Annotated in this window: 45 protein-coding genes and 2 pseudogenes (1 of these 47 running past the window's edge); 40 read left to right on the top strand and 7 right to left on the bottom strand. The window is 48.7% G+C overall.

The features are described from left to right. Window positions 1-1,439, top strand: the 3' portion of a protein-coding gene (locus tag DW769_RS03020; RefSeq protein WP_117804393.1) for a putative polysaccharide biosynthesis protein. 187 nt of this gene lie to the left of the window's left edge; 1,439 of the gene's 1,626 nt are visible here — the last part of the coding sequence; its start codon lies off the left edge, out of view; its stop codon occupies window positions 1,437-1,439. Window positions 1,440-1,668: 229 nt separating this feature from the next. On the opposite strand, the gene DW769_RS03015 is transcribed toward DW769_RS03020, so the two are convergent. Beyond that, complete coding sequence (locus DW769_RS03015; protein ID WP_118749947.1) at window positions 1,669-5,922, bottom strand: 2-hydroxyacyl-CoA dehydratase; 4,254 nt, start codon at window positions 5,920-5,922, stop codon at window positions 1,669-1,671. Window positions 5,923-6,180: 258 nt separating this feature from the next. On the opposite strand from DW769_RS03015, the gene tgt reads away from it, so the two are divergent. The 7 genes from tgt (at window position 6,181) to DW769_RS02975 (ending at window position 15,059) form a co-directional block, all read left to right on the top strand. Next, window positions 6,181-7,317 carry a tRNA guanosine(34) transglycosylase Tgt gene (gene tgt, locus DW769_RS03010; RefSeq protein WP_117509419.1) on the top strand — a complete coding sequence of 379 codons (1,137 nt, stop codon included), beginning with the start codon at window positions 6,181-6,183 and terminating at the stop codon, window positions 7,315-7,317. A gap of 123 nt (window positions 7,318-7,440) precedes the next feature. Continuing rightward, entirely contained in the window at window positions 7,441-7,785 is a 345-nt protein-coding gene (yajC, locus tag DW769_RS03005; protein ID WP_117509198.1) for a preprotein translocase subunit YajC, read from the top strand. A 283-nt stretch (window positions 7,786-8,068) separates the two neighbouring features. After that, window positions 8,069-9,154, top strand: a complete 1,086-nt coding sequence (leuB, locus tag DW769_RS02995; RefSeq protein WP_117801683.1) for a 3-isopropylmalate dehydrogenase — start codon at window positions 8,069-8,071, stop codon at window positions 9,152-9,154. Between the two features lie 30 nt (window positions 9,155-9,184). Beyond that, window positions 9,185-10,846: a dihydroxy-acid dehydratase gene (gene ilvD, locus DW769_RS02990; RefSeq protein ID WP_117801682.1), complete on the top strand. Its 1,662-nt coding sequence runs from the start codon at window positions 9,185-9,187 to the stop codon at window positions 10,844-10,846. A 95-nt stretch (window positions 10,847-10,941) separates the two neighbouring features. Further along, window positions 10,942-12,630 carry a biosynthetic-type acetolactate synthase large subunit gene (ilvB, locus tag DW769_RS02985; protein ID WP_118749946.1) on the top strand — a complete coding sequence of 563 codons (1,689 nt, stop codon included), beginning with the start codon at window positions 10,942-10,944 and terminating at the stop codon, window positions 12,628-12,630. Window positions 12,631-12,813: 183 nt separating this feature from the next. Further along, a complete protein-coding gene (serC, locus tag DW769_RS02980) occupies window positions 12,814-13,896 on the top strand; it encodes a 3-phosphoserine/phosphohydroxythreonine transaminase (RefSeq protein WP_117804398.1) in 1,083 nt (360 codons plus the stop codon). Then, complete coding sequence (locus DW769_RS02975) at window positions 13,896-15,059, top strand: phosphoglycerate dehydrogenase (protein WP_117814389.1); 1,164 nt, start codon at window positions 13,896-13,898, stop codon at window positions 15,057-15,059. Before serC ends, DW769_RS02975 begins: the two co-directional genes overlap by 1 nt. Before the next feature lie 282 nt (window positions 15,060-15,341). Here DW769_RS02975 and cysS read toward each other — a convergent pair whose 3' ends face one another. Further along, window positions 15,342-16,790 (bottom strand): cysteine--tRNA ligase, encoded by a 1,449-nt coding sequence (gene cysS / locus DW769_RS02970; RefSeq protein ID WP_118749945.1) that lies wholly within the window; start codon window positions 16,788-16,790, stop codon window positions 15,342-15,344. A gap of 676 nt (window positions 16,791-17,466) precedes the next feature. Here cysS and DW769_RS02965 point away from each other — a divergent pair. The 6 genes from DW769_RS02965 to DW769_RS02940 all read left to right on the top strand — a co-directional run bounded on the left by DW769_RS02965 (window position 17,467) and on the right by DW769_RS02940 (window position 27,002). Next, window positions 17,467-19,680 (top strand): ABC transporter substrate-binding protein, encoded by a 2,214-nt coding sequence (locus DW769_RS02965; protein ID WP_118719145.1) that lies wholly within the window; start codon window positions 17,467-17,469, stop codon window positions 19,678-19,680. A gap of 119 nt (window positions 19,681-19,799) precedes the next feature. Continuing rightward, window positions 19,800-21,371: an ABC transporter permease gene (locus DW769_RS02960; protein ID WP_022461047.1), complete on the top strand. Its 1,572-nt coding sequence runs from the start codon at window positions 19,800-19,802 to the stop codon at window positions 21,369-21,371. A 6-nt stretch (window positions 21,372-21,377) separates the two neighbouring features. Then, window positions 21,378-22,346: an ABC transporter permease gene (locus tag DW769_RS02955; protein WP_118749944.1), complete on the top strand. Its 969-nt coding sequence runs from the start codon at window positions 21,378-21,380 to the stop codon at window positions 22,344-22,346. Window positions 22,347-22,359: 13 nt separating this feature from the next. Continuing rightward, window positions 22,360-24,108 (top strand): oligopeptide ABC transporter ATP-binding protein OppD, encoded by a 1,749-nt coding sequence (oppD, locus tag DW769_RS02950; RefSeq protein WP_118749943.1) that lies wholly within the window; start codon window positions 22,360-22,362, stop codon window positions 24,106-24,108. A 12-nt stretch (window positions 24,109-24,120) separates the two neighbouring features. Next, window positions 24,121-25,425, top strand: a complete 1,305-nt coding sequence (locus tag DW769_RS02945) for an ATP-binding cassette domain-containing protein (protein WP_270423095.1) — start codon at window positions 24,121-24,123, stop codon at window positions 25,423-25,425. Window positions 25,426-25,766: 341 nt separating this feature from the next. After that, on the top strand, window positions 25,767-27,002 hold the full coding sequence (locus DW769_RS02940; RefSeq protein WP_118749942.1) for a hypothetical protein: 1,236 nt from the start codon (window positions 25,767-25,769) through the stop codon (window positions 27,000-27,002). On the opposite strand, the gene DW769_RS17375 is transcribed toward DW769_RS02940, so the two are convergent. Beyond that, window positions 26,927-27,181, bottom strand: a complete 255-nt coding sequence (locus DW769_RS17375; protein WP_416388117.1) for a DUF6783 domain-containing protein — start codon at window positions 27,179-27,181, stop codon at window positions 26,927-26,929. The two genes, DW769_RS02940 and DW769_RS17375, sit on opposite strands and share 76 nt — an antisense overlap. A 101-nt stretch (window positions 27,182-27,282) precedes the next feature. Between DW769_RS17375 and glgB the strand changes: the two genes are divergently transcribed. From glgB to DW769_RS02865, 15 genes are all read left to right on the top strand, one after another. Beyond that, complete coding sequence (gene glgB / locus DW769_RS02935; protein WP_118749982.1) at window positions 27,283-30,009, top strand: 1,4-alpha-glucan branching protein GlgB; 2,727 nt, start codon at window positions 27,283-27,285, stop codon at window positions 30,007-30,009. Window positions 30,010-30,012: 3 nt separating this feature from the next. After that, window positions 30,013-30,885, top strand: coding sequence for a mechanosensitive ion channel family protein (locus DW769_RS02930; protein WP_022462926.1), 873 nt, complete (start codon window positions 30,013-30,015; stop codon window positions 30,883-30,885). A 167-nt stretch (window positions 30,886-31,052) separates the two neighbouring features. Further along, on the top strand, window positions 31,053-31,520 hold the full coding sequence (gene rimP, locus DW769_RS02925; protein ID WP_022462927.1) for a ribosome maturation factor RimP: 468 nt from the start codon (window positions 31,053-31,055) through the stop codon (window positions 31,518-31,520). A 31-nt stretch (window positions 31,521-31,551) separates the two neighbouring features. Then, window positions 31,552-32,736: a transcription termination factor NusA gene (gene nusA / locus DW769_RS02920; protein WP_117804402.1), complete on the top strand. Its 1,185-nt coding sequence runs from the start codon at window positions 31,552-31,554 to the stop codon at window positions 32,734-32,736. A gap of 30 nt (window positions 32,737-32,766) precedes the next feature. Further along, window positions 32,767-33,045 (top strand): RNase P modulator RnpM, encoded by a 279-nt coding sequence (rnpM, locus tag DW769_RS02915; protein ID WP_022462929.1) that lies wholly within the window; start codon window positions 32,767-32,769, stop codon window positions 33,043-33,045. After that, window positions 33,029-33,340, top strand: a complete 312-nt coding sequence (locus DW769_RS02910) for a L7Ae/L30e/S12e/Gadd45 family ribosomal protein (RefSeq protein ID WP_055221524.1) — start codon at window positions 33,029-33,031, stop codon at window positions 33,338-33,340. Before rnpM ends, DW769_RS02910 begins: the two co-directional genes overlap by 17 nt. 95 nt (window positions 33,341-33,435) lie before the next feature. Further along, window positions 33,436-36,045 (top strand): translation initiation factor IF-2, encoded by a 2,610-nt coding sequence (infB, locus tag DW769_RS02905; protein ID WP_334291847.1) that lies wholly within the window; start codon window positions 33,436-33,438, stop codon window positions 36,043-36,045. Window positions 36,046-36,060: 15 nt separating this feature from the next. Next, window positions 36,061-36,447 (top strand): 30S ribosome-binding factor RbfA, encoded by a 387-nt coding sequence (gene rbfA / locus DW769_RS02900; RefSeq protein ID WP_022462931.1) that lies wholly within the window; start codon window positions 36,061-36,063, stop codon window positions 36,445-36,447. Continuing rightward, window positions 36,434-37,417 carry a DHH family phosphoesterase gene (locus DW769_RS02895; protein WP_117509186.1) on the top strand — a complete coding sequence of 328 codons (984 nt, stop codon included), beginning with the start codon at window positions 36,434-36,436 and terminating at the stop codon, window positions 37,415-37,417. Before rbfA ends, DW769_RS02895 begins: the two co-directional genes overlap by 14 nt. A gap of 72 nt (window positions 37,418-37,489) precedes the next feature. Continuing rightward, window positions 37,490-38,416: a tRNA pseudouridine(55) synthase TruB gene (gene truB / locus DW769_RS02890; protein ID WP_117509185.1), complete on the top strand. Its 927-nt coding sequence runs from the start codon at window positions 37,490-37,492 to the stop codon at window positions 38,414-38,416. After that, window positions 38,413-39,348: a bifunctional riboflavin kinase/FAD synthetase gene (locus tag DW769_RS02885; protein ID WP_055265450.1), complete on the top strand. Its 936-nt coding sequence runs from the start codon at window positions 38,413-38,415 to the stop codon at window positions 39,346-39,348. Before truB ends, DW769_RS02885 begins: the two co-directional genes overlap by 4 nt. A 286-nt stretch (window positions 39,349-39,634) precedes the next feature. Then, window positions 39,635-39,901, top strand: coding sequence for a 30S ribosomal protein S15 (gene rpsO / locus DW769_RS02880; protein WP_022462935.1), 267 nt, complete (start codon window positions 39,635-39,637; stop codon window positions 39,899-39,901). Window positions 39,902-40,109: 208 nt separating this feature from the next. Beyond that, window positions 40,110-42,206 (top strand): polyribonucleotide nucleotidyltransferase, encoded by a 2,097-nt coding sequence (locus tag DW769_RS02875; protein WP_022462936.1) that lies wholly within the window; start codon window positions 40,110-40,112, stop codon window positions 42,204-42,206. Window positions 42,207-42,306: 100 nt separating this feature from the next. Further along, the gene (gene nrdG / locus DW769_RS02870; RefSeq protein WP_022462937.1) at window positions 42,307-42,801 is read left to right on the top strand and encodes an anaerobic ribonucleoside-triphosphate reductase activating protein; all 495 of its coding nucleotides are present in this window, start codon (window positions 42,307-42,309) and stop codon (window positions 42,799-42,801) included. Window positions 42,802-42,828: 27 nt separating this feature from the next. Next, the gene (locus DW769_RS02865; RefSeq protein WP_022462938.1) at window positions 42,829-43,263 is read left to right on the top strand and encodes a dUTP diphosphatase; all 435 of its coding nucleotides are present in this window, start codon (window positions 42,829-42,831) and stop codon (window positions 43,261-43,263) included. 139 nt (window positions 43,264-43,402) lie between these two features. Here the strand turns inward: DW769_RS02865 and DW769_RS02860 are convergent, their stop codons facing one another. Further along, window positions 43,403-44,368 (bottom strand): NYN domain-containing protein, encoded by a 966-nt coding sequence (locus tag DW769_RS02860; RefSeq protein ID WP_022462939.1) that lies wholly within the window; start codon window positions 44,366-44,368, stop codon window positions 43,403-43,405. A gap of 258 nt (window positions 44,369-44,626) precedes the next feature. Here DW769_RS02860 and DW769_RS02855 point away from each other — a divergent pair, with 258 nt between their 5' ends. Next, window positions 44,627-44,836 (top strand): helix-turn-helix transcriptional regulator, encoded by a 210-nt coding sequence (locus DW769_RS02855; RefSeq protein WP_055228608.1) that lies wholly within the window; start codon window positions 44,627-44,629, stop codon window positions 44,834-44,836. After that, entirely contained in the window at window positions 44,833-45,624 is a 792-nt protein-coding gene (locus DW769_RS02850; protein WP_117509183.1) for a DUF3169 family protein, read from the top strand. Before DW769_RS02855 ends, DW769_RS02850 begins: the two co-directional genes overlap by 4 nt. An 80-nt stretch (window positions 45,625-45,704) precedes the next feature. Here DW769_RS02850 and DW769_RS02845 read toward each other — a convergent pair whose 3' ends face one another. Further along, complete coding sequence (locus tag DW769_RS02845; RefSeq protein WP_117509182.1) at window positions 45,705-47,075, bottom strand: MATE family efflux transporter; 1,371 nt, start codon at window positions 47,073-47,075, stop codon at window positions 45,705-45,707. Window positions 47,076-47,629: 554 nt separating this feature from the next. Between DW769_RS02845 and DW769_RS02830 the strand changes: the two genes are divergently transcribed. The 6 genes and pseudogenes from DW769_RS02830 to DW769_RS02805 all read left to right on the top strand — a co-directional run. Next, window positions 47,630-48,034: an ATP-binding cassette domain-containing protein gene (locus DW769_RS02830; RefSeq protein ID WP_117509181.1), complete on the top strand. Its 405-nt coding sequence runs from the start codon at window positions 47,630-47,632 to the stop codon at window positions 48,032-48,034. Window positions 48,035-48,188: 154 nt separating this feature from the next. Then, window positions 48,189-48,641, top strand: a complete 453-nt coding sequence (locus DW769_RS02825; RefSeq protein WP_117509180.1) for a GtrA family protein — start codon at window positions 48,189-48,191, stop codon at window positions 48,639-48,641. Between the two features lie 76 nt (window positions 48,642-48,717). Next, window positions 48,718-49,017 carry a DUF1294 domain-containing protein gene (locus DW769_RS02820; protein WP_055228600.1) on the top strand — a complete coding sequence of 100 codons (300 nt, stop codon included), beginning with the start codon at window positions 48,718-48,720 and terminating at the stop codon, window positions 49,015-49,017. Window positions 49,018-49,048: 31 nt separating this feature from the next. After that, window positions 49,049-50,335 carry a DNA polymerase Y family protein gene (locus tag DW769_RS02815; RefSeq protein WP_117509179.1) on the top strand — a complete coding sequence of 429 codons (1,287 nt, stop codon included), beginning with the start codon at window positions 49,049-49,051 and terminating at the stop codon, window positions 50,333-50,335. A 64-nt stretch (window positions 50,336-50,399) separates the two neighbouring features. Next, entirely contained in the window at window positions 50,400-52,262 is a 1,863-nt protein-coding gene (locus DW769_RS02810; RefSeq protein ID WP_117509178.1) for an AAA family ATPase, read from the top strand. A 32-nt stretch (window positions 52,263-52,294) separates the two neighbouring features. Then, window positions 52,295-52,598, top strand: a pseudogene (locus DW769_RS02805) (MFS transporter); the annotation flags it as partial. Between the two features lie 198 nt (window positions 52,599-52,796). Here the strand turns inward: DW769_RS02805 and DW769_RS17370 are convergent. Both DW769_RS17370 and DW769_RS17145 read right to left on the bottom strand, forming a co-directional pair. Next, window positions 52,797-53,452, bottom strand: a pseudogene (locus tag DW769_RS17370) (SulP family inorganic anion transporter); the annotation flags it as partial. After that, window positions 53,424-53,582 carry a hypothetical protein gene (locus DW769_RS17145; protein WP_330410090.1) on the bottom strand — a complete coding sequence of 53 codons (159 nt, stop codon included), beginning with the start codon at window positions 53,580-53,582 and terminating at the stop codon, window positions 53,424-53,426. The gene DW769_RS17145 and the pseudogene DW769_RS17370, both read right to left, overlap by 29 nt. 281 nt (window positions 53,583-53,863) lie before the next feature. Between DW769_RS17145 and yfcC the strand changes: the two genes are divergently transcribed. From yfcC to DW769_RS02785, 3 genes are all read left to right on the top strand, one after another. Beyond that, complete coding sequence (gene yfcC / locus DW769_RS02795; protein ID WP_022462924.1) at window positions 53,864-55,384, top strand: putative basic amino acid antiporter YfcC; 1,521 nt, start codon at window positions 53,864-53,866, stop codon at window positions 55,382-55,384. Window positions 55,385-55,399: 15 nt separating this feature from the next. Further along, a complete protein-coding gene (gene iadA, locus DW769_RS02790; protein WP_118666439.1) occupies window positions 55,400-56,548 on the top strand; it encodes a beta-aspartyl-peptidase in 1,149 nt (382 codons plus the stop codon). Window positions 56,549-56,700: 152 nt separating this feature from the next. Then, window positions 56,701-57,600: an endonuclease NucS domain-containing protein gene (locus DW769_RS02785; RefSeq protein ID WP_117509176.1), complete on the top strand. Its 900-nt coding sequence runs from the start codon at window positions 56,701-56,703 to the stop codon at window positions 57,598-57,600. Window positions 57,601-57,671 lie beyond the last annotated feature (71 nt).

The following is a 57,671-nucleotide window of genomic DNA, read 5'->3' as shown; positions in this document are numbered from 1 at the left end:
TTCCGATGGCAGTGTCAAAAATCGTATCCGAACGTCTGGCATTAAAAGAGTACCGAAATGCACATCGCGTGTTCCACGGTGCCCTTCTTTACGCCGTGATCGTAGGTGGAGTTGCTGCACTGGTGGCATTCTTTGGCGGGAAATTCCTTCTGCCGTATAACCAGCAGAATGCACTCCTCGCCCTGCGTGTATTGGCGCCGACGATCTTTTTCTCGGCTGTTCTCGGCGTTCTGCGTGGCTATTTCCAGGCCCACAGCACGATGATGCCGACCTCAATTTCACAGATCATCGAGCAGGTATTCAACGCCGCATTCAGTATTGGCGCCGCCTGGTTCTTCATCCAGCAGTTCGCGACAAACGATACCGAACATGCCAAATTCGGTGCCGCCGGCGGAACCCTCGGAACAGGAGCCGGTGTCCTGGCAGGCCTTTGCTTTATGCTGATCGTTTACGGGGTAAATCGGAAAACGATTCTGCGAAAGGTGGCCAGAGATACACGTCACCGTGAAGAATCCTACCGTGAAATTTTTCAGGTACTTTTTCTGATGGTAACGCCGGTCATTTTCACGACATTCATTTACAACTGCAACGCTTACCTGGACAACTATCTGTTCTTTACCATCCTCGGATGGCACGGCGAAAACCAGAAAGCGCTGAACGCTGCATACGGCGAGTTTTCCAACTATTACGTTACGCTGATTAATGTTCCGCTTGCCATGGCGAGTGCATCCGCATCTGCGATGATGCCGGAGGTGTCTTCCTGTTATGCAACCGGTGACCTTGACGAGGCAAACGACAAAATTCTGGAAACGATCCGCCTGACCATGTTTATTTCCATTCCGGCTGCCGTCGGCCTTGGAGTCCTGGCATTCCCGATTACAGGCGTTTTGTTCCCGTCAAGTTCGAGCCTTTCCGGCAAACTGCTGATGATGGGTGCCGTATCGGTTGTCTTTTCTGCACTGTCTACCATTACCAACAGTGTCCTGCAGTCGATCGGGCAGCAGAAGAAAGCCTTGCACAATGCAGCAATTTCCCTTGGAATGGATCTCGTCGTCCTGGCGCTGATCCTTGCAGTTTTCCCAAAGACAAACATTTATGCCGTTGTCTTTGCAGGAATCCTGTTCTCCCTTAGCATGTGCGTATTGAATAACCTTTCGATCCGCAAACACCTGAATTTCCGCAATGAGTTCAAAAATACCTATGTAAAACCATTGATCGCAGCAGCTATTATGGGTGTTGTAACCTGGATTGTTTATTATGGTCTGTTCGCCATTACGAAGCGTCCATCGATCAGTATGCTGGCCGCAATTCTGATCGCAATCGTCGTATATCTGATTGCTTTTGTGGTTGTAACCGGTACGACGGAAGCAGAAATGCGCCGTATGCCGATGGGAACGAAGCTGGTAAAGGTTCTCCGCATCCTGCGGATTTACCGCTGAAAACAGAAGAGAAAATCCTGCTTTGCGGGATTCTCCGCCTGCGGCGGGCCGCTTTAGCGATAGAATTCCCCGCCGCCGCAGTGCGATCCTGCCCGGAGGGCTTATAACGGGGAATGTCAACGAAATTTCCTGTTATGTAAAAAAAGCTCCTGTCCGGAAAACAGAAAAAACTGTTTTCCGGACAGGAGCTTTTTTAAATATCGGAATAGAAAAATCAGTATGTAACTTCTTATGCGTCTTTCTCTCCGCCAGATTCCTGTTTCAGATTCTTATTTGCGGTAGAAAGCATCAGCTTAATACGGTTCAGCTGGTTCACCTCCGAAGCGCCTGGATCGTAGTCAACGGCCACGATATTTGCCTTCGGATACTCCTTGCGGATCGCCTTAATAACACCTTTACCGACAATATGATTCGGCAGGCACGCAAACGGCTGGATGCAGACGATATTGTAAACGTCGCTGTGAATCAGCTCCATCATCTCGCCTGTCAGGAACCATCCCTCACCTGTCTGGTTACCGCAGGAAACAATCGGAGAAGCATACTTCGCCAGATCCCGTACATCAGCCGGCGGATCAAAGTGTTCGCTCTTCTTGAACTCTGCAACTGCCGCGCTCCGCAGCCAGTTGATCAGCTTAATGCCCGTATTTCCGAGCATCGAAGAGCTCTTCTTGAATCCAAGGTGCTCTACCTTGAAATTCGTATTGTAGAAGCAATAGCAGAAGAAATCGATCAGATCCGGCACAACCGGCTCGGCGCCTTCGCTTTCGAGAAGCTCCGCCAGATGGTTATTGGCCGCCGGAAGGAACTTAACCAGAATCTCGCCGACAATACCGACACGCGGTTTTTTCTCGTTCGTAATCGGAATATGGTCAAAGTCGCGGATCATCGTGCGGCAGATCTGTTTAAACCGGGTATGGCTCAGGTGTTTGGAAGAAATGAAATCAATACAGATTTTCTCCCATTTTTTGTGAATCCGGTCTGTCGTTCCCTTCTTCTGCTCATAAGGACGCATCCGGTAGATACATTTCATCATGATATCACCGAACTCCGCTGCATAGCAGAGACGAATCGCAAGATCCGGTGTAATCTTAAAGCCCGGATTTTCTTCCAGACCGCTTAAGTTAATCGAGATGACCGGAATCTGCGTCATATCGGCCTTCTCCAGTGCACGGCGAATAAATCCGATATAGTTTGATGCACGGCAGCCGCCGCCGGTCTGGCTCATGATGACGGCTACTTTATTCAGGTCATACTTGCCGGAGAGCAGAGCCTGCATAATCTGTCCGACTACCATCAGAGACGGATAGCAGGCATCGTTATTTACGTATTTCAGGCCGACATCAACCGCCTCTTTGTTGTCATTTGGAAGCACTTCCAGATGGTATCCGGCAGCATTGAATGCAGGCTGCAGAATCGAGAAGTGGATCGGTGACATCTGCGGGCAGAGGATCGTGTAATCTTTGCGCATCTCTTTTGTGAAGACCGGCTTCTGGATCGAGGATGGAACAATTTCACGTACCGCCTGTTTGCGGTCATGTGCACGCAGAGCGGCGAGCAGAGAACGGACACGGATTCTGGCAGCGCCGAGGTTGTTGACCTCATCGATCTTCAGGCAGGTATAAATTTTACCGCTTCTGGTCAGAATTTCGTAAACCTGATCGGTTGTAACGGCATCCAGACCGCAGCCGAACGAGTTCAGCTGGATCAGGTCAAGATCATCGCGTGTCTTTACGTAGTTTGCAGCCGCATACAGACGGGTGTGATACATCCACTGGTCATTGACACGAAGCGGGCGCTCGAGCGGTGCAAGATGGGAAACAGAGTCCTCTGTTAAAACGCACAGACCGTAGGAGTTAATCATATCCGGAATACCATGATGAATTTCCGGATCGATGTGGTACGGTCTTCCGGCAAGCACGATACCTCTGCGGCCGGTTTCTTTCATATACTGCAGCGTCTCTTCCCCTTTTTTCTGCATATCACGTCTTGCAGCGGCGAGCTCCTCCCATCCGGCATGGACAGCGGCGCGGACCTCATCCTCCGGCAGGCCGGAAAATTCTTTTGCCAGGCCGTCGGCGAGAACCTTTTCACTCGTAAATGCGAGGAACGGATTGCGGAATGTGATGGAGTCGTCCTGGAGCTCATCCACGTTGTTTTTGATGTTCTCCGCGTAGGAAGTAACGATCGGGCAGTTATAGTGGTTGATGGCCTCCGGGAACTCGGTACGCTCGTACGGGATACACGGATAGAAGATGAATTTTACGCCGTGGCGTAAGAGCCAGGTCACATGGCCGTGAGCCAGTTTCGCCGGGTAACACTCGGATTCACTCGGGATCGATTCGATGCCGAGCTCATAAATCTTGCGGCTTGAAGTCGGGGAGAGTACCACGCGGTATTTCAGCTGCGTGAAGAAGGTGTACCAGAACGGATAGTTCTCGAACATATTGAGGACTCTCGGAATGCCGACCTCTCCGCGGATTGCTTCATCCTGCGGCAGCGGCTGGTAGCCGAAGATTCGTTTGTATTTGTATTCGAACAGGTTCGGAATATGATCCTTGTTTTTCTCTTTTCCGATTCCGCGCTCACAGCGATTTCCGCTGATGTACTGACGGCCGCCGGAGAATTTGTTGATGGTCAGACGGCAGCTGTTCGTACAGCCTTTGCAGTTTGCCATCGTGGTCGAGTATTTCAGCTCATTGATCTTTTCGATGGAGAGCATCGTAGTCTCCTGATCTGCCGAATAGCGCTCTCTTGCGATCAGCGCCGCACCGAACGCACCCATAATGCCGGCGATGTCCGGGCGGATGGCTTCGCAGTTGGCGATCCGCTCAAAGCTTCGAAGAACGGCATCGTTGTAGAACGTACCGCCCTGTACGACGATGTGGCGTCCCAGCTCGGTGGCATCGGAAACTTTAATTACCTTATACAATGCGTTTTTGATGACGGAGCAGGCAAGTCCGGCAGAAATATCAGCAACGGATGCGCCTTCTTTCTGCGCCTGTTTTACCTTGGAATTCATAAATACGGTACAGCGGGTACCAAGATCGATCGGGTGTTTTGCGAACAGTGCTTCGTGTGCAAAATCCTGTACACTGTAGTTCAGGGACTGCGCGAAGGTTTCGATAAAGGAACCGCAGCCGGAGGAACATGCTTCATTGAGCTGTACGCTGTCTACAGTGCCGTTTTTGATCTTGATACATTTCATATCCTGACCGCCGATGTCGAGAATACAGTCGACTTCCGGATCGAAGAATGCTGCGGCATAGTAATGAGAAATCGTTTCAACCTCACCCTCGTCCAGCATCAGCGCAGCTTTGATGAGTGCTTCGCCGTAACCGGTGGAACAGGACCAGGCGATCTGTGCGGAATCCGGCAGTTTGGAGTAGATTTCCTGGATCGCGCGGATCGAGGTGCCGAGCGGATTTCCGTGGTTGTTGCTGTAGAAGGAATACAGAAGAGCGCCATCCTCACCAACGAGCGCGGCTTTTGTGGTTGTGGAACCGGCATCGATTCCGAGATAGCAGTTTCCTTCGTAAGTGGAAAGATCAGCCGTTACAACATTGTTGACGCTCTGGCGGGCCAGGAATGCATCGTACTCCTCCTTGTCTTTAAACAGCGGTTCGAGACGGGCAACCTCAAAATCGATGGCTACTTTTTCTTCGAGCCGTTTTTTCAGCGCGAGAAGAGAAACCTCGGTCTTTCCATCTGCATTCATTGCAGAACCGATGGCTGCAAACAGATGAGAGTTGTCCGGCACGATCGCGTGCTCGTCATCCAGTTTTAAGGTGCGGACGAACGCTGTCTTTAATTCCGAGAGGAAGTGCAGCGGGCCGCCAAGGAAGGCAACGTGGCCGCGGATTGGTTTACCGCAGGCAAGACCGGAAATGGTCTGGTTGACGACTGCCTGGAAAATAGAAGCGGCAAGATCCTCTTTTGTTGCACCGTCGTTGATGAGCGGCTGGATATCCGTTTTTGCGAATACACCGCAGCGGGCAGCGATCGGGTAGATGGCCTGGTAATGTTTCGCATACTCATTCAGGCCGGTTGCATCGGTCTGCAGAAGAGAAGCCATCTGGTCGATGAACGAACCGGTACCGCCGGCGCAGATACCGTTCATACGCTGTTCGACATTGCCGCCTTCAAAATAGATGATTTTGGCATCCTCGCCGCCGAGCTCGATGGCAACGTCGGTCTGCGGAGCCAGTGCTTTTAACGATGTGGAAACTGCGATAACCTCCTGCGTGAACGGAATGCCAAGATGGTTGGCAAGCGCGAGTCCGCCGGAACCGGTGATGACGGGCTGCAGGGTCAGTTCGCCCAGTTTTTCGTGGGCTTCCCCGAGCAGATGGGCAAGTGTTTCCTGGATGTTTGCAAAATGGCGCTCGTAATCGGCAAAGAGAAGCTGGTTCTCTTCGTTGAGGATCGCAATTTTAACAGTAGTGGAACCGATGTCGATTCCAAGAGTATATTTTTTATCAGTCATGAATCAAACTCCTTTTATAATAAGAAACAATCTCAACACATTATACGACAAAAAATAAGGAAATACAATTGGAAAAAAGGCGATGTCTTATGAAAAAAGTATAAAGTCCTTGTGAAAAATGGAGAAAGCGGGAAAGAAAAAAGAGAGAAAAAAGAAAATTCAGGCATTGTCAAAAACAGATTTTGCCTGTATACTAGAAATAGTATGCCCTGCATGAAAACAGGAGGCAGGGATCATTGAGAAAGGATGAAAAGCGTTATGTATAAAATTCTGAAAATGGAAGGAAGAGCGAAGCGCGCCCATATGGAAACCGTGCACGGCAATATCGAAACGCCGGTATTCATGAATGTCGGAACTGCAGCAGCAATCAAGGGAGCTGTTTCCACCGAAGATCTCCAGCAGATCGGCACGCAGGTAGAACTTTCCAATACGTATCACCTCCATGTGCGCCCGGGAGATGAAGTCGTAAAGAAGATGGGCGGACTCCACAAATTCATGGTCTGGGACAAACCGATCCTGACCGATTCCGGCGGATTCCAGGTGTTTTCTCTGGCAGGCCTTCGGAAAATCAAGGAGGAGGGTGTCTATTTCCACTCGCACGTAGATGGAAGAAAGATCTTTATGGGACCGGAGGAGAGTATGCAGATCCAGTCCAACCTGGCTTCAACCATCGCGATGGCTTTCGACGAGTGCCCGTCGAGTGTGGCAGAGCGCCGTTATGTGCAGAACTCTGTCGACCGCACGGCGAGATGGCTGCAGCGATGCAAAAATAAGATGCAGGAGCTGAACCAGCGGGAAGACACGATCAACAAACATCAGCTTCTGTTCGGAATCAACCAGGGTGCGATTTATGAGGATATCCGCATTGACCATGCAAAACGGATTTCCGAGATGAATCTCGATGGCTATGCAGTCGGCGGTCTGGCAGTAGGAGAGAGCCACGAGGAGATGTACCATATTCTCGACGAAGTCGTTCCGTACCTGCCGAAAGACAAACCGACGTATCTGATGGGCGTTGGAACGCCGGCAAACATTCTGGAAGGCGTAGAGCGCGGCATCGATTTCTTCGACTGCGTATATCCGAGCCGGAACGGACGCCACGGCCACGTTTACACAAACCATGGAAAAATGAACCTGTTCAATCAGAAATACGAGCTGGATCCGCGTCCGATCGAGGAAGGCTGCCAGTGCCCGGCGTGCCGTCACTACAGCAGAGCCTACATCCGTCATCTGCTGAAAGCAAAAGAGATGCTCGGCATGCGGCTCTGTGTTCTGCACAACCTGTATTTCTATAACAATATGATGACAGAAATCCGGACCGCGCTGGACGAGGGCAATTTTGCTTCCTACAAACGGGCAAAACTCGCAGGATTTGAGGAATACGACAAAAAGTAATCGGGAAAGTATGAAATCTTTGGAAAATATCCGAAAAAGACTTGCCCATCGGTTCCGGATTGTGTATTATGATAGGTGTGTCTAAAGAACGGGATGTACTCTCGAATAACAGGAGGAAAGAAAATGTTTTTAGCAACAACAACAGCAGCAAACAGCGGTGTGATGAGCACTGGTATGTTAATTATGTGGCTGGTCATCATGTTCGGTATGATGTATTTCTTAATGATCCGCCCGCAGAAGAAAGAGCAGAAAAAACTGCAGGCAATGCTGAATGACCTCGCAGTCGGCGATGCAGTCATCACAACAAGCGGTTTCTACGGCGTAGTCATCGATATCACAGACGACGATGTCATCGTAGAGTTCGGAAACAACAAAAACTGCCGTATCCCGATGCGCAAAACAGCCATCACAGAGGTTGAAAAACCGGAGACAGCAGTCGTTGAAGAGAAAACAGAAAAGAAAAAATAATTTCACACGGCGAAAAGCCAGGAAAAACGCAGGTATTCAAAAAGAACGAATGCCTGCGTTTTTTTCGCCCCCGAAACTTCTTCGGCGGAACACGGCGAAAACGGGGAAAAATGCCGCGTATTTTTCTTTTAAATGGCAAAAAAGCAAAAAGATTATTGCGTTTCGTCCGATGCAAAGAAATTTCGTGTTGAAATTACTGGAAAAATGGCGTATAATTTAGAAATGCTATAGACGCAGAGAAAATAGAACGGTTTTTCAGCCGGAAGAAAAGAGGGAGAAAGATATGGAATACCGTATTGGATTAATTCACGGTGACGGAATCGGACCGGAAATTGTAAAGGAAGCAAAAAAAGTTCTGGACGCTGTCTGCGAGAAATATGGACATAAGTTTGAATATACCAACCTTCTGCTGGGCGGAGCCTCCATTGATGTGCACGGCGTGCCGCTGACAGATGAAACCATAGAAGAAGCAAAGAAATGCGACGCTGTCCTGATGGGCTCCATCGGAGGAGATGCAAAAACATCCCCATGGTACAAATTAAGCCCGGACAAGCGCCCGGAGGCAGGACTCTTAAAAATCCGGAAATCGTTAGGTCTGTTTGCAAACCTGCGTCCGGCTTACCTGTATCAGGAATTGAAAGATGCCTGCCCGTTAAAAGAAGAGATCATCGGCGAGGGCTTCGACATGCTGATTATGCGTGAGCTGACCGGCGGCCTGTACTTTGGAGAGCGCAGCACTGTAGAAGAAAACGGCATCCGGAAAGCAACCGATACGCTGACCTACAGCGAGACCGAAATCCGCCGCATTGCAATCCGTGCATTCGACATCGCCATGAAGAGAAAGAAAAAAGTAACGAGTGTAGATAAAGCAAACGTTCTCGATTCCTCCCGTCTGTGGAGATCCGTGGTAGAGGATGTTGCAAAAGATTACCCGGAAGTTACCTTAGAGCATATGCTGGTCGACAACTGTGCGATGCAGATCGTCCACAATCCGTGCCAGTTTGACGTCGTTCTGACCGAGAACATGTTCGGAGATATTCTTTCCGATGAGGCAAGTATGGTAGCAGGCTCGATCGGAATGCTTTCTTCCGCCAGCCTGAACGAGACAAAATTTGGTCTGTACGAGCCAAGCCACGGCTCTGCACCGGACATCGCAGGAAAGAACATCGCAAACCCGATTGCAACGGTTCTGTCCGCAGCCATGATGCTCCGCTATTCCCTGGATCTCGATCAGGAGGCAGAGGCAGTCGAAAATGCTGTACAGAAAATTTTAAAAGACGGATACCGCACCGTAGACATTATGTCTGAGGGATGTACCCAGGTATCTACATCCGAAATGGGAGATCTGCTGGTAAAAGCACTGGCATAAAACTGTAAGATAAGAAAAGAGGAAAAAATCATGAGAAGTGATGCTGTAAAAAAAGGAATCGCACAGGCGCCACAGCGTTCTCTGATGCGTGCGCTGGGTCTGACCGAAGAAGAAATGAAAAAACCGCTCGTAGGAATTGTAAGCTCCTACAATGAGATCGTACCGGGTCATATGAACCTGGATAAAATTACAGAAGCTGTAAAAATGGGCGTTGCCATGGCAGGCGGAACACCGATCGTGTTCCCGGCCATTGCAGTCTGTGACGGTATTGCCATGGGCCACATCGGAATGAAATATTCCCTCGTTACCCGTGACCTGATCGCCGATTCCACCGAGTGTATGGCAATGGCTCACCAGTTTGATGCACTGGTATGTATCCCGAACTGTGATAAGAACGTACCTGGCCTTTTGATGGCAGCAGCAAGAGTCAATGTTCCGACCGTATTTGTCAGCGGCGGTCCGATGCTTGCCGGCCATGTAAAAGGTGAGAAGAGAAGTCTTTCCAGCATGTTCGAGGCGGTTGGATCCTACGCAGCCGGAACTATGACAGAGGAAGATGTTTATGATTTTGAGTGCAATGCATGCCCGACCTGCGGTTCCTGCTCCGGTATGTACACGGCAAACAGCATGAACTGTCTGACCGAGGTTCTCGGCATGGGCTTGAAAGGAAACGGAACGATTCCGGCCGTATATTCCGAGCGTCTGCGCCTGGCCAAGAGAGCCGGTATGCAGGTTATGGAGCTGTTAAAACAGAATATCCGTCCAAGAGACATTATGACAAAAGAAGCATTCTTAAATGCGTTGACCGTCGATATGGCACTTGGATGTTCCACCAACAGTATGCTGCATCTGCCGGCCATCGCGCATGAGGCAGGCGTAGAGCTGAATCCGGAGATGGCAAATGCCATCAGTGAGAAGACCCCGAACCTCTGCCATCTGGCTCCGGCAGGATACCACTACATTGAGGAGCTGAACGAGGCCGGCGGTGTTTATGCCGTTATGAACGAGCTGAATAAACTGGGACTTCTGCACACCGAGTGCATGACCGCAACCGGAAAGACCGTTGGCGAGAATATCAAAGGCTGTGTCAACAAAAACCCGGAGATCATCCGTCCGGTAGAAAATCCATACAGCAAGACCGGCGGTATTGCTGTCCTGAAAGGAAACCTGGCACCGGATACCGCAGTCGTCAAACGTTCTGCCGTTGTACCGGAGATGCAGGTTCACGAAGGACCGGCCAGAGTCTTCGACTGTGAGGAGGATGCCATCGAGGCAATCCGCGGCGGCAAGATTGTGGCAGGCGACGTTGTTGTCATCCGTTATGAGGGACCAAAGGGAGGCCCTGGTATGCGTGAGATGCTGAATCCGACCTCTGCGATTGCAGGTATGGGACTTGGCTCTTCCGTAGCTCTGATTACAGACGGCCGTTTCTCCGGCGCATCCCGCGGTGCATCCATCGGTCATGTCAGCCCTGAGGCAGCAGAAGGCGGTCCGATCGCGCTCGTTGAGGAAGGCGACCTGATCCGCATCAATATTCCAGAGCACAAGCTGGAGCTTGCCGTATCGGATGAAGAGCTGGCACGCAGAAAAGCTGCATGGACTCCGAGAGAGCCGAAAGTAACCACAGGCTATCTGAAACGCTACGCAAAGATGGTTTCCAGCGCAAATAAGGGAGCCATTCTGGAGTTCTAATAGAAAAAAATCATATCAGCCGTCCGAACGTGCATTTTCATCGGATGGCTGATTTCATACACAAAGCCAAAAGATAAGGAAGGAATCATACAGACATGGAATTAACTGGATCACAGATTGTTATTGAGTGCCTGAAGGAGCAGGGCGTGGACACCGTGTTCGGCTATCCGGGGGGAACGATTTTGAATATCTATGATGAGCTTTACCGTCATCCGGAAATCCACCACATCCTGACCTCCCACGAGCAGGGTGCTGCCCATGCGGCAGACGGGTATGCGCGTGCGACCGGAAAAACAGGCGTATGTATGGCAACAAGCGGCCCTGGTGCGACAAATCTTGTCACTGGAATTGCAACTGCCTACATGGATTCCACCCCGATGGTAGCCATCACCTGCAACGTAGGAAAGGCACTGCTTGGAAAAGACAGCTTTCAGGAGATTGACATTGCAGGCGTTGCGATGCCGATCACAAAATACAGCGTGATTGTAAAAGATATCACGGTTCTCGCAGACACGCTGCGCCGTGCGTTTTCGATTGCAAAGAGCGGAAGACCGGGCCCGGTTCTGGTGGATATCACGAAAGATGTCACGGCGGCAACGTATGAATATGAGCCAAAGACACCGGAAGCAATCGCACCGTCTATCGAAAAAATCACAGAAGAAGGACTGGATCACGTTGTATCTCTGATTCGGGAGTCGAAAAAACCGTATATTTTCGTGGGCGGCGGCAGCATCATCTCAGGTGCGGCCGAGGAAGTGCGTGAACTGGCACACCATATACAGGCGCCGGTCTGCGATACCCTGATGGGAAAAGGCGCTTTCCCGGGAACCGATAAGCTGTACACCGGCATGCTCGGTATGCACGGAACAAAAACATCGAACTATGGCGTGACGAAGTGCGACCTGCTGATCGTGCTCGGTGCAAGATTTTCCGATCGTGTCACCGGAAACGCCGCAAAATTTGCAAACAATGCAAAAATCGTTCAGATCGATGTAGATGCGGCAGAAATCAACAAGAATGTTGTTGTCGAGTCGAGCATCATCGGAGACGTCAAAGAAGTCTTAAAACGCCTGAATGCGAAGCTGGAGCCGATGCATCATGACGAGTGGATTGCCGAAATCGAGGCAATGAAAGAAAAATTCCCGTTAAAGCATGAAGAAGGCCTTACCGGACCGTTCGTGATCGAGGAGATCTATAAGGCAACCGACGGCCAGGCTGTCATCACGACCGATGTCGGACAGCATCAGATGTGGGCGGCGCAGTATTATCGGTATACGAGCCCGAGAACCCTTTTAACCTCCGGCGGTCTTGGAACCATGGGATTCGGTCTTGGAGCTGCCATGGGTGCCAAAATGGGACGCCCGGACAAAACCGTTATCAACATCGCAGGCGACGGCTGCTTCCGCATGAATATGAACGAACTGGCAACCCTTTCGAGACATAACATTCCGGTGATCGAAGTCGTTGTCAACAACCATGTACTCGGTATGGTACGCCAGTGGCAGACACTGTTCTATGGAAAACGGTATTCCAACACTGTTCTGCAGGATCAGGCGGACTTTGTCAAGGTTGCTGAGGCGCTCGGCGTAAAGGGCATCCGTGTGACGAAGAAAGAGGAAATGGGACCTGCCATCCGTGAGGCGATTGCGAGCGGAAAACCGGCACTGATCGACATATGGATCGACTGCGATGAAAAAGTATTCCCGATGGTTCCGGCCGGAGCACCGATCGAGGATGTCTTCGATGCAGAGGATCTGGCAAAAAAGGAACAAGAAAAGAATTGACATATTTCTAACAAAGAGGTATCATAGTTTCAACGTGGTAAAGTAATACCGTATTACCATATGAATTGCAGACTTGTAAGAAAAACTGCAATACAGGTACAAACGATTACAAGGAAAACCACCGGCATAGGAACGGTGGTTTTCCAGTAATATAAAGTAGCAAGAGAAACAGGAGGATGAAAAATGAGCAGAGTTTATAATTTTTCCGCAGGACCGGCAGTTCTGCCAGAGGAAGTGTTGAAAGAAGCCCAGGAGGAAATGCTGGATTACCGCGGATGCGGCATGTCCGTCATGGAGATGAGCCACCGTTCCAAAGTATTCCAGAATATTATCGATGAGGCAGAAGCAGACCTTCGCGATCTGATGGGAATCCCGTCAAATTACAAAGTCCTGTTTCTCCAGGGCGGTGCATCGCTGCAGTTTTCCATGATCCCGATGAACCTGATGAAAAACGGTGTCGCAGATTACATCGTAACAGGCCAGTGGGCAAAGAAAGCATACGCAGAAGCACAGAAATACGGAAAGGCAAACAAAATTGCCTCCTCTGAGGATAAAACATTTTCCTACATCCCGGACTGCAGCGATCTTCCGATCAGCCCGGATGCCGATTATGTTTATATCTGTGAAAACAACACCATTTACGGAACCAAATACAAAAAACTGCCGAATACCAAGGGCAAAACCCTGGTGGCAGATGTCTCCTCCTGTTTCCTCTCCGAACCTGTTAATGTCTCCGATTACGGCATCATCTACGGCGGTGTCCAGAAAAACATCGGACCTGCCGGAATGGTCATCTCCATTGTCCGTGACGATCTGATTACCGACGATGTCCTGCCGGGAACACCGACCATGATGAAATTTAAAACGCATGCAGATGCCGGCTCTCTGTATAACACGCCGAACTGCTACTGCATCTACATGTGCGGCAAAGTGTTCAAATGGCTGAAGAAAATGGGCGGACTGGAAGTCATGAAACAGCGCAACGAAGAAAAAGCAAAACTGCTGTATGATTTCCTGGATCAGAGCAAGCTCTTCAAAGGAACCGTTGTACCGGAAGACCGTTCTCTGATGAACGTTCCGTTTATCACCGGAAATGCAGATCTGGATGCAAAATTCGTCAAAGAGTCCAAAGAAGCCGGACTTGAGAACCTGAAAGGTCACCGTACCGTCGGCGGTATGCGTGCAAGTATCTACAATGCAATGCCGAAGGAAGGCGTAGAAGCACTCGTAGCCTTCATGAAAAAGTTCGAGGAGGAAAATCTCTAATGTTTCAGTATCATTGCTTAAATCCGATTGCAGGCGTAGGCCTTGCAAATTTTAATGAAAACTATCAGCAGAGTGAAAGCCTGGAGGGAGCCGATGCGGTTCTCGTCAGAAGTGCAGCCATGCACGGTATGGAGCTGCCGAAAAGTCTTCTTGCCGTAGCAAGAGCAGGAGCCGGTGTCAACAACATTCCGCTTGCCGACTGCGCAGAGCAGGGTATCGTTGTATTCAACACACCGGGAGCCAATGCAAATGGCGTCAAAGAGCTGGTGCTTGCCGGCATGCTGCTTGCATCCCGCGATATCGCAGGCGGTATTGAGTGGGTGAAGAGCGACAAAGAAGACGGCGACATTGCAAAGACAGCAGAAAAACAGAAAAAGAAATTTGCCGGCTGTGAGATCAGCGGAAAGAAGCTCGGTATCATCGGACTTGGCGCGATCGGTCAGCTTGTAGCAAATGCAGCAACCCATCTTGGCATGGAAGTATACGGATACGATCCGTACATTTCTGTCGATGCGGCATGGAATCTGTCCCGTGACATTCATCATATCCAGAACGTGGAAGATATCTACCGTACCTGCGATTATATCACCATTCATGTTCCGCTGATGGACAGCACAAAAGGTATGATTAACAAGGCAGCGATCGATGAGATGAAAGACGGCGTGGTTCTTCTGAACTATGCAAGAGACCTCCTGGTTGATGAGGATGCTGTTCTGGAAGCATTAAAGGCCGGAAAAATGAAAAAATATGTGACTGACTTTGCAAACCCGAAGGTAGTCGGCGCAGAGGGAACCATCGTTACTCCGCATCTTGGAGCATCGACCAAAGAATCCGAAGATAACTGTGCTGTCATGGCAGTTAAAGAAATCCGTGATTTCCTGGAGAACGGAAACGTCAAAAACTCCGTCAACTTCCCGAACTGTGATATGGGTGTATGCACAGGAGCAGGCCGTGTGACCATCTGCCATAAGAATATTCCTGGTATGCTGGGTGCATTTACCACCGTTATGGGTAACGCCGGTGTCAACATCAGCGACATGACAAACAAAGGTAAAGGCGATTACGCTTACACCATGATGGATCTGGAAAGCGAAGCAACAGAAGAGATCGTAAAAGCGCTGGAAGCAGTAGACGGCGTGTTAAGGGTTCGTATTATTAAATAAAGAAACAGCCATCCGAAAGAAACAAAAAAGGCGGTATCCGGAAAATGGATGCCGTCTTTTTTTCGATGCCATGCATCCGAAGGAAGCCGCAAGCAGCAGGTGAAAAAGCATAAAAAAGAGAACTGCCGCATCAGAGCAGTTCTCTTTGGAAGAAGTTTAATAGAAAGTGCAGCCGCGTTTTCACAGGTAATATACTGGTCGGTTGTTGCTTTCAGCACATGAAATTCCCTGTTTCCTTCGTAGGAAATGAAGAAGAAAATCAGAGTTCCTCTTTCGTGCAGATCAGATCCGTTTCCAGACGGCTCCGCCGCGTACATCAGCAACTTCAATGCCCTGGGCTTTCAGGTCATCGCGGATTTTATCTGCTTCTGCAAAGTTTTTGGCTTTTTTTGCCTCATATCGTTTCAGAACAAGAGCATCAATTTCCGGATCTCCTTCGCCGGTAATCTGATAGCCGGACGCGGTGGAAGCAGAAGTTGTCTTTGCAGCCTCTTTTCTCTTCGCATCTGCATGAGCGAGAAGGGAAAGACCGAGTACCTGATCGAAACTGTCGAGAAGCGCCAGCTTTGCAGCATCATGCATGTCTGCTTTTAACACATCGTACAGCGTTGTGATGGCAAGCGAGGTGTTGAGGTCGGCATCGAGCGCTTTCTGGAATTTCTCTTTTAAAGCAGTCATAGAAGCTTCCTCGGCCGGTCCGTCTTTCGGGTCTAAAGCGGCGATGCGGGCGATCAGCTTGTCGTAGGCAATTTTGGCGTTGTCCAGGTTTTCCCAGGTGAAGACAAGCGCCTTACGGTAATGAGACTGGAGGCAGAAGAAACGGTAGACGAGAGGATCATAACCTTTTTCCTCAAGAAGAGAAACGGTTAAAAACTCACCTTTCGATTTCGACATCTTTCCAGTCGATGTATTCAGGTGATGTACATGGAACCACTGCGGGCACCAGGCGTGGCCAAGATAGCTTTCGGACTGTGCGATCTCGTTCGTGTGGTGCGGGAATGCATTGTCTACGCCGCCGCAGTGCAGGTCAAGGTATTCGCCATTGTATTTCATGGAGATACCGGAGCACTCGATGTGCCATCCCGGATAACCGACGCCCCACGGGGAATCCCATTTCAAGGCCTGGTTCTCAAATTTGGATTTCGTAAACCAGAGAACGAAATCATTTTTGTTGCGTTTGTTTGTATCTTCCTCTACGCCCTCACGTACACCGACCGCGAGGTCATCCTCGTCGTGATCGTTGAATACGTAGTAGTGGTCGAGACGGCTGGTGTCAAAGTAAACATTTCCGCCGGCAAAGTAAGCGTAGCCGGTGTCCATCAGTTTTTCAATGATTCTGATATATTCGTCAATGCATCCCGTTGCCGGCTGTACGACATCCGGGCGCTTGATGTTCAGCTTTTTGCAATCCGCAAAGAATGCATCGGTGTAATACTGTGCGATTTCCATGACTGTTTTGTGCTCGCGCTTTGCACCTTTGACCATCTTGTCCTCACCGGTGTCCGCATCGGAGCTTAAATGGCCGACATCGGTAATGTTCATGACACGGTTGACGTTGTAGCCTTCATAGCGGAGTGCCTTTTCAAGAACGTCCTCCATAATATAACTGCGCAGGTTTCCAATGTGCGCAAAATGATAAACGGTAGGTCCGCAGGTGTACATTTCTACACGGCCCGGTGTGTGTGTCTGGAATTCAGCTTTTTTATGGGTTGCAGAATTATAAAGATACATAAAAGAAGTCTCCTTTTTTCTTTTCGTGCGGATACGGATGCAGAAGTGATGATACACAGGAAAGCAAAAAAGCGTCTGCTGTATCCGACAAGGATATCAGAGACGCCGCGTGCGGTGCCTGTTTTCCGTGTACTGCACTGGTTCCTTATTAAAATTAATATTAGCAGGATTTTTTTTTGCTGTCAATAGTCCGGAGGCTGTCGAAGACAAAAAGTAAAACGCATTTAATAAGAAGAAATACATTTTTCAGAAATAAAAAGACAGTGCTGCAGAACGCAAATGGAAAGAAACAATTATTTGTGTAATCTTTTTTTTATTATAAAACCGAAGAATACAGGAAAATAGAAAAACGGCATCAGAACAATACCCAAAAAGAGGAAAATAGAGGATTTTGATGACTTTAAATGCAGTTTATACACTTTTCTCCTGCATCGGATATTGACAAACAGAGAGAGTTCTGGTTATAATGAATGCAGTTGTTTTTGGACAAACGGACAAATGTACGGGCATGAGGGATGAAGAAAACAAATCTTGTTGGACGCATCTCCTTTTTGTACTCTTCGTTTTAATGTGGTAAAGTGCCAAAATGAAAAACGGTGGAATGGCGAAGCCGTTCCGGCAAATGTCCGGATGATGCAAAAACAACGCGAATCCATGAAAGGAGTTAGGAAGAATTATGAAAAGAAAAATTGTAAGCGCATTACTTGTTATGAGTATGACTGCAAGCCTGGTTGCCTGCGGAAATTCCGGCAGCGGAAGTTCTGATCCGGCAGATGAGAGTGTAAGCGTAAGCAGCAGCGCATCTTCCGAAAGTGATGCAAGCGCATCTGCAAGCAGTGAGAGCGAAGCCGAGGCAGAGGAATCCGAAATGCCGGAAGGATACGACGAGACCAGCACAGAGCTCTACAATGAGGCACTGGGAGATTTCAACGATGCACTTGCTACTGCAAAGGAAGCAGAAACGGTGGATGAGAGATATGCCCTGATGGCAGTTGCCGAGGGAAAACTGATGGAGTCCGCCATGATGTACCCGCTCACCTCAAGAGGTGGTATGTACGCGATGTACAGAATGGCTCCGCGCACCAAGGACTATACACTTTGGGGAAGCGATAAAGACCGTTATCATCAGTATGTTGTAACAACTGACTTTATCAAGGCAGAAGATTACAACGAAATGAGAGCAAAATGGGATGAGCTTAAAGGAACAGGAACCTATGAGAGCTGGGTAAAAGAATATCTGGCAGGAAAAGGTTACACCTTAAAAGACAGCTTCTCCATGCCGTATGCGAGCGATCCGGTAACATGGGACGGACTTGCAACTTCCCGTGCGGCAGATACCGATGCGATCATCAATACCTATGACGGACTGATGGAGTACGATGTAGAGGGAACTCTGCAGCCGGCACTGGCAGAATCCTATGAAGTATCCGATGACGGACTGACCTATACCTTCCACCTTCGTAAAGATGTAAAATGGACCGATTCCCAGGGACGTGAAGTGGATACTGTAAAAGCAGATGACTTCGTGGCCGGAATGCAGCACATGTGTGATGCACAGGGCGGTCTGGAATACCTGGTACAGGGCGTGATCAAAAACGTATCCCAGTACATCAGCGGTGAAGTTACCGATTTCGACGAGGTTGGTGTAAAAGCTGTTGATGACTATACCGTAGAGTACACACTGGAAGAGCCATGCAGCTACTTCATGACCATGCTGGGCTACACCATCTTCATGCCGATGAGCAGAAGCTACTATCAGTCCCAGGGTGGTAAATTCGGTGCTGAGTACGATTCTTCCGCAGCAGATTATCAGTACGGAAAAGATTCCAACTCCATCGCATACTGCGGACCGTACCTGGTAACCAACGCTACAGCGAAAAATACCATCGTATTTAAACTGAGCGATTCTTACTGGAACAAAGACAACGTAAACATTAAAACCCTGACCTGGCTGTTCAATGACCAGTCTGATGTTACCAAAATGTACACAGATGCAAAAGCAGGTACCGTTGACTATGTAAACCTGAACACCTCCACTATGGAGACAGCAAAATCCGAAGGTCTGTACGACCAGTACGCAGTAGTTTCAGATACCGACGCTACTTCCTTCATGGGATTCTACAATATCAACCGTACTGCGACTGCAAATGCCAACGACGGAACAACAGCAAAGAGTACAAAGTCTGACGAAGAAATCCAGAGAACAAACAAAGCACTGCAGAACGTTCACTTCAGAAGAGCGATCAGCTTTGCAGCAGATCGTGGCGCTTACAATGCACAGCAGGTTGGCGAGGATCTGAAGTATACTTCCCTTAGAAATACCTTTACCCCGGGATATTTCGTAAGCCTGTCAAAAGACACTACCATTCAGATCAACGGAACCGACACAACCTTCCCGGCAGGCACCTACTATGGTGAAATCGTACAGAAACAGATCGACGCCGACGGCGTGAAGATCAAAGTATGGGATGCCGAAAACAAGACCAGCGATGGTTTTGATGGATGGTACAATCCGGAAAACGCAGTAGAAGAACTGAATACCGCAATCGAGGAGCTCGCAGAAGACGGTATCACCATCGATGAGAGCAACCCGATCCAGATTGAGTATCCATATCCGTCTGCAGTAGAAGTTTACACCAACAAAGCAAACTCCTACAAGAAATCAGTAGAGGCTGCCCTTGGCGGAAAAGTTGTGATCAATCTGGTTGATGCCGTAGACCTGGATGGATGGTACTATGCAGGATACTATGTAAACTATGGTTATGAACAAAACTACGACGTATATGATGTCTCCGGATGGGGTCCGGACTTTGGTGATCCGTGCTCTTATCTGGATACCATGCTTCCGGACTACGAAGGATACATGACCAAATGTTTCGGTATCTTCTAATTTTGGAAAAGGTAAAATTGGAAAGACCAGAACAGTTGAAAGCCAATGAATAAACCGGCAGGGGGATGGGGACAAAAAAAGCCATTCCCCTGTCATATTGTGTTAAGGAATGAGAGAATATGACAAAATATCTTTTTAAGCGTTTGTTGCATGGCCTTGTTTCCGTAGTAATCGTCGTTGGATGCGTTATGACTATGATCTATTCTCTGATGGACCGAAATCTGATTTTCGCACAGGATACCACCTATTCCCATCAGAGCAATAACCAGAAAAAGGTGTACAAATATCAGAAGTGGGAGACATACGGATATCTTGATTATGTAACCTATGCAGATTATTTGAACGCTCTCAAAGCAAAAGGCGAAATTGACGAGGATACGAGATCCAAAGCAGTAGCATTCGGAAGAACGAAAGACCAGGATTCAGAACTGGTATCTGAATATGTAAAGGAATTTACAGCTTATTATAAAGCAAAAGGTTACACCGTAAGAAGATACGATGCGATCATGATGGGTAAGAAAAAATATGCCAACGGCGGACAGCAGCAGCTGTTTGCATACAGGGATATTCCGCTTGCAACACGTCTCGGAAAATATTTTTCCGGTTTGATTGACATCGACAGCATTCACGATGCTGCAAAGGTAGAAGGTAAGAGGGGGATTACATTTACCTTACACGATCCGGTATATGGGGGAAAGAAATTTTCACCGGCCATCATGGGAAATGGCACAACACACAAGTACCTGATGTACTTTGACTCAAAATTCCCATATTTCCATCAGAATATAATCACCATAAATTTAGGAAAGTCCTATTCCGTAAATGAGGGTGTGGATGTAGCACTGACCATGACCCGCGCGCAGGGATCCTACGTAAAATCGGAGATTACCTACCCAAGCGGTCTGGTGGAATACAGTGCAGACGATCTGCACAGCGCAACGTATATGAGCGAATCTCAGGATGCAAGCGCTGTTCATTCCGATCGGTTCACAGATGACTATACCAACGTGGATACAGTTAAGAGTGGTAAATCAAAAATCGGCTATTCCTTTGTGATCGGTATCATTGCCGTGATTCTTTCCTATCTCATCGCAGTGCCGCTTGGCATTCTGATGGCGAGAAAGAAAGACAAACTGGTTGACCAGCTTGGAACCATCTATATTGTATTCATTATAGCAGTACCTTCACTGGCCTATATCTTCCTGTTTAAGGCAATCGGAGGAAAAATGGGTCTGCCAACCACCTTTGACATGGATTCGAAGAGCAAGCTGATGTATATTCTGCCGATCGTTTCTCTGGCACTGCCGCAGGTGGCAAACCTGATGAAATGGCTGCGTCGATACATGATCGACCAGATGAACTCCGATTACGTAAAATTCGCAAGATCCGGTGGACTGACAGAGGGAGAAATCTTTACGAAACACATTTTGAAGAACGCAGCGATTCCGATCGTACAGGGTGTTCCGGCGAGCGTACTGTTCGCACTGACCGGAGCCATCATCACCGAGCGTGTGTACGTAGTACCTGGTGCCGGTAATCTGCTGACCGAAGCAATCAGCAAATATGATAATGGTGTTATCGTAGGTGTTACACTGTTCTACGCAGTGCTCTCCGTGATTTCCATCATCCTGGGCGACGTTTTGATGTCCATGGTGGATCCGCGAATCTCATTCTCAACGAAAGACAGGTAGGGACTTATGAATTATGATTTAGATAAATTCGGTCTGTCTGAGGAAGAACTGTTTTCTCCTATAGATAACAGCTCTCTGGAGTCTGAGAAAATTACGGCTCCGAGATATTCCTACTGGCATTCCGTGTTCCGCGTATTTTTTAAGAAAAAAATCAATATTGCCGTACTTTGCCTCCTGGGTGTGATTCTGCTGATGACGTATGTGTATCCGCTCTTTGTGGAGTACGACCGTTTCGCCAATCTGATGAACGGCGCGACAAAACATCTGTCTCCAAGCAAAGCATTGCAGCAGCTTGGATTCAATATTCACTGGATTTTAGGATCCGGTGCTTCCGGACAGTCGACCTTTGATGCTGTCTGGTTTGGTTCCAGAATTTCAGTTTCCCTGGCATTTATCTGTGCGCTCATCAACCTTTCGATTGGTGTGATTGTCGGATCTGTCTGGGGATTTTCGAAGAAGGTTGATGTCTTCATGATGGAGGTTTACAACATCATCGGAAATATTCCGTATGTACTTCTGATCTCCGTCCTGGTGCTTATCTTTTCTCCGAGCTTCTGGACCATGGTATTTGCACTGACCGTTACCGGATGGCTTGCCATCGCGTACTTTATCCGTACGCAGGTCGTTATCATCCGTGACAGAGAGTATAATCTGGCATCAAAATGTCTTGGAACTTCGATTTTCCGCATTGCGATGAAGAATATTCTCCCGTTTATGACATCTGTCATTGTTACTCTGGCGGCAACTGAGATTCCGTCCTACATCTCTTACGAGGTGTTCCTGGCTTACATCGGTATGGGACTTTCTGACATGTCTCTGGGAAGACTGATCTATGAGGCTGAGGGTGCCATGCTGACACCGGGATGGGGATTCGAATTCTGGAGTCCGGTTGTTGTCGCTTCAATTATCACCGTAGTATTATATGTAGTTGGACAGAACCTTGGAGATGCGTCCGACCCGAGAACACATATGTAGGAAGGAAAGCCGCATGGAAGATAAAAAAGTATTATTATCGATTAAGGACTTACAGGTAAAATTCCGTGTCCGCGGCCGTATCCTGACGGCAATCCGGGGCGTAACGCTGGATATTTACGAGAATGAGTCCATTGCTATCGTAGGAGAATCCGGTGCCGGTAAATCCGTATTCACAAAAGCGTTTGCAGGAATGCTGGACAGCAACGGCTTCATCGATCAGGGAGATATCATTTTTAACGATGCCGAGCTGAGCGATACCGTTGTGCCGCTGAATTCTTATGCGAAAAAGACCATCGCATCCACCTGGGAAAAACTGAATGAGTATTCCAAACTGGAATATGGTTCAGAAGTATTCCTGAAAATGAAGGCGCTGGAGCAGGAAAAAGAAGAAAAAATGACGCTGAGCGAGGAAGAGCGTGAGAAAGCAGATGCTGAAATCAAGGAACTTGTAATAAAGAGAACCGAACTTTTCAACTATAAGCAGACACTCGATACTTCCAAAGAAAAAGCGAAAATCAAAGAGACATCCGCGGAGATTTCCAGACTGGATGGAGAGATTAAGGCTCTGCAGAAAGCAAAAGAAGAAAAAATCAAGGCACACAAACAGGCTGCCATGAACGATACGGCCTACAATCAGGCGTATGATGCAAAGATGGCAGAGTACAAAAAAGAGTATGCCGGCCTGACAGCAAAAGAAATTACGGACGAGACAAGAAAGAGAAATGAGATTCTTGCCAAAGAGATCTATCTTTCCGTTGGACGTTACAAACTGCGCAAAAAAGTCCGCATGATCAAAAAGCTGCACGAGGCATTCAAAGCTGCAATGGAGCGCGGTGTGGATCTGAACGATGAGCAGAAGCGAAACGGCGTTTTTGACCAGGCTACCTTCCGCGTACGCTATCTGGATGAGACACCGGAGCAGCTTCATGGAACCTGTATCATCAATCTGGCAAAAATCCAGGATCCGAATGACTGGGGTCAGATCCGCGGTAAGAAAATTGCAACCGTATTCCAGGATCCGATGACTTCCCTGAACCCGATCATCACAATCGGAAAACAGATTACGTCTGTTATCATGAAGCATCAGCATGTCAGCGAAGTGGAAGCAAGGGCACAGGCGCTTGAGCTGATGGAAAAGGTTGGTATTCCGAACGCAGAGCAGCGTTTCGATGATTATCCGTTCCAGTATTCCGGCGGTATGAGACAGCGTATCGTTATCGCGATTGCACTTTCCTGCCGTCCGAAGATCCTCATCTGCGATGAGCCGACAACTGCGCTGGATGTTACGATTCAGGCGCAGATCCTGAAGCTGATCAAGGACCTTCAGAAAGAGTACAACTATACCATCGTGTTTATTACCCACGACCTTGGTGTCGTAGCGAATATCGCTGACCGTGTTGCCGTTCTGTACGCAGGACAGATCATCGAGTTTGCGAATGTAGAAGAGCTGTTCTACGACCCGCGCCATCCGTACACCTGGGCACTGCTTTCTTCCCTGCCGCAGCTTGCGGAGCGGAATACAAAGCTGTTCTCGATTACCGGTACCCCGCCGTCTCTGTACAACAAGATTATCGGAGACCCGTTCGCACCGCGTAACCAGTACTGTCTGAAAATCGACACACTGGAAGAGCCTCCGATGTTCAAAGTAACGGGTACCCATTACGCCAAAACCTGGCTGCTGGATCCGAGAGCACCGAAGACGGAGAAGCCGGAGGCTATTCAGAATATTCACGAAAAACTGTTAAAAGCATATAACTTATAGGAGAGTTTGAAAGTGTCTACAAAGCAGGAAAGCAAGACCACTGTTTCGCATCTGCCGGAGCATGGTCCGATTGATGAAAATGGAAGAGAAATCTTACTGCAGGTAAAAAATGTAGATATCACTTTCGGCAAGGGCGATGACGCAGTCAAAGCGGTAAAAAATGCTTCTTTTGACATCTACAAGGGAGAAACCTTCTCCCTCGTAGGCGAGTCCGGTTCCGGAAAGACCACGATCGGCCGTGCGGTCATTCGTGTCAACCCGTGTTCCGCAGGAGAGATCCTGTACAAGGGTGTTAAAATTTCCGGCAAGATTCCGCATTCCCTGGACCGGGAGGTTATCCGAAACATTCAGATGGTATTCCAGGATCCTGCCGCATCGTTAAATGAGCGTGCGACGGTCGATTACATCGTATCCGAGGGTCTTTACAACTTCCATCTGTACGAGAACGAGGCAGACCGTGTGAAAAAGGTAGAGAACATGATCAACGAAGTTGGTCTTCTGCCGGAGCACCTGACCCGTTACCCACATGAGTTCTCCGGCGGACAGCGCCAGCGTATCGGTCTGGCCCGTGCCATGGTTATGGAGCCGGAGCTGGTTGTAGCCGATGAGCCGATCTCCGCACTGGACGTATCGATTCGTGCCCAGGTCCTCAATCTGCTGAAAAAATTCCAGAGAGAAAAACAGGTTACTTATCTGTTTATTGCTCATGACCTTTCCATCGTTCGGTTCATTTCCGACCGTATCGGTGTTATCTACAAAGGAAATATCGTAGAGGTTGCGGATGCAGAGGAGCTGTTTAACTTCCCGCTGCACCCATACACGCATTCTCTGATTTCTGCGATTCCGATTCCGGATCCGCAGCTCGAGAAGAATAAGGTGCTGTACACCTACGACCCGTCCATCCATGATTATTCCGTGGACAAACCGGAATTCGTGGATATCGGACACAACCACTTTGTATATGGAAATAAAAAAGAGATCGAAGAGTACAAGGCACTCCGTGAAAAGGGAGAGCCGCTGCAGCCGATCACCATCCGAAAGCCTGGCGAGGAAGTAAAAGAGGAGAACCACGAGGTTCATCTTTCCAAGGCAGAAGATGAATTCCTGAAAACTCCGGTTCACGATACCGGAAGCGTCTGGTACAAAGTGCTGTCATTCTTCTTCCCGATCATCGGTATCATCGCAGCGATGGTATACAAAAAGAAACAGTACTATCACAACTACAAAGCATGCAAGCAGGGCGCGCTGTACGGATTTGCCGTACTTGCCGTGATTCTCCTGATCTTTATCATTGCATTGATTTTAGTTGCCCTATAGTGGACAGGAAAGAAAAAGTGGCCCGGAACCAGAAAAAAGGTTCCGGTGCCGCTTTTTTTGATTTACACGAGCAACGAGCCAAAGTCCGTGCTTGCACGAGACCTTGGCGACTGCCGCGATAACTTGAGAAACTCGCGGAGCGTGTTTCTCATAGTTTACAGGAAGCTTCGTTGAACTTTCCTGCAAATCAAAAAGCCTTCCGGGCAGAACGCTTTCTTATGCCGGTTCACAAAAGAGAAGCGTGAGAAGAATTCCGTTCCGATTTTACTTGACGGGAGATGTGTTTTTTGGGACAATAAATCACAGCAAAAAAGAAAATAAAAGGAAAGAGGAGCAACAGAATGGGAAGAACAGTAAAAGATCCGAACAGACGGCTGCCAAAGCCGGTACAGAAGGTCTGGCTTTCCGAAAAAAATGTCGGACGGCGCATCCTGCTTGTAGTACTGCTTCTGGCGATTGGATCCGGTTTTCTGGTGTATGGTTTTATGAACTTTCTGCACGGAGATTCCGGCTGGCGTGAGATCAGTGTAAAGGCAGGCGCGGATTTGAACTGCGGTGAGGATTTTACCTTGAAATATAACGTTGGCGCAAGCGGGGTTTCCGCAGGCGGGGAGGCAAAGGCACTTTCGCTGCTTTACACAGATGCGGCGGTGAAAGGCTACCGGCTTTTCAATATAGATGAGAGCTTTGAGGATGTGACAAACCTGTATGATATCAACCAACATCCAAATGAAGTGCTGACGGTAGATCCGGTTTTATACGATGCACTGAAAAAAGTATCCGATGCCAATTGCCGGGAAATTTATCTGGGACCGCTGTATGCGTCCCTGGAAAATCTCTGCGCCAGCAATGATGATGCGGCTGCAGCGCAGTTTGATCCGAACCGGAACGATGCGGCAGCAGAAGAAACGGCAGCAGTTGCTGCCTTTACACAGAACCCGGATGATATTTCACTGGAGCTGTCAGGGGAAAACCAGGTCTGTCTGCATGTGTCAGACGCGTATCAGGCGTATGCCGCAGAGATGGGCTATACCGCATATCTCGACTTTTTCTGGATGAAAAATGCTTTTTTGATTGATTATCTGGCGGATACGATTCGCGGCGAGGGCTATCAGCTCGGCATTATTTCCAGTAAGGACGGTTTCGTGCGCTGTCTCGATGAAACGGGAGAAAAAGAGTACCGGTATCCGCTGTATCATCTTTCCGGGAACGAAATCCAGTCATACGGAACAATGACGTATGAAGGACCGAAAAGCATCGTGTTTTTCCACGCTTACCAGGCGGGCAGCCCGGATGCGTACCGCTATTATCAGTATCAGGACAAAACGATGTGCACGCCGTATCTTAGCGCGGCAGACGGAAAAGACCACACAGCAGCATCCGAACTGATCGTCTATTCCGGTGAATATGGCTGTGCCAATACGCTGCTTGCAGCATTTTCTGATTATCAGGCCGAATCGCTTTCCAGGGAGTCCCTGGAAACACTGACTTCACAGAACATTTACAGCATCTGGTTTGAGGACGATGAGATGCAGACGACAGATGAAGATCTTGCCGTAATCGTAGGAAATGAATAAAAAACAAACCAGATTTGCATTGTACAATCGCAGTTAGGATGGTAGAATAAAAACAGAATTTGAAAAATCATTTCCACAATCTGCAAGCCCCACTTCGCGATCTGTTTTGACCTTATCCGGTTGCTGCAGACCGTTTGGGCTGAAAATGGGACTCGCAGCTCACGAAAAGCTTTTTTCAAACACGCTCTGGCATGAATGAGTGCTTTTTTATGCGATTTTGTATGGGGGAAGCAGCAGCGAGAGCACGTAAAATAAAAAAGGAGGGGTTATAATTTTGAAAATGGAAGAAAAATTATACGATTATATGGATTGGGCGGAAATAGAAGCCGTGGTCTATTCTGAGGAGAATCATCCAAGAGATATCTTAGGCCCGCGCGTAACGGAGGATGGTGTTTTGATTCAGGCGTTTTTCCCGGATGCAACCCGTGCAGCCGTACATACGATCCGCGACGGAAAACAGACCGAGATGGTTTGCGAGGATGAGGCGGGATTTTTCGCTGTGCTGCTTCCAGGAAAGAAAATTCCGTCCTATACGCTGATCTACTGGGACGGCGACGGAAACCAGATGGAGCATTACGATCCGTACGCCTATCCGATGCAGTTCACCGAGCAGGAACAGAAACAGTTTGAAAACGGCATCTGTTATTCCATCTATGAGAAGCTGGGTGCACACCCGGTAAAGATCGATGGTATCAGCGGTGTTTACTTCGCTGTCTGGGCACCGAATGCGATCCGTGTCAGTGTTGTCGGAAATTTCAATAACTGGGACGGAAGAGCATATCAGATGAATCTTCTGGAGTCCGGAATCTACGAGCTCTTTATCCCCGGTGTTCGCGCGGGCGACATCTATAAATATGAAATTAAGGCAAAGGGCGGTCTGACGTATCTGAAATCGGATCCATACGCGAATGCAGCACAGCTGCGTCCGAACAATGCGAGTGTTGTGGTTGATCTTGGAAAATATGCCTGGCAGGATGAGAACTGGATGAAGAAGCGTGGTGTCACACAGGGCGACAAAGCGCCGATTTCTGTTTATGAAGTGCATCTTGGCTCCTGGAAAAAACCGGACGATGGCCGTGAATTTTATAACTACCGTGAGATCGCTCCGATGCTGGCTTCTTATGTGAAAGAGCTCGGCTACACCCATGTTGAGCTGATGCCGGTGATGGAGCATCCGCTCGATGAATCCTGGGGTTATCAGGTAACGGGCTATTACGCACCGACAGCACGATACGGAACGCCGGATGACTTCCGCTATTTTATGGATACGATGCACCAGAACGACATTGGTGTTATTCTCGACTGGGTACCGGCACACTTCCCGCGCGATACCTTCGGACTTTCTGCGTTTGACGGAACGTGTCTGTACGAGCATTTTGACCCGAGACAGGGATCCCATCCACACTGGGGCACGCTGATTTACAATTACGGCAGACCGGAAGTAAAGAACTTCCTGATCGCCAATGCGCTTTTCTGGGCAAAAGAGTACCATGCCGACGGAATCCGTATGGATGCGGTTGCCTCGATGCTGTATCTTGATTATGGCAAGCAGGACGGGGAGTGGGTCGCAAATATCTACGGCGGAAATGAGAACCTTGAGGCAATCGAATTTTTAAAACATCTGAACTCCATCTTCAAAAAAGAGTTCCCGGATGCGCTTCTTATCGCAGAGGAATCGACCGCATGGCCGAAGGTGACGGGAGAACTCGACGATGAAGGACTTGGCTTCGACTACAAGTGGAACATGGGCTGGATGAATGATTTTACGGAATATATGAAAAACGATCCGGTATACCGCGGGGCACATCACGATCAGCTGACTTTTTCTATGGTATATGCATACTCGGAGAAATTCATGCTGAGTCTGTCGCACGATGAAGTGGTTCATCTGAAGGGATCCATGTATACCAAAATGCCGGGTACACCGGAGCAGAAAATGGCAAATCTTCGTCTGGCGTACGCTTATCAGATGGTGCATCCCGGAAAGAAGCTTCTGTTTATGGGACAGGAATTTGGACAGGAAAAAGAGTGGAATGAGAAACAGTCCCTGTCCTGGGAGCTTCTTGAGGACAAGAAACATCTGCAGTTAAAGAACTATATGGCGGCACTTCATGCATTCTACAAAGCAAATCCGGCATTGTATCAGCTTGACGAAAAGCCGGAGGGCTTTGAGTGGATCAATGGCATGGAGTGGGAAAAGAATCTTCTGATCTTCCTTCGCAGAACAAGGAAGAAAGAAGATACGCTGCTTGTCATATGCAACTTCTCGAATGTCGAGTACGATGATTTCCGCATTGGTGTGCCGTATCCAGGAAAGTACAAAGAGATGTTCAACAGCGATGCGGAAAGCTATGGCGGAACAGGCGTCGGAAATCCACGCGTGAAAATGTCGAAAAAAACAGAGTGCGACGAGCGGAAAAACTCGATTACCGTAAAACTCGCACCGCTTTCTGTTCAGGTATTTTCTTATACGAAGCCGGAGACGGGCGCTGCAAGCAATAAGAGCGCAAAGGCAAAAACTGCAGCGAAAGCGGCAGCAGAGAAGAAAACCGGAAAGAAGGGAAAACCGGCTGGAAAAACGGAAGAAGCAGTAAAAGCAGTAAAAGCAAAGAAAACAACAAAGACTGCTCAAAAAGCAGAGAAAAAAGCAGAGAAAAAGGTATCGGAAAAAACGGTGAAAACCGCAGAGAAAAAGCAGGGAACTACGACTGCGACAGAGAAGGTGGAGAAAGCCGTAAAGCAGGCGATCGACAGCAAACCGGTGAAAACGGTAGAGCAGACGGTGGACAAGCTGGTGAAAGCCGGAAAATCCGCAGCGGCAGAGGCAGCAAAAGCCGTGGAAAAATACCGCGCAGCCGCCGATCCGGAAAAGAAGCCGGCTACAAAGCCGGAAACCAAGTCGGAAGCAAAATCAGAGGCAAAACCAGAGACAAAAACGAAAAAAAGCACAGGCATGAGTGAACTCGGCGAGGAGCTGCAGAGAAAATTCGAGACAGAGGAGAGATAACACATGGTGAATCTGACAGCGGCGGAACGAGTCTATGAATACTGGATCGACAAGGCCTCTTCGGCTGCCGATCTGGTGCTGAAGATCGTGTTTGCAGTAATTCTGTTTCTGGTTGCACGCAAACTGATCCTGTGGCTCTGCGGTCTGATCCGGAAAAACATGCGGCGTTTTCACACGGAGGAGGCGGTGGTCAGTTTCACCGTTTCCATGGTGAAATACAGTCTGAACACGCTGCTGGTGCTGACCATTATCGTTCAGCTCGGTATCGTATCCGAAGCGTCGATCGCAGCAGCCATCGCCTCCGCCGGCGTTGCCGTATCCCTGGCATTGCAGGGCGGCCTCTCAAACTTTGCAGGCGGGGTGATGATTCTGCTGCTGAAGCCATTTAAGGTCGGTGACTACATCATCTTCCCGGGCGAAGGTCAGGAGGGAACGGTCAAAAAGATTGAGATGTATTACACGACAATCAACAGCATCGACAACCGTACCATCATGATCCCGAACGCCAATCTTACGAACCACACCATCATCAACGTGACGGCAATGGACCGCAGAAAGCTGGAAATCAAAGTCGGCATTTCTTATGAGTCCGATATCAGAAAAGCGAAGGACATCCTGCGTCGCCTCGTTGAGGAGGAGCCGCATTTTCAGTCGGAGGAGCAGCAGTTTTTCGTAGATGAGCTGGGCGAGAGCGCGATCACGGTTGGTCTGCGCGCCTGGGTCGCAACGGAAAATTACTGGCCGGTCAAATGGAAAATGAATGAGCGCATCAAAGAAGAGTTTGACGCGGCGGGAATTTCCATCCCGTATAACCAGCTCGATGTCCACATCTGCCCGGAACCGGCGAACAAAAAAGCCGGAAAAGGCGATAAATAAAGGATATTTTGAAAATTAACCCTTGCAATTGCACGGAAAAGGTGCTATAGTAAAGTTGTTAATAAGTGACTGTTAAGGAGTGGACGATTTCGTCCACTCTTTCTTGTGTACAGGGAAATGAAAGAATTTTTCGAAAGTTTCCCTAAATCAAAAAAGGTGGTGAGGATTTGAGCAGAAGAGAAGAATACGAACAGAAGGCAGAAGAACTGATCACTCCGATTGTAGAAGCCAATGGTTTTGAACTGGTGGATGTGGAGTATGTCAAAGAGGGCGGTACCTGGTACCTGCGTGCTTACATCGACAAAGAAGGCGGAATTACCGTAGATGACTGCGAAATCGTCAGCCGTGCATTTTCTGACCGGCTGGACGCAGAGGACTTTATCGATGACGCCTATATCATGGAGGTCAGCTCCCCGGGCCTTGGACGTCCGCTGAAAAAAGAGAAAGACTATAAGAGAAGCATGGGAAAAGAGCTGGAAATCCGGACATACCGTGCGATCGAGAGAAACCGGGAATTTTACGGAATACTCACCGCATATGATGATAACAGTGTGACCATTTTGGAGGAGGACGGAACAGAGCGCGTCTTCCAGAAAAGCGATATTGCATTGATCCGTTTAGCATTTGATTTCTAAACAGACGCAGATACAGGAGGAAAAGAGAAAAATGAATACAGAATTAATGGAGGCCCTTGAAGTTCTTGAGAAAGAGAAGAATATCAGCAAAGATACCCTGCTTGAGGCAATTGAGCAGTCGCTGATCCAGGCCTGTAAAAACCATTTTGGCAAAGCAGATAATGTAAAGGTAAGCATCAACGCCCAGACTGGTGATTTCAAAGTCGTAGCAGAGAAAACCGTTGTTGATCTGGTACAGGATCCGATCATGGAGATCGCCCTTTCCGATGCAAAACGTGCAGACTCCCGCTATGAACTCGGCGATATCGTTCCGGTAGAAATCAAATCCAAAGAGTTCGGCCGTATTGCAACCCAGAATGCCAAAAACGTCATTCTTCAGAAGATCCGTGAGGAAGAGCGTAAAGTTCTGTTTGATCAGTACTTCGAGAAAGAGCACGATGTGGTTACCGGTGTGGTACAGCGCTATGTAGGACGCAACGTCAGCATCAACCTCGGTAAAGTAGACGCTCTGCTGACCGAGAACGAGCAGGTCAAAGGCGAGAAATTTGAGCCGACCCAGCGTGTGAAAGTATACGTTCTGGAAGTAAAGAATACAACCAAGGGACCGAAAGTCATGGTATCCCGTACCCATCCGGAACTCGTAAAACGTCTCTTTGAGTCTGAGGTTTCCGAGGTTGCAGAAGGCATCGTAGAGATCAAGAGCATTGCCCGTGAGGCAGGAAGCCGTACGAAAATGGCAGTATGGTCCAACGATCCGAACGTCGATGCAGTCGGCGCATGCGTCGGTATGAACGGAAGCCGTGTCAACGCGGTTGTCAATGAGCTGAACGGAGAGAAGATCGACATCATTACATGGGATGAGAACCCGGCACTCCTGATCGAGAACGCACTGAGCCCGGCAAAAGTTATCTCCGTTATGGCAGATCCGGATGAGAAGACCGCAAAAGTAATCGTTCCGGATTACCAGCTTTCCCTTGCCATCGGTAAAGAGGGACAGAACGCAAGACTTGCCGCACGTCTGACCGGATTCAAGATCGACATTAAGAGCGAGACCCAGGCACGCGAGGCAGGAGACTTCGACTACGTAGAAGAAGAGGAATACGAGGAAGAGGACAATTACGATGAGTCCGCAGCAGAGGAGGAAACCATCTCTGCAGAAGAAAACTTCGACGAGAATGATGTAGAAACAGCAGAGAAAGCCGGAGACGAAGAGTAATTAAAATAAAAACAAAGGCGGGATGAGCATTTGAGTACAGTTCGTAAAGTGCCGCTGCGTAAATGCATTGGCTGCAATGAAATGAAAAACAAAAAAGAAATGATCCGCGTGGTGAAAACCACCGAAGGAACGATTGTTCCGGACACAACCGGAAGAATGAACGGACGCGGTGCTTATGTCTGCTCTCTGGAATGTCTGGGGAAAGCAATGAAAAACAAAGGACTTTCCCGTTCTCTGAAGGCAGAAATTCCATCAGAGGTTTATGAGCAGTTAAAGGAGGCATTTGCGAAGATTGAACAGTCAAAGTAAAGGATTATCCATGCTGGGCCTTGCCATGAAGGCGGGTAAGGTATCGAGCGGCGAATTTGCGACCGAGCAGGCCGTAAAGAGCGGCAGCGCATACCTTGTCATTCTGGCGGAAACGGCGTCGGCCAATACACAGAAGAAATTTCGCAATATGTGTGCATACTATAAAGTGCCATGCATTCTTTTTGGGGACAAAGAGCAGCTTGGAAGAGCCATCGGAAGAGAATACCGTTCTTCCCTTGCCGTATGTGAAGCGCATTTTGCAGAAAAAATAGCAGCATTGTTGGCAGAAGCGTAAGGCGTAAGGCCGGAAAGGTCGGTGGATGGATGCAGGAAACACGAAAACCGCAGAAAGAGGAGAAAAGATCATTGGAAAAGAAAGATACAGAAAATATGGAAATGAAGAAACCGGAAGAGCAGGCAAAACCGAAGAAAAAGAAAATTATTTCCGTTGTGCGTCCGCAGAACGCAACAAGTAAAGAAGCAAAAGAGTTCACAAAGAACCAGGGACAGAAAAAAGACCGTCCGTCCCGCGGAAACGGCCGTCCGGAAGGAAACCGCAATGGAAACGGAAGAAGCGAGGACCGTCCGAACCGTGGAAACGGAAACGGCGGAAATGGAGATCGTCCGAACCGCAATGGAGACCGTCCGCAGGGAGAGCGCCGTTTCAACAATAACGGAGACCGTCCGAACCGCAATGGAGACCGTCCGCAGGGAGAGCGCCGCTTCAACAATAACGGAGACCGCCCGAACCGCAGCGGAGACCGTCCGCAGGGAGAACGCCGCTTCGGCGGAAACAATGGAGACCGCCCGAACCGCAGCGGAGACCGTCCGGGAGGAGACCGCAATAACGGCGGAAGAAGCGGAAACGGTGAGAGAAGCGGAAGACCATTCGGTGAGCGTTCCGCACGTCCAAACGGAGGCAGACCGGGAAATAATGGCGGAAGACCGTTCGCAGGAAAGGATGATGATTCCCAGAATCAGAACCGCCGTCCGGGAGGAGACCGCCGCAGAACCGAGCATAAGAGCTCTGCAGGCGATACAATGAGCCTTGGCATCAAGAAGCCAGGCCGTGATACAGGAAGAAAAGAAAAAGACAAAAACAAAGATTCTTTAAGAGAAAATAAATTCAGTGAAGACAGAGGAAGAGGCGGAAACCGTCCGAACCAGGGACATCATCAGCAGTCCAGACTCCCGAAAGCGCTCCAGAAACCGGTCAACAAACCGAAACAGGAAGCTCCGAAGGATGAGGTAAAGGAGATTACCCTGCCGGAGAAAATGACTATCCGCGAGCTGGCTGAGAAGATGAAAATGCAGCCGGCAGTCATCGTAAAGAAACTGTTCATGGAAGGAACGATGGTTACCGTAAACCATGAGATCGATTTCGAAAAAGCACAGGAAATCGCGCTTGATTATAACATCATCGCTGAGCCGGAAGAGAAAGTCGATGTGATCGAAGAGCTCTTAAAAGAGGACGAAGAGGATGAAAAAGACATGGTTCCGCGTCCGCCGGTAGTCTGCGTTATGGGACACGTTGACCACGGTAAAACATCTCTTCTGGACTGCATCCGGAACACCCATGTCACCGACCGCGAGGCTGGCGGTATTACCCAGCACATCGGTGCATACACCGTTTCGATCAACAAACAGAAGATTACGTTCCTCGATACCCCGGGACATGAGGCATTCACTGCTATGCGTATGCGTGGAGCCAATGCAACGGATATCGCCATTCTCGTTGTCGCAGCAGACGACGGTGTGATGCCGCAGACCGTTGAGGCAATCAACCATGCAAAAGCAGCCGGCGTTGAGATCATCGTTGCGATCAATAAGATCGATAAACCAGGCGCAAACGTAGAGCGTGTAAAACAGGAGCTCTCCGAGTACGAACTGATTCCGGAGGACTGGGGCGGAAGCACCGTATTTGTTCCGGTATCTGCAAAGAACAACGAAGGTATCGACGATCTGCTGGAAATGATCCTTCTGACTTCCGAAGTGCTCGAGCTGAAAGCAAACCCGAACCGGAAAGCAAGAGGTCTTGTCATCGAGGCTGAGCTGGATAAAGGAAAAGGACCGGTTGCTACCATTCTGGTACAGAAAGGTACCCTGCATGTCGGCGATTACATCGCAGCAGGCGCATGCTCCGGTAAAGTCCGTGCGATGATGGATGATAAGGGACGCCGCGTCAAAGAGGCAGGCCCGTCTACTCCGGTTGAGATCCTCGGACTTTCCGATGTTCCGAACGCAGGAGAGATCCTCGTTCAGACCGATAACGATAAAGAAGCAAAGAACTTCGCAGCAACCTTCGTGGCAGAGAACAAGAAGAACCTGCTTGAGGAGACAAAAGCGAAGATGTCCCTGGATGATCTGTTCAACCAGATTCAGGAGGGTAACTTAAAAGAACTGGCACTCGTTGTCAAAGCCGATGTACAGGGATCTGTCGAGGCAGTAAAACAGAGTCTTGTCAAACTCTCCAACGAGGAAGTTGCCGTACGCGTCATCCACGGAGGTGTCGGTGCGATCAACGAGTCCGACGTTATGCTGGCAACCGCATCTTCCGCCATCATTATCGGATTTAACGTACGCCCGGATGCGAACGCAAAATCCATGGCAGAGCAGAACGGCGTAGACATCCGTCTGTACCGTGTCATCTACCAGGCAATTGAGGATGTTGAGGCAGCCATGAAGGGTATGCTTGAGCCGGTTTACGAAGAGAAAGTTATCGGCCATGCCGAGGTACGTCAGCTCTTCAAGGCATCCGGTGTCGGAACGATCGCCGGAAGCTATGTACTGGACGGAACGTTCCAGAGAGGCTGCAAAGTTCGAATCAGCCGCGAAGGAAACCAGATCTTCGAAGGAAATCTGGCATCCCTCAAACGTTTCAAAGACGATGTCAAAGAAGTGCGCTCCGGCTATGAGTGCGGTCTTGTATTTGAAGGATTCAACGATCTTCAGGAGTTCGATCAGGTCGAGGCTTATATCATGGTAGAAGTGCCGAGATAGAAATGAGGAATTAAGTTGAGAAAAAACAGTATTAAAAACACCAGGATCAACGGGGAAGTACAGAAAGAGCTTTCCAACATCATCCGGAACGAGATCAAGGATCCGCGCATCGGAATGATGACCTCTGTCACAGCGGCAGAGGTAGCGCCGGATCTGAAGACGTGTAAAGTATATATCAGTGTGTTTGGCGATGATGAGGCGAAGAAAGAAACCATCCGCGGCTTAAAGAGCGCGGAGGGCTTCATCCGCCGTATGCTGGCCAAGACCATTAACCTCCGCAATACACCGGAGCTGACCTTTGTCCTGGATGAGTCGATTGAATATGGCGTTACGATGTCGAAACTGATTGATGAAGTAACACACAAAGAAGACAAAAAGGATGAGGAAAATGAAGAAAATTGATGAAATTCTAAACGGAGTCTCCTGCATGGCCATCGCCGGACACGTTCGTCCGGACGGTGACTGCATCGGTTCCTGCCTGGGATTATACCAGTATCTTCGCGACAATCGGCCGGAGATTCAGGCAGATGTCTATCTTGAGGATCCACGGCCGGAATTTTCCTATCTTCCGGGCTTTTCTGAGGTAAAGACAAGCTGTGAAGAGAAAGCGTACGACCTTGTGGTCCTTCTGGATGTATCCAGCGAGGACCGCATCGGCGTTGCCGCACCGCTTCTTGCAAAAGCGGGAAAGACGATCTGCATCGATCACCATGTGACGAATACAGAATATTGCGAAATCAATCACGTAGAGCCGGATGCAAGCTCTGCCTGCGAGGTGCTGTTCGGACTGCTGGAGGAAGAAAAGATCTCCGAGCCGTGCGCCGAGGCGCTGTACACCGGTATTGTGACCGATTCCGGCGTATTCCAGTACAGCAGCACCTCTCCGCACACGATGCGGGTTGCGGCCGCTCTGATGGAAAAGGGAGTTCCGTTTACCAGAATCATCGAGGATGCATTCTTCAAGAAAACATACGTACAGAACCAGATTATGGGACGCACGCTGACAGAGAGCATCATGCTTCTCGACAAGCAGTGTATTGTCGGTATCGTGCGGAAGAAGGTCATGGACTTCTATGGCCTGACATCGGGAGATATGGACGGCATTGTCATCCAGTTAAAAAATACAGAAGGCGTTCACGTAGCGATTTTTCTGTATGAGCTGGAGCCGCAGGTCTTCAAAGTAAGCCTCCGCTCCGACGAGCTGGTTGATGTGAGCAAAATCGCAGCCGTATTCGGCGGCGGCGGCCATATCCGTGCGGCTGGCTGCACGATGTCAGGTTCTCCGTATGATGTAATCAACAATCTGACTCTGTATATCGAAAAACAGCTTCTTGCAGAAGAGGAAGAAGAGACGACAGAGGAAGAAGCATAAACAGGAAACAGCCGGGCGCAGAAAATATATCCACGCCCGGTTTTCTTGTGAAAAAGAGGGAGACAAAACAACATGATAAACGGAGTTCTGAACGTATGGAAAGAGGCGGGATTTACGTCGCATGACGTGGTTGCGAAGCTGCGCGGCATCCTGCACCAGAAAAAAATCGGCCACACCGGAACCCTAGACCCGGATGCGACGGGCGTGCTTCCGGTCTGCCTTGGAAAGGGAACGCGTCTCTGCGATATGCTGACCGATGAAACGAAGACGTATGAAGCGCTGCTTCACCTTGGAATCGCAACGGATACGCAGGACATGAGCGGAACCGTGACAGCAGAAGCGCCAGTGACCGTGACGGAAGAAGAGGTGCGGGACTGCATCGCCTCGTTTGTCGGGGAGCAGCAGCAGGTGCCGCCGATGTATTCCGCGCTGAAGGTTAATGGAAAGAAACTCTACGAGCTGGCGCGGGAAGGCATCGAGATCGAGAGGAAGGCCCGCACGGTGCACTTTTACGAGATCAGCATTCTGGAAGTGAAGCTTCCGCTGGTGCGCATGGAGGTAACGTGTTCGAAGGGAACGTATATCCGCACCCTGTGCCACGATATCGGCGAAAAACTGGGCTGCCACGGATGTATGGAGCAGCTGATCCGCACGAGAGTCGGCCAGTTTGACCGAAACGGAGCGCACACGCTTGACGAGATCGCAGCGATTGTCGGTGAGGGCCGCCTTTCGGAGATCCTCGTGCCGGTCGATGAAATGTTTGCCGCGCTGCGCAGCTTTGCGACAGCGGACGATCATGCGAAAAAGCTTGCGGAAAACGGAAATCCGCTGAAACCGGCGCAGATCCGCGAAATCGGGGAAACTGCTTCCGGCGGGGACTTCGCAGAAGACGAGGAGTTCCGCCTTTATCTCGATGGCGGAACGTTTGTCGGTATTTATCAATACAGACCATCACAAAACTTAACCAGACCGGTCAAGTTATTTCTGGAGAGAACATGAGATATCTAACAAAAACACTGGATTTTGATAGCAGAGGGGACAGCGTTGTAACCCTGGGAAAATTTGACGGCCTCCACCGGGGGCATATGCTTCTGATCCGTCGTGTCCTTGCAATCGGCAGAACGGAAGGACTGGAAACGGTTGTGTTTACGTTTGACGTGCCGCCGCAGTCGAAAGTGCAGCATGTCAAGCCGCATCAGCTGCTGACGAATGAGGAGAGAAGAGCCCGGCTCGAACAGCTTGGCATGGACTGCCTTGTGGAATGCCCGTTTGTGGATGAAGTGATGCACATGACGCCGGAAGCCTTTATCAAAGAGATTCTGGTGGATAAGCTGCACGCGAAAAAAGTTGTTGTGGGAAAGGATTTCGGTTTTGGCTACAAGAGAAGCGGCACAGCCGAAATGCTGAAAGAAATGGGCCCGTCCCTTGGTTTTGAAACCGAGATCATCGAAAAAGCAGAGGAAAACGGCCGCGAGATCAGCAGCACCTGGGCACGGGAAGAGCTGGAACAGGGCAATATGGAAGCCGTGAGCGGTCTGCTCGGCTACGATTACGCGGTTCACGGCGAGATTGTCCACGGTCATGCACTCGGCAGAACGATCGGCGTGCCGACCATCAATCAGATCCCGCCGGCAGAAAAGCTGCTTCCGCCGTTCGGCGTCTACGTTTCCGAGGTGAAAATCGAAGGAAAAATTTATTACGGTATCACAAACATCGGTGTTAAGCCGACGGTACAGGAAAAATTTACCGGCGTGGAGACGAATCTTTTTGACTGCAGCGAGGATCTCTATGGAAAACAGGCGGAGGTTTCTCTGTTAAAATTCCTGCGCCCGGAGCAGAAATTTGCTTCGATCGACGCGCTAAAAAACCAGCTCGATCATGATGTTGCGGCAGGAAAAAAATATGTAGAAAAAAAGTTCGCTCAGCAGTGAAACACTCGCTGTTTCGCTGCGTAAGAAAGTGATTCAGGTGTGGGCAGCTCTCCTTTTGCGAAGCAAAACTTAAAATGAGAGCTGCGAAAGTTACAGTTCGGAGAACTGTAACTACGTGAAAATTCATCGCGAAAACATCTGATTTTAGTATTTACAATTCGAAAAGCGTATGCTATACTAATCGAGTATGCGGGACAAAAAAGATCCCCGGACCCTGATTCAGAGGCAGGACACTCCGACCACTTCTTAGTCAGCGGTGCAATCAAAATAACAGGAGGAATTTAAAATGATTTCGAAAGAAAAAAAACAGGCAATCATCAAAGAGTATGCAAGAACTGAGGGAGATACAGGATCACCGGAAGTACAGGTAGCTGTTCTTACCGCAAGAATCGAGGAGCTCACTGAGCATCTGAAAGTTCACCACAAAGATCATCACTCCAGAAGAGGTCTTCTGAAAATGGTTGGTCAGAGACGTGGTCTGCTTGACTACTTAAAGAAAACTGATATTGAAAGATACCGTGCTTTAATCGAGAAGTTAGGAATCAGAAAATAATCAGCTTGGAACAACGGGCGGGATACATTTTCCGCCCGTTTCTTTGCTTGTAAGATCAAAGACAGCAAACGACATGGAGCCATTCTGGGCGCAGGAATTTTATCCGAGACCACTGAAAAACACATTGAAAGCTGCATCTTGTCCGTATTCCGGTGTGCTTTTCAGTTGTTTCGGAAATTCTGCTCAGAAGAAAAAAAGGAGATTATTTATGTACAAGAGTTTTTCTATGGAACTGGCAGGCAGAACCCTGACCGTAGACGTAGGCCGTGTAGCAAAACAGGCAAACGGCGCAGCATTTATGCATTATGGCGATACTGTAGTTCTTTCTACAGCAACCGCATCTGAGAAACCGCGTGATGGCATCGACTTCTTCCCATTAAGCGTTGAGTACGAAGAGAAGATGTACGCCGTTGGAAAAATCCCGGGCGGATTCAACAAAAGAGAAGGAAAAGCAAGCGAGCACGCAATTCTGACCAGCCGTGTCATTGACCGTCCGATGCGTCCGCTGTTCCCAAAAGATTACCGCAACGATGTTACCTTAAACAACATGGTAATGTCCGTAGATCCGGAGTGTGATCCGGAAGTAGTCGCAATGCTGGGTTCCGCAATCGCAACCTGCATTTCCGACATCCCGTTTGACGGTCCGTGTGCCATGACTCAGATCGGTATGATCGACGGCGAGTTCATCGTAAACCCGACTCTCGCACAGAAAGCAGTATCCGACCTGAAACTGACCGTAGCTTCCACCAGAGAGAAAGTCATCATGATCGAAGCCGGAGCAAAAGAGATTCCGGAAGCAAAAATGATCGACGCCATCTACAAAGCACACGAAGTAAACCAGGAAATCATCAAATTCATCGACAGCATCGTAGCAGAGGTTGGAAAACCGAAACACGCTTATGAGAGTTGCGCTATTCCGGAAGAGCTGTTTGCAGCGATCAAAGAGATCGTTCCTCCGGCCGAGATGGAAGAGGCTGTTTTCAGCGATGACAAACAGACAAGAGAAGAAAACATCCGTGTCATCACCGAGAAACTCGAGGAGGCATTTGCCGACAACGAAGAGTGGCTGGCAGTATTAGGCGAGGCTGTTTACCAGTATCAGAAAAAGACCGTTCGTAAGATGATCTTAAAAGACCACAAACGTCCGGACGGCCGTGCGATCACAGAAATCCGTCCTCTGGCAGCAGAGGTTGACATTATCCCGCGTGTTCATGGTTCCGCTATGTTCACCCGTGGACAGACTCAGATCTGCAACGTAACAACACTGGCTCCGCTTTCCGAAGCACAGAAACTGGACGGACTGGATGAGTTCGAGACCTCCAAACGTTACATGCATCAGTACAACTTCCCGTCCTACTCTGTAGGTGAGACAAAACCGTCCCGCGGACCGGGACGCCGTGAGATCGGCCATGGTGCTCTGGCAGAACGTGCCCTGGTTCCGGTACTTCCGACCGAGGAAGAGTTCCCGTACGCAATCCGTACCGTATCCGAGACCTTCGAGTCCAACGGTTCTACTTCCCAGGCAAGTATCTGTGCATCCACCATGTCTCTGATGGCTGCCGGTGTACCGATCAAAAAACCGGTTGCAGGTATCTCCTGCGGTCTGGTAACAGGCGAGACCGATGATGATTACCTCGTACTGACCGATATCCAGGGTCTCGAAGACTTCTTCGGCGACATGGACTTTAAGGTAGCTGGTACCCACGACGGAATCACTGCAATCCAGATGGATATCAAGATCCATGGACTGACCCGTCAGATCGTAGAAGAGGCGATTGCCAGAACGAAACAGGCAAGAGAGTACATCCTGACCGAGGTTATGGAGAAAGCGATCGCAGAGCCGCGTAAGACGGTCGGCGAGTTCGCTCCGAAGATCATCCAGATGATGATCGACCCGCAGAAGATCGGTGAAGTTGTCGGCCAGAGAGGAAAGACCATCAACGCCATCATTGATGAGACCGGCGTAAAGATCGACATCACAGATGACGGTGCAGTTTCCATCTGCGGAACCGAGCAGGCTATGATGGATCAGGCAAAGAAATATATCGAGATCATCGCAAGCGACTTTACCGAGGGACAGATCCTGACCGGAAAAGTTGTCAGCATCAAAGACTTCGGTGCTTTCCTTGAGTTCGCACCTGGAAAAGAAGGTCTGGTACACATCTCCAAGCTCGCCAAACAGCGTGTTGAGAAAGTAGAAGACGTTGTCAGCCTTGGCGATGTTGTAAAAGTAGTCTGCATGGGCAAAGATAAGATGGGCCGTGTAAGCTTCAGTATCAAGGATGTTCCGGCAGACGCGAAATAAATAGATCTGCCAGACGATAAAGAGCGGGGAACACAGAAAAAGGGATCTGCAAAACGGTTCGTTTTTCTGTGTTTTCTTATGTCCAATAGGAGTGAAAGCTATGAGATACCATAATATAACGAAAGACGATATGCTGAACGGAGACGGCCTGCGCGTCGTGCTCTGGGTCGCCGGATGCGGTCATCACTGCAAGGGATGTCAGAATCCGATTACCTGGGATCCAAATGGCGGCATCCCGTTTGATGACGCGGCAAAGGCAGAAATTTTTGAACAGCTGGACAAGGACTACATTTCCGGCATCACCTTTTCCGGCGGAGATCCGCTGCATGAGGCAAACCGGGCGGATGTGACGGCTCTGGCAAAAGAGATCAAGGAAAGATATCCGAAAAAAGATATCTGGGTTTACACCGGATATGAGTGGGAATCCGTCTGTGATCTGGAACTGATGGATTACACGGACGTGGTTGTGGACGGCCGCTTTATTCTTGCCCAGAGGGACGTTACCTTGGAATGGAAGGGCAGCCCGAATCAGAGAGTCATTGATGTGAAAAAGACGAGAGCACGCGGCGAAGTCGTACTGTTCGGCGAAAAGTAGTCACGCAAAAAGAAAAGGAGACGCTTTATGGAAACCATTAAAATTCAGTATTTAAACGATGAAATTGAGCGCCTGCGCTATATCGACGGAAAGTCCGACTGGATCGACCTGCGCGCGGCAGAAGAAGTAGAGTTAAAGGCCGGAGAATTCAAGCTGATCCACCTCGGCGTTGCCATGCAGCTGCCGGAGGGCTACGAGGCGCATATTGTGCCGAGAAGCAGCACCTTCAAGAACTTCGGTATTATCCAGACGAACCACTGCGGTATCATCGATGAGAGCTACTGCGGACCGAACGACTGGTTCTACATGCCGGCGTATGCCCTGCGCGACACCGTGATTCATGTGAATGACCGCATCTGCCAGTTCCGCATCGAGAAACACCAGCCGACCATCGGCTTTGAAGAAGTTGACCACTTAAACGGCGAGGACCGCGGCGGAATTGGAAGTACAGGAAAAAGATAACAACAGACGAAATAAAAAGAGCCTCCGGGTGTCAGAAAATCTGACATTTCCGGGGGCTTTTTGTTGCGGGCACACCAAACATGTACATGGTATATCAAGCACGATCCGGATCCGGCGAATCTGGTTTATGTTTTAAATGCTATTGTTTCATCTGTACCGTATTGTTTGTGATTTTGAATTTTTTGAAACTGTTGATAAAACTTGAAATCCTGCTATATCCATACTGCTTCACATCGAAGCCCGGGAAACGGTTCCGCAGGGCATCGTGAATAATGCTGAGGTTGTCGATATGGCCTCCGTTGGAGCAGATCAGATCCGTGATACATTTTTCAATCTGCTGGCGCGATACGGTGTTCTGGCGTTCCTTTACGAGGTAATTATGACCGGTTTTCAGCACTTCGATATCGTTCATGCTTTCTAGAAACGTGGAAAGTTTGGAATAACCGTAATTTCGAACGTCAAACTCTGAGAATTTCTTCTGCAGGATACTGCCGATCTCACTAAGTGTCGTATTTTTTCCGTGATCATTGTTCTCTGTCAGTACACGGGAAACCGTCCGCTCGATTTCTGCCTTGCTTGTAATGGAAGGGGGTTCGTCCTGAGAAGTGCCGTAGCGCGCCGGATTTTCCGAGACAGCGGTAATCGCAGGGGAGATATCGTCCTCGTTCTGGGAAATGATTTCGAGAATTTTAAAGGCATCGCACGCAACGCGGAAGGAAGAAGGGGTTTTCTGCTCGCCCATGCCGAGCACAAACATGCCGGATTCACGCAGACGCTGCGCCAGCTTGGTAAAATCAGAGTCCGAAGAAACCAGGCAGAAGCCCTCCACATTTCCGGAGTAGAGGATGTCCATGGCATCGATGATCATTGCGGAGTCGGTTGAGTTCTTTCCGTTCGTATTGCTATACTGCTGGATCGGGTTGATTGAGTAGCGTAAGAGCTGCTCCTTCCAGCTTTTCTTCGAGATATCGGTCCAGTCCCCGTAGATTCTCTTGTAAGTAGCGACGCCCTGGTCCGAAACCTCGTCCAGGATATATTTGATGTATTTCGGGGAAACATTGTCCGCATCGATCAATACGGCAAACCGGCTGTCTTTCTGTTCCATAGATTCTGTCCTTTCTGCGGCTTGAATAGTTACGAAAATAGATACCTCTAGTTTAGTACATTTCAGCCCACAAATCAACTGGGAGTTTAACCGAATCAAGTAAGTCCCCTACTTCCATTGCGAATATCTGCTTGACAATGACAAAAAAACTTGTCAAAACTATTGACAAATAAAGTTGTCAATAGTAGAGTAGTAGATGACAAGAAAAGTTGTCAAATAGAGAGCTCATCTAAAAATAAAGTGAAAGGAGATACTGCGATGCCGCTGTACAATCAGTTAAAAGAGTACCGTTCGAAGCTTGGCATCAACCAAACCGACCTTGGAAAAATGGCGGGAGTATCGAGACAGACCATCAGCCTGATTGAGCGGGGAGACTATTCACCGTCGGTGACACTGGCATTAAAACTTGCAAAAATCTGTGAAGTAAAAGTAGAAGATATTTTTCAATATGAGGAGGATGAACCATGAAAGAAAAACAGGGGAACAAACCAAATTCCTACGGAAAGCTGACGAAGCGGATGCTGATTTATCTGGGAATCGGCGGAGTCTGCGGTTTTTTTGTCGGAATTTTTATGACGTTCGGTGTGAAAAATGGCATGAGTGATCTGAGCGATCTGGTCCGCCCGCTGGCACTGCCGATCATTGCGGTAATTTTCGTTGTAAGCATTGTCCTGATGGAATTTTACAGCCGGAAATTAAAGGATACGATGAAGCATCTCGAAGAAGCAGAGGATGAACAGTACGAAGTCTTAAGCTATGAAGAAGAGAAATACGGCGCGATGCTGATGAACTGCAATGTGATTTCGCAGGTCTGCGATATCATCGTGCTGACATTTACCTTTTCCCGTTCTTGGCTGGAAGAAGCATCGGGAAAAGAGCTCGCCGGATTCCTGGCAACCTGTGCTCTGTTTTGTATCAACTTCTTTCTCTATGGCTATTATCAGATGCGTTATGTAAAAATGGTTCAGGCAGCTCACCCGGAGAAGAGAGGCGATATGAACTCAAAAAACTTCCAGAAAGACTGGATGGCAAGTTGCGATGAGGCAGAAAAAGAGATGGTATATCAGAGTGCCTATAAGGCCTATATGGCGCTGGGCAAGATGATTCAGATCCTGCTGTGTGCGACGATGATCCTGCATCTGGTGTTCCATACCGGTATTCTCGCAGTCATTGTCGTGGGCGTCATTTATCTGACGATGACACTCACATATCATCGTTCCTGTGTAAGTCTGCAGAAAGCAAAACTGAATCTGTAATCCTGTAAATACAAAAAACTGCGTGGAATGCATTTCAGAATCGTGCATTCCGCGCAGTTTTGCGTTTGGTATGAAAAATGTCAGCTGATCGGAGCCGTCGGTATCTTTGAATTATACTTTTTGTCGATATCCTTCATGACAAACAGATACGAAACACCGGTAAAGACAGCTGCCGTCACCCAGGCTGCCGGGTCACAGAAGCAGGCGAGCGGATAGCTGATGACTTTTATGGCAATCACAGCTACAATAAGGCGCGCAAAGAGTTCAGAAACACCGCCCATCATAGGTAGAAAGCCGTAGCCGCAACCCTGCATTGCATTTCGGAAAATAAAGATGGTGCAGAGCGGTACATAAAAAAGAGCACACATATAGGAATAAGTCTTTGCCCATGGCATCATGGCGGCCATATCGACATCACCCGAGAAGAAGAGGGAAAGACATGGCTTCAGAAGAAGGAAGACGAGAACAGCGGCTGCGATCGAATATGTGATGGAAGTCAGAAGTGCAGCGCGAACTCCCTTTTTAATCCGTGGAATATCGCCCTTTCCGAAATTTTGCCCGCTGTAGGTTGCCATCGTCTGTCCCATTGCGGAAAAGCCCTGTGTGACCAGATTCTGCAGCTTACAGGCCGCCGTGAAAGCGGCAACTGCCTCCGAGCCGAACAGGTTAATGGCAGCCTGCATAATCATTGTGCCGGATGCGGTGATGGCAAACTGGAGTGCCATCGGAATGCCCATCGAGAGCTGATGGCGGGAATCTGCCGCATGAAGCTTCCAGTGGTGTTTTTCCGGCCACATATCCGGCATGGAGCGATAAATATAAAAAAGACAGAGCACAGCAGAAATTCCCTGGGAGAAAACGGTTGCATATCCGGCTCCCGCAACGCCCATTTTAAAACGAATGATGAGAAGCAGATCCAGAAGAACATTTAATACAGCCGAAAAAATCAGGAACATCAGCGGAGTCTGGCTGTTTCCTACTGCACGCAGATAGGAGGAAAGCAGATTGTAAAAAATCGTAGCGATCAGGCCACCGCAGATAATCATAATATAGGAATAAGCGTCCTGAAAAATATTTTCCGGTGTGTTCATGAGATGCAGCAGCGGCCGCATGGAGATCATGCTGAAGAACGTCAGGACAACCGTGAAAAGGAGAGCCAGTAGAATGCCGTTTGCCACACTTCGCTTTACTCCGCGCGTATCCTTTGCACCGAACCGTTGCGATGTCAGAACCGTAAAGCCTGCTGTGATGCCCTGCGCAAATCCAAGCACCAGGAACATAATCGTTCCCGTAGAACCAACTGCAGCCAGTGCATCCGCTCCGACATATCGGCCAACGATAATCGTGTCTGCCATGTTGTAGAGCTGCTGGAAAATGTTTCCGATAATCAGCGGCAGCGTAAACTGCAGAATGACCGGAAGCGGACTTCCCTTTGTCATGTCTTTTTCCATGAGAAAACCTCCTCGAAATGATGGTAAAATAAGTTTTATCTTCGCTTAAAACGAAAGTTATTTTATCACATTCTGAAGAGGTTGTCATATCCTTATTTTGACATTTTTTCTGCGAAATTTGACGAAGGGAAAAGTGAACGACTTGAATAGACAGTTATAAAAATTTGTCATATGCAGACTTTATTTTTTCCGCCATTTGCTGCAGCCTTTGCGCGCGTAGACCGAAAATACGAACTGCAAGATCACCGCAGGAAAGTATAGTTGCGCCGCCGTCAATTTCCGGATCGGAGGCAAGAAATTCCCGGATTTCCTCCAGAAGGGTATCTGCGTGCTCCGATCGTGAGAGAAAGAGATTTACGTCTCGAGTCCCTGCGAGTGTGAATACGCACCGATTGGAAATAAAGCATCGTTGATCTGAAGAAGATAAAAATTAAGTTCGGACATAAAAAGTCTCCTGAAAATCATAAGATACGGAATGAGCCTGCCCGCGAAAAGAGGTCGGCCCATTCTTCCGAAGGTACGGACAAAAACCGCATCAGTGATGATGGTTGTGGATGGATGCGGAAATCCGCTGGTCAAAATCGAGCTTTTTCACCTCTTTTTCTTCACCGGGCTCAAAACGGACCGAAGTTCCGGAGGGAAGAATCACCGGACTCATCGGAAAAAACGGAGCAGGAAAGAGCACGGCGATCCGCCTGATGCTCGGCCTTGTAAAAGCGGAAAGCGGAACGATCGAACTCTTTGGAAAACCGATCACAGAGATCACACTGCAGGACCGGCAGAAAATCGGTGTATCGCTGGCAGAGTCGGGCTTCAACGGGCAGTTTACGATCGCGGAGCTGCTTGGCACCATCACGGGAAACGTTCCTGGACAGGCGGGAATTTTTGCGGTAAGCATCGCAGTTGTGCTGATTTCGTATGGGATCAGTGTAAGATTTATGGAGAAACGGGAGATTTAGAGAAATTCAAAGACGCCGGATTTCATGTTTGTATGTGAAATCCGGCGTTTTTGACGTGAGGAAAAACAATACGGAAACTTGAAAAAACTGCCGTGATATGGTATTCTCATAGAGTCGTTGACTCGAAAATAATAGAAGAAACAAGAGGAAAAACATGAAGAAATTATTTGCACAGATTGTGAAATTCGGTATCGTCGGCGTTATCAGCTTCGGCATCGACTACGTGACCGGTCTTATTGTCCTGAATCTTGTGATGGCGCTGACTTCCAGCTCTTACTTTGAAGCGGCATCCCTCATCGGTTCCGTTGCCGGATTTACCGTATCGGTCATTGCAAATTACATTTTAAGCTTCAAATTTGTCTTTGAGCGGAAAGAAGAAATGAACAAAAAAGTCGAGTTCATCACCTTTGTCGTCCTTTCCCTGATCGGCATGCTGCTCAACAGTTTCCTGATCTGGATCGTCGTAGGCCCGATCTACGGCGGTAATGTTGCACTGCAGCAGAACATAGGCCATAACCTGATCTACACAATCGCGAAAGTATTCGCGACGGCGATTGTTATGGTATACAATTTTGTGACCAGAAAAATATTTCTGGAGAAAAAGTAATTTTGAAAAGAGTTTGAAAAAGGCAGCGCAGAAAAACGCTGCCTTTTTTGAAAAAAGAAAGGCTGGTGCGTAAAAAATGGAACATTCGATCTTACAGACAGTATTGTGGAGTTACCTGATTTGTATTAATATCATTACCATAGCAGTCTATGGAATCGACAAACGAAGTGCGGTGCGGGGAAAATGGAGAATCCGCGTTTCCACCTTGCTTGGACTTGCGGCAGCCGGCGGCTCGGTGGGAGCCTTGCTGGGCATGCACCTGTTTCATCACAAGACAAGAAAAAAGAAATTCACGATTGGAGTCCCGCTGATGCTGGCGGCGCAGATCCTTCTTCTTTTCTTTCTGGCAAAAGCAGGTCTGCTGTTTTTTGCATAGAGAGCAGCAGAATTTGAAAGAGGGTTAAAAAATGAGAGAAGAACAAACGAAGGCGACAACAGAACGCCTGATTTTTCACGTAGATGTCAACAGCGCCTTTTTATCCTGGGAGTCGGTGCGGCGGATCAAAGAGGGACTGCCGGATCTGCGGGACATTCCTGCCTGTATCGGCGGCGATCCGACGAAGCGGACAGGAATCGTTGTGGCAAAGTCGATCCCGGCGAAAAAATGCGGTGTCCAGACCGGTGAACCTGTGGCAATGGCACTGCGGAAATGTCCGAACATGGTCATTGTCCCGAGTGATTTCGACCTCTACGTCAGGTGTTCCCGTGCCTTCAAGAAAATCTGCGCCTCCTACACCCCGGTCATGGAATCCTTTTCGATCGATGAGGTATTCCTCGATATGACGGGAACTTCCCTTCTGTATCCGGACCCGATTGCGGCGGCGCACGAAATCAAGGACCGGATTTACGAGGAGCTTGGATTTACCGTCAATATTGGAATCTCCACAAATAAACTCCTGGCCAAAATGGCATCTGATTTCGAAAAACCAAACAAAGTACACACTCTGTTCCCAGAAGAAATCCCCGAAAAAATGTGGCCGCTTCCGGTACGCGAGCTGTTGTTCCTCGGAAAAGCATCCGAAAAGAAACTGATCGAGGCCGGAATCCGCACAATCGGAGACTTGGCGCATGCGCGCGAAGCGGATATTCAGACGCTGATCGGCAGGAAAAACGGCCATCAGCTCTACCAGTACGCCCGCGGCATCGATGATTCCCCTGTAAAAGCGCAGCCCGACGAGGCCAAAGGCTTCAGCGCCGAGACGACCTTCAACGAGGACATCATCTCCATCGAACAGGTGAATCCGATCCTTCTCGCCCAGTGCGACATCGTAGCCGCCCGCATGCGTCGGAAAAAGAAAAAATGCACCTCCGTTTCCGTAACGTTTCGCACTCTCGAGTTTCGAAACCGTTCACACCAGACCAAACTCCCCAATGCGACCGATGTGACAGATGAAATCTACCGCTGCGCCAAACAGCTCTTCCGCGAATCCTGGAAAGGCGAGCCCCTCCGCCTGATCGGCGTCGCCGTGACCGGTCTTACCGAAGACGATTTCGAACAGCTCTCCCTCTTCGAAGATCCCGAAAAGAAGGAGAAAAGCCGTAAACTCGATGCCGCCCTCGACGCGATCCGCCAGAAATACGGCAACGACAAAGTCACTCGCGCGAGCATCCTGAACGGCACACAGGGGATTGCGAGAAAAGCGAAGGCAGAGATGAAAAATGATGACAATATTCGGAAAAATATAAAACATTAATTGATATATTTCCGAAAATAATATAGAATAATCAGAAAGAAGAATGCCGGAAAGGAGGATACAGATGAAAAGCTGTAAAGAAATGGCAAAACAGTGGGGCGTTACAGAGCGTACCGTAACAACTTTCTGTAAAACAGGTAAAATTCCAGGTGTCGTAAAAGAAGGAAAGAGCTGGCGGATTCCAGATGGAGCAGAAAAACCTGCAGACGGCAGAGTACTGTCAGGAAAGTATGTAAAAAAAGAGGAAAAAGAAGCAAGAAAGCCACTCCCGATCGGAATATCGGATTACGTACGGGCACAGTCGGAATATTATTATGTGGACAAGACAGGAATGATCAAAGAATTTCTGGATCGAAAACCACTGGTATCACTGTTTACGCGGCCGAGACGATTTGGAAAGACGTTGAATATGGATATGCTTCGCGTTTTCTTTGAAATTTCCGATACAGATACCAGCCAGTATTTCCGGGACAAAGAAATCTGGAAATGTGGAGAAGAATACCGAGAGCATCAGGGAAAATATCCGGTTATTTTTCTGACGTTTAAAGATATAAAATTTGCGTCCTGGGAACTGACTTTTGCAAAAATTGCAGAGCTGGTACAGGAAGAGTTCGGCAGACATAAGGAATTGGGGATGAGTGAGAAACTGGAACCATACGAGAAGGATTATTTTCGGAAAATACTGGCAGGTCAGGCGAATGAAGTAGAGCTCTCCTCGTCTCTGCAGAAACTTTCCAAAATGCTTCATGAACATTATGGAAAAGCACCGATCATTATGATCGATGAATATGATGCACCGATTCAGGAAGGCTATTCGAAAAAGTTTTATGAAGAAATTGTTGGATTTATGCGGAATTTCTTTTCCGGCGCATTCAAAGACAACCGGCATCTGTCGTACGGTTTTTTAACTGGAATTCTGCGGATTGCACAGGAAAGTATATTCAGTGGTTTGAATAATCTGACGGTAAATTCCATTCTGGATGAGACATATGATAAATACTTTGGATTTACCCGTGCAGAAGTCCATAAAATGCTGCGGGATTACGGTGCTCTCGAAAAAGAAGCAGAGCTTAAAACCTGGTATGACGGATATCTTTTTGGCGCAGAAGAAATTTACAATCCCTGGTCCGTGGTCAACTATATTGCACAGGGGTGTATTCCAAAGGCATATTGGGTAAACACCGGAAAGAATGAAATTCTGGAAGAAGTTCTGAAGACAGCGACAGAGGATGTCATAGAGAAATTGTATGCATTGCTGCAGGGAGAGCGAGTGGTTGCGAGAATTGATCAAAATGTAGTGTACCGGTCACTGCTGGAAGAGCCCGCAAGTATTTATAGTCTGCTTCTGGTCGCCGGATATCTGAAGACACCCAAAAAAGAATTGCAGACAGACGGCGCTTATCTGTGCGAGGTATCTATCCCCAACCGGGAGATTGCGGCAGTTTACAAAGCCGAGATTGTATCCTATCTGCTGCAGATTGGAGCAGTAACGAGGACAACAGCAGATCAGATTGCGGAAAGTTTGTATACGAATGACGTGAAAAAGCTGCAGAGTGCGATTGCAGAATATATGGACAAGTCGATCAGTTTTTACGATGCGGGCGCAGAAGGTTTTTACCATGGACTGGTACTGGGACTGATTGCATTGCTGGATCAACAGTATAAAATCACATCCAACCGGGAATTCGGAGAGGGACGGTACGATATCAGCCTGTTCCCGCGAGAACTCCGGTATCCTGGCATTCTGATGGAACTAAAATGGAAAAAGGGGATTACAGAAGACACACTGAAAAAATTAGCGAAAGAAGCATTAAACCAGATTGAAACACAGCGATACGATACAGAAATGCGGCAGGAAGGGGTTACGGAAGTCATCAAACTTGGAATCGCCTTTTCTGGAAAAAATGTAAAAATTTGGACGGTATAAAAACAGGAGAAGACAAAACAGGGGGAAGCAAAATGAAAAAATTAACAACGGCAAAGATATGGCAGTTCGCAGCAGGCCAGTTTGGATGGGCGCTGCTGTCTGGTATCATATCGAACTGGCTTCGGGGTTTTTACCATCATTGGAGGGATCACAGCCTTCGGAAGAATTTTTGATGCATTCACTGATCCGATGATTGCGTCCTGGTCAGACCGGTGCACTTCAAAAAACGGACGGCGGATCCCGTTCTTAAAAGGCGCGTCCCTGCCGCTGGCACTTTCCACCGTGCTGGTGTTCTGGTCACCGGTGAATGAAAACAGCTGGATCAATGCGGCGTTCGGTGCAGCTGTATTCTGCGGCGCAGGCGGACTGATACTGATGTTTTACGATGAGAAAAAGATTAACTGCGTGATGAACGGAAAAGCATAGGTCAGTACTCAGCACGGCAGCCTTTTTTATGTGTAGAAGCTATCCGGCATAAAGGAGAAAGGATCACAGGTGATACAGACCAGATGCTGCGGCAGCTGCAGTTTCACATTATCTCGAAATCAGCTCCTCCGCATGCTTTAATGCATCCGAAATATTCGAACAGAAATTTTCTTCTCCGACAAGCTCCACAAAGCCGGATTTTTTCATCACCTTCATCGGCTGCTCATTCACATGAGAGAAGACGATGGTGATCCCTTTCGATTCGCAGAGCTTCGTCAGATTCTGGAGTGCATTCATGGCTGTACTGTCGATCGCCGGTACGCTCCGCATCCGGAGAACGAGACATTTTGTGAAATCCTTTACCACGATGTGCTCAATCGCATCCGCCGCGCCAAAGAAGAGCGGTCCTGTGATCTCGTATACACGGATTTCCAGCGGCAGCTTCTGCAGATGTTCATCCACCGCCGGGGAATCATCGTCTACATAGACCCAGCTGTCGGCGTGCGTCCGCCGTTTTTGATATTTGCCGCCGTTCTGGCAATCGCTCCCGTAGCCGGAATACCGCCGAAAAGCGCAGAAGCAATATTTCCAGCACCCTGTGCAATCAGCTCTGTATCCGAACGATGCTTGCTGTTGATCATGCCGTCCGCAACAACACAGGAGAGAAGCGACTCAATCGCCGCAAGCACCGCGATCGTAAACGCATTTGGAATCGCCGACTGAATCAGTTTCATGTCAAAAACCGGCAGATGAAGCGCCGGAAGCAAGAGCCAGTGCGATAGAAAGAGGAAGTGCAATGATCGCAACGATGATACCGGCAGTCACATCTTTGGCAAACTGCGCGCGGTCATAGGACTTCAGAGAAGTGAGTAGCATTGGTTTGAACGAATTCATTTGAAAAGCTCGCTTTCTGTATTAGATTTGTATTACTGTTAGAACAACTTTCCAAGTATAGCATAAGAGACGGGGAGCAGGAAACCCAAAAAGGAATTGTTTGTCTTTCTATACAATCATGTTATGCATGACATTGCACACAGCCGGCAGAAAAATCCGAATGGAAAATTTTTCTGTTACTTTTTTGATTTTTTCAGTGACTTTCCTCTATGATCTATGGTACACTAATCCATGCGTGTTAAAAACGAGAATAGAATATCAAATGGAGGAAATCTCAAAATATGAGCAAAAAGAAAGGCGAAGGCCTGAAATCATTCAACAGGGGATTTAACGTGCCGGATACCTACATTATCATCTTTTTTGTGGTGGTTATCGCGGCCGTCATGACTTTCCTCGTCCCGAAAGGCTATTACGAGACGGAGGATGTCACGTACCTGATGAACGGGGTAGAAAAGACCCGTACCGTCATCAAAGACGGAAGCTTCCAGTATCTGACCGATGCTGCAGGAAAACCGGTCACAGAAGGTGTTGCACTGTTCAGCGGCGACGGCGGAACCGGATTTTTCAATTATATGTATAACGGAATTATCAGCAGCTCCGCCATCGAAATCATCGCATTTCTGATGGTAGTCGGCGGCGCTTTCGGTATCATGATCCGCACCGGAGCCGTTGAAGCCGGTCTGATCGGCCTGATCCGTAAAGCAAAAGGAGCCGAAAAACTGCTGATCCCGGTCCTTTTCGTCCTGTTTTCCCTCGGCGGAGCCGTGTTCGGAATGGGAGAAGAGGCCCTTCCGTTCACCATGATCCTCTGCCCGCTGTTTGTCGCTGTCGGATACGACACCGTCATTGCCGTGCTTGTTACGTACGTGGCAACACAGATCGGCTTTGGATCTTCCTGGATGAACCCGTTTTCCGTCGGAATCGCACAGGGAATCGCCGGCGTTGACGTCTTCTCCGGCGCAGGTTTCCGTATGGTGATGTGGGTCGTATTCACCGCTCTTGGCTGCGGCATGACCATGTTCTATGCAGCAAAAGTCAAAAAGACCCCGGAAATCTCCGTTGCTTACGAAAGCGACCAGTATTTCCGTGATCAGAACGAAAAAACAGGCATCGACGAGGGCCATTCCTTCGGCATCGGCCATATCTTAGTTCTGGTAACACTGGCCGTTACCGTTGTCTGGGTCATCTGGGGCGTTATGGCAAAAGGCTATTACATGGCCGAAATCGCAACCCAGTTCTTCATCATGGGAATTGTGGCAGGTGTGATCGGTGTCATTTTCCATCTGAATGACATGAAAGTGAACGACATTGCCGTTTCCTTCAAAGACGGCGCAAAAGACCTGATCGGCGCAGCACTCGTTGTTGCGATGGCACAGGGCATCATGCAGGTGCTCGGCGGTTCTGATCCGACCACACCGACCGTTATCAACACCATTATGTACGGCATCTCACAGGCACTGGCCGGTCTTTCCGGTGCAGCCGCAGCCGTGCTGATGTACGTGTTCCAGTCGGTCTTCAACTTCTTCGTCGTATCCGGCTCCGGCCAGGCGGCGATCACCATGCCGATCATGGCACCGCTCGCGGACCTTCTCGGCGTATCCCGCCAGACATCCGTCCTTGCGTTCCAGCTCGGTGATGCCTTCACAAACCTGATCGTCCCGACCTCCGGCTGCCTGATCGGCTCCCTGGCGATTGCAAAAATCGAGTGGTCGAACTGGATCAAATTCATGTGGAAATTCTTAGGGATACTGATGATCGGAGCAGTCATTACGATTTTGATTGCGGTTGCGATTGGATTTTAAGAGGAGTGAGAGAAAATGATATTATTTCAGAACATAGACGTCTATGCGCCGGAACACCTCGGAAGAAAAGACGTTCTTACTGTGTATGATAAAATTGTCAAGATCGCAGATGCCGGCACGATAACGGCAGACGGCCTGCTCTCTGGCGCGGAGACCGTAGACGGAACCGGACTAGTCCTGACACCTGGCTTTGTCGACTGCCATGTTCACGTGCTCGGCGGAGGCGGCGAGGGCGGCTTTGCCAACCGCACCCCGGAGGCGACGATGGAAGGCCTGAACAAGTTCGGTGTGACAACCGTTGTCGGCTGCCTCGGAACTGACGGCATTGGCCGTGACATGTGCGCGCTCGTGGCAAAAACAAAAGGTCTCCGGGAGCAGGGCATGTCCGCCTGGTGCTACACCGGTAGCTATCAGGTTCCGGTGCGTACACTGACGGATGGAATTACGAAAGATATCATGATGATCGAAGAAATCATCGGAACCGGCGAAATCGCCATCTCGGACCACCGATCCTCACAGCCGACCTTCGAAGAATTCGCCCGACTGGCAGCAGACACGCGCCTCGGCGGTGTTCTTTCCGGGAAAGCGGGAGTGATCAATGTCCACCTTGGCGACGGTGCAAGATGTATGGAGCTGATCGAACGCGTCATCAGCGAAACCGAAATCCCGGCCAGCCAGTTCCTCCCGACCCATGTCAACCGGAACGAGAAGCTGTTCCAGAAGGCAATTGAATACGCCGTAAAGGGCGGTGCGGTCGATTTCACCGGAAATGAAGAGATCGATTACTGGGAAACTGTCTGTGATGAAGTCCGCGTGTGCAAAGGAATCCGCCGCATGCTGGATGCAGGCGTGAATCCGAAACACATCACCATCTCATCCGACGGTCAGGGCAGTCTGCCGATCTTTAATGAGAAGGGAGAATTCCTGCGGATGGGCATGGGCCAGTCGAGCTGTTTGCTGAAAGAAGTAAAAGAATGCGTGGAGAAAGCGGGAATTCCGCTGGAAACCGCAATTTCGACGATTACGGCAAACCCGGCAGAGATCCTGTCACTGAAAGGAAAAGGCAAGGTCCGGGAAGGATATGATGCGGATCTTTGCGTACTGGATCAGGGACTAGAGATTCAGGAAGTCGTTGCACGGGGGAAGACGGTGTATCGGAAATAGCATATTGGTAATATTGGGAAAAGGTCACAGCTTTGCGGAGCTGCGGCCTTTTTTGATGGGAATGCCTGAGGAAAGAATGTTTTACAATAGTATTTTGTAAGAAGGTACGATATAATGAACATATATCTTGCGACAGGGAAGGAGAAACTGCAGTGTCGGAAATAAAACTTTTTGAGGTCGGAACGGTTGTGAAAGAGCGCACCTCTTCCACGGTAGTATTGGAGAAACAACTGCAAACAACGATAGAGCAGAACATGGAGACATTTTTCGGCGTTCGTTTTCTGAAAAGTGAATATATGATCACATCCGGAAGAATGGACAGCATCGGAATTGATGAAAATAATAGCCCAGTGATTTTTGAGTATAAGAGAAGCTCGAGCGAGAACGTAATTAATCAGGGATTATTCTATCTGGATTGGCTTCTGGATCACAAAGCGGATTTCAAACTGCTTGTGATTGAAAAATTGGGTATGGAAGTAGCAGACCAGATTGATTGGTCGGTGCCTTGTGTGATTTGTATTGCAAATGATTTTACGAAATACGACGTGCATGCAGTGAATCAGATGCAGAGGAATATCAAGTTGGTGAAATATCGGAAATATGGGGAAGATCTGTTGCTGTTTGAACATCTGAACACACCGGTGGCAAAGCCAGTAACGGAAACATCAACCATTTCAACAACAAGTAGTACATACACACAGAAAACACATTTAGAGAAGCTGTCATCAGCAAGCAGCCATTTCAAAACATTATATACGGCGCTTTGTGACTACATCGAATCGTTGGGAGACGATCTTGTTCCAAACCAATTGAAGCTGTATTTGGCCTATAAGAAAGTGCAGAACATTTTCTGCATTGAAATTTATAACAAACAGATCCTGCTCCGAATGAAACTCGACCCGGACACTGTTGAACTGGAAGAAGGATTCACAAGAGATACCCGCGGGATTGGACATTACGGAACGGGGGAGCTAGAAGTGTCAATCAAGACGGCAGAAGACTTTCAGAAGGCAAAGAAGCTGATTGATCGGGCGTATCAGGAGACGTTATAAAGCATGGTAAAAACTGGACTGTGATAGAATGAGAATGGTGTCGCAAGCCAAACTCAAAATCAAAGGAGGCG

Source organism: Blautia sp. AM29-29 (assembly GCF_003480555.1).
Taxonomy (GTDB): Bacteria; Bacillota; Clostridia; order Lachnospirales; family Lachnospiraceae; genus Fusicatenibacter; species Fusicatenibacter saccharivorans.
This window is presented reverse-complemented; position numbering and strand designations above follow the sequence as displayed.

Bases quoted from the DNA above. Each gene is read 5' to 3' on its own strand.
- DW769_RS03015 (WP_118749947.1), bottom strand. From the start codon at position 5,922: ATGACTGATAAAAAATATACTCTTGGAATCGACATCGGTTCCACTACT.
- tgt (WP_117509419.1), top strand. From the start codon at position 6,181: ATGTATAAAATTCTGAAAATGGAAGGAAGAGCGAAGCGCGCCCATATG.
- yajC (WP_117509198.1), top strand. From the start codon at position 7,441: ATGTTTTTAGCAACAACAACAGCAGCAAACAGCGGTGTGATGAGCACT.
- leuB (WP_117801683.1), top strand. From the start codon at position 8,069: ATGGAATACCGTATTGGATTAATTCACGGTGACGGAATCGGACCGGAA.
- ilvD (WP_117801682.1), top strand. From the start codon at position 9,185: ATGAGAAGTGATGCTGTAAAAAAAGGAATCGCACAGGCGCCACAGCGT.
- ilvB (WP_118749946.1), top strand. From the start codon at position 10,942: ATGGAATTAACTGGATCACAGATTGTTATTGAGTGCCTGAAGGAGCAG.
- serC (WP_117804398.1), top strand. From the start codon at position 12,814: ATGAGCAGAGTTTATAATTTTTCCGCAGGACCGGCAGTTCTGCCAGAG.
- DW769_RS02975 (WP_117814389.1), top strand. From the start codon at position 13,896: ATGTTTCAGTATCATTGCTTAAATCCGATTGCAGGCGTAGGCCTTGCA.
- cysS (WP_118749945.1), bottom strand. From the start codon at position 16,790: ATGTATCTTTATAATTCTGCAACCCATAAAAAAGCTGAATTCCAGACA.
- DW769_RS02965 (WP_118719145.1), top strand. From the start codon at position 17,467: ATGAAAAGAAAAATTGTAAGCGCATTACTTGTTATGAGTATGACTGCA.
- DW769_RS02960 (WP_022461047.1), top strand. From the start codon at position 19,800: ATGACAAAATATCTTTTTAAGCGTTTGTTGCATGGCCTTGTTTCCGTA.
- DW769_RS02955 (WP_118749944.1), top strand. From the start codon at position 21,378: ATGAATTATGATTTAGATAAATTCGGTCTGTCTGAGGAAGAACTGTTT.
- oppD (WP_118749943.1), top strand. From the start codon at position 22,360: ATGGAAGATAAAAAAGTATTATTATCGATTAAGGACTTACAGGTAAAA.
- DW769_RS02940 (WP_118749942.1), top strand. From the start codon at position 25,767: ATGGGAAGAACAGTAAAAGATCCGAACAGACGGCTGCCAAAGCCGGTA.
- glgB (WP_118749982.1), top strand. From the start codon at position 27,283: ATGGAAGAAAAATTATACGATTATATGGATTGGGCGGAAATAGAAGCC.
- DW769_RS02930 (WP_022462926.1), top strand. From the start codon at position 30,013: ATGGTGAATCTGACAGCGGCGGAACGAGTCTATGAATACTGGATCGAC.
- nusA (WP_117804402.1), top strand. From the start codon at position 31,552: ATGAATACAGAATTAATGGAGGCCCTTGAAGTTCTTGAGAAAGAGAAG.
- infB (WP_334291847.1), top strand. From the start codon at position 33,436: ATGGAAATGAAGAAACCGGAAGAGCAGGCAAAACCGAAGAAAAAGAAA.
- DW769_RS02895 (WP_117509186.1), top strand. From the start codon at position 36,434: ATGAAGAAAATTGATGAAATTCTAAACGGAGTCTCCTGCATGGCCATC.
- truB (WP_117509185.1), top strand. From the start codon at position 37,490: ATGATAAACGGAGTTCTGAACGTATGGAAAGAGGCGGGATTTACGTCG.
- DW769_RS02885 (WP_055265450.1), top strand. From the start codon at position 38,413: ATGAGATATCTAACAAAAACACTGGATTTTGATAGCAGAGGGGACAGC.
- rpsO (WP_022462935.1), top strand. From the start codon at position 39,635: ATGATTTCGAAAGAAAAAAAACAGGCAATCATCAAAGAGTATGCAAGA.
- DW769_RS02875 (WP_022462936.1), top strand. From the start codon at position 40,110: ATGTACAAGAGTTTTTCTATGGAACTGGCAGGCAGAACCCTGACCGTA.
- nrdG (WP_022462937.1), top strand. From the start codon at position 42,307: ATGAGATACCATAATATAACGAAAGACGATATGCTGAACGGAGACGGC.
- DW769_RS02865 (WP_022462938.1), top strand. From the start codon at position 42,829: ATGGAAACCATTAAAATTCAGTATTTAAACGATGAAATTGAGCGCCTG.
- DW769_RS02860 (WP_022462939.1), bottom strand. From the start codon at position 44,368: ATGGAACAGAAAGACAGCCGGTTTGCCGTATTGATCGATGCGGACAAT.
- DW769_RS02855 (WP_055228608.1), top strand. From the start codon at position 44,627: ATGCCGCTGTACAATCAGTTAAAAGAGTACCGTTCGAAGCTTGGCATC.
- DW769_RS02850 (WP_117509183.1), top strand. From the start codon at position 44,833: ATGAAAGAAAAACAGGGGAACAAACCAAATTCCTACGGAAAGCTGACG.
- DW769_RS02845 (WP_117509182.1), bottom strand. From the start codon at position 47,075: ATGGAAAAAGACATGACAAAGGGAAGTCCGCTTCCGGTCATTCTGCAG.
- DW769_RS02830 (WP_117509181.1), top strand. From the start codon at position 47,630: ATGGATGCGGAAATCCGCTGGTCAAAATCGAGCTTTTTCACCTCTTTT.
- DW769_RS02825 (WP_117509180.1), top strand. From the start codon at position 48,189: ATGAAGAAATTATTTGCACAGATTGTGAAATTCGGTATCGTCGGCGTT.
- DW769_RS02820 (WP_055228600.1), top strand. From the start codon at position 48,718: ATGGAACATTCGATCTTACAGACAGTATTGTGGAGTTACCTGATTTGT.
- DW769_RS02815 (WP_117509179.1), top strand. From the start codon at position 49,049: ATGAGAGAAGAACAAACGAAGGCGACAACAGAACGCCTGATTTTTCAC.
- DW769_RS02810 (WP_117509178.1), top strand. From the start codon at position 50,400: ATGAAAAGCTGTAAAGAAATGGCAAAACAGTGGGGCGTTACAGAGCGT.
- DW769_RS17145 (WP_330410090.1), bottom strand. From the start codon at position 53,582: ATGAATTCGTTCAAACCAATGCTACTCACTTCTCTGAAGTCCTATGAC.
- yfcC (WP_022462924.1), top strand. From the start codon at position 53,864: ATGAGCAAAAAGAAAGGCGAAGGCCTGAAATCATTCAACAGGGGATTT.
- iadA (WP_118666439.1), top strand. From the start codon at position 55,400: ATGATATTATTTCAGAACATAGACGTCTATGCGCCGGAACACCTCGGA.